Genomic DNA, 57,671 nt, shown 5'->3' with positions numbered 1-57,671 from the left:
ACCCAGTATCCGCTATTTGCTGTCGGTGCGCAGAACCTTGGTACGCATAATGGAGTCGTTCAGGTTCAGACGGCGATCAAGCTCGAGAACCGAGTGGGATTCACACTCCAGCTCCACGACTGCGTAGATGCCCTCTTCCTTCTTGTTGATCGGGTATGCAAGACGGCGCTTGCCCCACACATCAACCTTTTCGACTTTGCCGCCATCCTTGCGGATCGTTTCGAGGAACTTGTCTAGGGACGGGGTTACGGTGCGCTCATCCTGGTTAGGATCCAGAATGATCATGACTTCGTAGTGACGCACGGACCTCATCACCTCCTATGGTCTAGTAATTGGTATCGGCCATATCACCTTTGCGGATATGGCAGGAGGGTCTGTTGCGTCAAGCAACCCTCACACAGTACCGCACTGACCGGCGGAAAAGGAAATCCCCCATCTCCTCGGCTGCCGCTAGTGGGTCGCCGCGACGAAGATCGCCGATCCCGCCGGGATCACCGTGAGAAACAGCAAAGCCAGCAAGCCCAGCACAACCGGCCAGGTGCGGTCTTGAGAGCGCTGAAACAGGTAGTAGGCGCTCAACACACAAAGGAAGCCCAGCGTGATGGAGACGATGCCCACGATGGTGATAGTCATCGTGCAAAATCCCCCGCCAACGGGTCCCTGCCGCCATGAGCGGCGCGGACCTTGTCCTCAGACTTGCCCCACATCTGGCGGATGATGAGCACACCGATGGCAATGATGAAGCCATCGCGCGTCAGCACCGCGATATCGAGCATCTCGTGCGGCAGACCCTTATTTTCCGAGCCGAGCATGTGCCAGGTGAGGATGGGCCAGAGGAGGGCGTCGGCAAGCGCCCAGCTAAAGATGAGCCGCCACCTGGGAAGGGCCAGGAGTGCCGGGACGACCAGCCACAGGGAGTACTGCGGGGACCACACCTTGTTGAAAATGAGGAAGGCCATGATGATGAGGTAGATCATTTCGGCTACTCGCGGCGCGCGCGGCGCCTTGAGACCCAGGATGGCAATCGCCCCGCAGCTCACCAGGAATGCCACGAGCGAGAAGGTGTTGAGGAATTCGGGCTCAAAGCTCACGCCCGTCACGCGGCTCAAGAGCGCATAGATCGTGGTCCATTCCGCACCGCGTTCTTGATTGAGCCGGAAGAATTCGCGCCAGGCCTCGGGGTAGGCGAGCGCCACGGGTAGGTTCACCACGAGCCACGTCACAGCGGTTGCCACGAACATCTTGAAGAAAGGCGCCCACCGCTTGTGGCGGATGGCCAACACCAGAAACGCGCCCAAGATAAACAGGGGCCACAGCTTGAATGCCGTGCCGAGCCCGATGAGAATGCCGGCGAGCCAGTTCTTGCGCTTTTTCACGGCGAGAAGGGCACCCACCATGAACGCTACCGACGGGATGTCCCAATTGGTGAAGGCGTGGATGACCACGAGCGGGCTGGCCGCCATGAGAATGGTATCCCATGCCCGGTTGCCCGTGAGCTGGAATACCATGACCACGGTGCCGACCCACACGAGGGACAAGATGAGCGTGGTCAGCCCAAAGTACCAACTGACCTCGGCCATACCAATCCACTCGACAGCCGGATACGTGGTGCGCGCCAGCCAGCCGACGACCCCCTGGAACAGGCCCGCCAGAACGGGGTATTCCATGTAGCGCGTGAGGTCTCCCTCCACCCAGGAGTAGGCATAGGGAAAGCCAGGTTGGTCCAAGCCGCGCCCACCATAGAGCGGCACGATGTCGTTATAACAAAAGGACGTGTACTGGCGGTTGCCATCCCAGTTCAGGCTGATGAGGCCGTCCTCGCCCCGGCGGCTGCCCGCACAGGTTGCCTTACTCAAGAATCCAAACGCCAGGAACGTCCACGCCAGCGTGATGATGACGCGCAGCGGCGTCCACCAACCAGAGTGGGACGAGCGGGCGAAACGCCCCGTCGGCCCGCCGAGGGCATTGACGGCGCCACGGGTCATCGATTCGGATGAGAGTGGGACAAGCTGCGAAGAAGTGTGATGGCTCACCGGGGGATCAATCTCCTATTGGCCAAGCAGTTGGTCGAGGCCATCTCCATTAAGGATGTCATCGAGCGAAGGTACTTCAGGGTTAGCGGGTTGCTCAGGTTGCTCAGGCTGGGCCGGCTGCTCTGGGCTACCGCCCTGACCCTCGTCGTGGTGCTCGCCGCCCTCGGCAGGTGCTTCCTCTTCACCCTCGGGACTGTCACTCTCCGGGCTTGCCGGCGTCTGGTTCCACGTGGTGGTCTGGCTCGGATCATAGACATATCCCGAGCCCCAGCTGCCGACGCCGTAGTTAATCGGGTAGGCCTGCGGGAAGGGCTGCTGCTCCACGTTGGCCAGAGAGGTGTCCAAGATGGACTTCCAGATCTTCGTCGGCGAGTTGGAGCCGTACATGATTCCACCCCACTGATTAAAGATCGCGGAGGTGTTGTCGGCCGTGCCTACCCACACTGCTGTAGCCAGCTGCGGCGTGGAACCGACCATCCACGCATCCTTGTTCTGGCCCGTATCGCCCAGCTGCGTCGTACCAGTCTTGGAGGCAGACGGGCGTCCGCCAGCTAGCGCACCATTGGACCATGCGGCAATTGGCTGCATCGCGGAGATCACGTTGTTGGCCACGTTGGCGGAGACACGGCGTTCACCGCCGTCGGTCGGGTTCTCGTAGAGGACTTCGCCGGCAGCGTTTTCTACCTTTTCCACGAAGTGCGGCTGATGCCATATGCCTTGGTTGGTCAAGGTGGCCATTGCCGTCGCTATATCGAGCGGACGCGACTGGTACTGGCCCAGCACGATGCCCTCGTACGGCGTTCCACCATTTTCAGTGAGGGTCTTTTCAATCCCCGGAAGACTGCGCGGCACGCCCAACGCATGCGCCATATCCGCGGTGTCCTGCGTCTTGTTTTCCAAGTCATCCTGGAGGCGCAGGAAGGACGTGTTATAAGAATTCTTCATTGCCTCAGCGATGGAGCAGCTACCGCAGCCGGCACCCACGTCGTTGGTCACGAGCTGCGATCCAGGCAGCTGGTAGGGCGCCGAGGAGTAATAAGTATTGAGATCGATGCCCTGCTGGAGCGCTGCGGCCAGGGTCATAATCTTGAAGGTTGAACCTGTCTGCAGCGGGGAATTGGCATAATCCCAGCCGTTGGAATCGTCACCGCCGTAGTAGCCACGCACGGCACCCGTGGCCGGGTCAATGGTGACTGCTGCCGCGCGTGCATCTTCCTGCAGCACTCCCAGCTCTGCGTGGGCGGCATCCGTCGATGCATTCTGGACGGTCATATCAATGGTCGTCGTCACCTTCAGACCACCGGTGGCCAGCTGATCCTCAGTGATGCCCACACGGGACAGCTCATCGATGACCTGGTTCTTGATGTGGCCATAAGCGCCTGGCGCTTCGGTGTAAGCGGAATACTCAGACGGATCGCGAGTTTCCGGGAAGACCAACTGATCGCGTTCAGCCTGATCCAGGTCACCCATCTCAACGAGGCCATCCATGACGTAGTCCCAACGAGCATGAGAACGTTCCTCATCTACCCACGGATCGAGGACAGACGGCGACTGGATAACACCCGCCAGCAGCGCGCCTTCTTCCTTAGTGAGGTCCTTGGCGTCCTTATTAAAGTACGCATTGGATGCAGCCTCGATGCCATACGCGTTGCGGCCGAAGTAGACCGTGTTGAGGTAGGCGTTGAGGATGTCCTCCTTGGACCATTCGTTGGTCATCTTCACCGAGTAGATGAGCTCACGAATCTTGCGGACGTAGGAGTACTCGTCACCAACGAGAGTATTCTTCACATACTGCTGAGTAATCGTCGAGCCACCACCGGCGGAAGCATCACCGGTGAGCTTGCCCAAGACGGCACGGCCCAGACCTGTAAAGGAAAAGCCCGAGTTGGTCCAGAACTCGCGGTCCTCGGCCGCGAGGACAGAATCCTCAACGTAATCCGGGATCTCATCCAGGGTCACCTGGCGGCGGTTGCCCTCCGGTGGAACTAGTTTGGCCAGCTGGGTTTCGCCGTCGCCGGCGACGATCGTGGAAATCTGGCTCGGCTGCAGCTCCTTGGGCTCGGGGACGTCGTATTGCGTATACGCGTACCCAAAGAGCAAGGCGGGGATGCCGACAATTACGAATAAGACAGCGAGCACAATCCACGGCCAGCGGCGTGTGCGGCCGGACGAACGCCTACTCCTGTGCGAGGCGCTCTTCTTGCGATTACCTGACTTTCGCCCGGAGGTTTCCTTCTCGGTCACTAATCCGTGTCCTCATCAATCCTGTACAGAAACTGTAAATACATGCAGCTTACCGGCGTGAACTGGGAAGCCAAAACTACCTTCGAGCATAGACCGTGGCCGCTCGAAGCAGATGATTCCAGCGGCATGCCGGGCACACTTCCACGAAATGCACTGTAAACTCCAGTCCCTCGGCCGCCATTTCTGCAATTTCCGCCGCGCTGCGCGCGCTTCCCGCACGGCGCTTTAAAGAGTCGCCATAAACCCAGCGGGTCAGTCGCAGCTCTTCTCCGCACACCGGGCAAGGCTTCTGCATGTCAACGCCATGATGCTCCGCCGCCGCGCGGAGGAGAAAACCAGCATCACACAATTCTTCGCGCGTCACTTTTCCCGCGCGAAGCTCACGCAGATGCTGTGCGCGCTCCCATTCATAGGAGACTTCGTTGCGGTAGGCCACTTCTGGCCTTGTCTTTGCAGACTCTGCCTTGGACGGAGAATTCACGCCGGACAGTGTAGTGCGGGCAGCGTCAACAATCTAGGCTCCCCTTGGGCACTTCGCGACGCAAAACCTAATTTTTTTAGTCAGCTAACTACCGCCGCGAGTGGATTGTAGCTACACTTATTTTCCATGAGTGAAGAAACTATCGAATCCCCGATCCCCTACGAGGACGCCCTGGATGTTGCCCGCCAGATCCAGCCCGCGCTCAATAAGCTCATGCTCATCTTCCAGCGCACAACGGAGGGCACGTCCCTAACCACCTCGCAGGTCTCGATCATGAATCAGCTGCGCCTGCGTGGGCCCTCTCGCGTCAGCACCATTGCCCAAGCAGAGCTAATCCGGATGCCCACCGCGTCCAATGCACTGTACCAATTGGAGCGCCAAGGCTTCGTGGAACGGCACCGCGACGAAAAGGACCGCCGCGGCGTTCTCGTCGCCCTCACCCAGCTCGGCGAATCCGAGCTGACCATCGTCTCCCGCCAGCGTGCGGCAGCTTTGGCCGAGATCCTGCGCTGGCTTGAACCGGAGGACATCAAGGACGCCAATTCTTTGGTCAACCTGATTTCCAAACTCGCGGATGTGTACCGCCCCACCATGGACGGAAAATAGACCAAAAAGCGCCGGTAGAACGGATTTTATTTTAAAGCGTGAAGGGTCGATAATGAAGGAAACGACCCCGATCCTTTTGATGAATGGCTAAGAAATCTTCACACCCCGCGGAAGGACAGTCCTCCTCGGAAGACCGTATCCCCCCGCTTCGCGTACTCGTCTCGTGGAGTCCTAGCTCCACAGGCACCGAGGCCATCGAGTTTGCCGCATGGCTTGCGCGTTCCACGCCCGTTCAGATCCGGGTTGTATCCACGATTTCGCAACCCCTCACCGTGACGTCGCTCAGCAAGCTCAGCGGCTCCTATAAGCAGTGGTTCAAGAAGGAGCGCGCAACCTGCGAACGCGCCGTTAAGCAGGCCTTGGACGCAGCCGGGGTGGACAAGGCCCAGCTCGATAAGAACGTCTCCGTTCTCATCGCGGGACCGTCCCGCCCGCAGCTGCTGGAGCAAGCGGCTACGGATTTCAACGCTCACGTCATCCTCCTAGGGGCCAACCAGTCCGCGCCGAAGGGCCGTTTCTTCTCCGGTTCTACCGCCGATGCGCTGCTGCACTACTCGCCGCTTCCCGTGGGTCTCACCCCGCGCGGTATCAAGCTGTCCAAGCACGGAGTGACGCGCATCAATTTCGCCTTCACCGAACTTGGCCGCGCTGACGATCCCGCCCTCCGGCACGCAGCTTGCATTGCGCAGCGCGGCGGCATCCCCTTGCGTATCCTGGCGTTTTCCGCCAAGGGGCTGGTCGACGTCCCCCTCGAATACTCCCCCACTTTTCCCTCCGACGCCCCCAATTGGCGCGAGCACTCGCTCTCGCTGTTGGACCGCGCCCACGATTTCATCGCAGAGGCCTTCCCGGAGATTTCCGTCACGACGGACATCGGCAGCGGCCACGGCTGGTCCGGCGCGGTGGATTCGCTCAAGTGGAAGAAGGGCGACCTGCTCTGCTTGGGCTCCTCCCCCATGGGACCGATCGAGCGCGTCTTCATCGGCAGCACCGCCACCGAACTACTCCCCCACGTGGGCGTGCCAGTCCTGGTCTGCCCGAGCACCTATGACCCCGAAGCACGTTAGACTTGCACAGCATGGCAGCAGAGCACCCCGAAAATGATCTCACGTCCGACGCGGACTATACCAACCTGCCTCGCCCCGAGCCCCGCAGCTTTGATGAGCTTGCCGACGAGCCCGATCCCCTCGCCGTCGCCGAGGCCAACCGCCGCTCCTCGCGCCAGGCGCTGTGGTTTATGGTGGCTATCCTTGTGAGCTCGGCGCTGTACGCGCTCCTCCTCGCTGGATTCTTCAGGTTCTTCGGAACCACGACCGACTGCCTCCGCGTGGAGTTCGCCGCTTGGCTGTGCACAAGGACCCAGCGCACGGTGTTCGCCACGACGACGCTGATCATCCCCTTCATCGGCATGATCGGCTGCGCCGTCATCATGGTGCGCAAACTCAAGGCCTACGTGCGCTGGCGCGGTTGGATGGCGATTTTCTGGGTCATGGCCGGCAACTTCATGATCTGGTGCATCAACGACATCCAGATCCTGCTCACCCCGGTGCTTGAAAACTAGCGAAAGCTAGGCCTGCGCCTGGGCCGCAGCCACCTCGGCGCAATCTGGACGCCCACAGTGCTGGGTTTCCACGTGCTGGATACAGTCATCGCAAATGAGCACCTGCTTGCGGCACGTGTCCTCATTAATGCAATTGTGGAAGGTATTCGTCCCCTTCCCACAGTGCACGCAGTGGCCGAGCTGAATAAAGCCTGGATCCTCTAGGCCCTGACCAAACTCGTGGTGCATGCGCTTGTCAAAGACGTACATCGAGCCTTCCCACAGGCCATCGTTGCCGTACCTTTCTCCGTAGCGGACGATGCCGCCGTCAATCTGATAGACCTCGTTAAAGCCACGGTTCTTCATCAGCGCGGAGAGGATTTCGCAGCGAATACCACCCGTGCAATAGGAGACCACGGGCTTGTCCTTCATCCAGTCATATTTTCCGGACTCGAGTTCGGCGATGAAGTCGTGGGTCGTGCGCACATCCGGAACCACGGCATTCTTGAATTTGCCGATTTCCGCCTCCATGGCGTTGCGCCCGTCGAAGAAGACAACTTCCTCGCCACGCTCCTCCACCAGCTTGTTGACCTCTTCGGGCTTGAGGTGAACACCACCGCCGATGACGCCGTTCTCATCCACTTTGAGCTCGCCCGGCGCGCCGAAGGCCACAATTTCATCGCGCACCTTGACCGACAGGCGCGGGAAGTCTTCCGCTCCGCCCTCGGACCACTTGAACTCCATCTTCTTGAAACCCGGGTACTCGCGGGTCTCGCGCACGTAGCGCTTACACGCATCCATGTCCCCGCCCACGGTGCCGTTGATGCCGTGCTCCGAAATGAGGATACGGCCCTTTAGCCCGAGCTTCTCGCACAGGGAGCGCTGCCACAGCATGATCGCGGTGGGGTCCTCGATAGGAGTAAAGCAGTAGTAGAGGAGAGTCTTGCCAATAGTCACGCCCGCAAGTCTAAGCCCGCTGCGAGGTAAAACCCCAATCTTTTGGGCCCAACGCTGCAACCGCTTTTAGCCCAAAGCCCCAGACCTCGATCCCGAAACCTCCTGGTGGGTGGTGGGGCGTCGCCAAGCGCTTGCCGACGCCCACCTGCGTGCTGTCAAGGGGTGAATGCGCCACTTCGACCGGGAGGTAGTTGTGACGCGTTGGACTCCGAAGGATGTTAAGGAAGCCGCTATTGAGCGCGTGGTGGCAGGTGAGGCAGTTAGTCTCGTCGCGCGTGATGTGGGTGTGGGTCCCGATACGGTTTACGGTTGGTTGAGGGTAAGAGGTGTCGAGCCTCCTGGCAGGCGTGCGAGTCGTCTGCGTGATCCGTTTGTCCGTGAGGCTGTTGGGTTGGTGCGTGCAGGTATGTCGATCAATCAAGCAGCACAGACTGTTGGAATATCGACTGGCTTGCTTCACAGCAGGTTAAAGAAAGCTGGTGTAATCGAAGTGCGGCCTAGACGCGCCCACTTGTCACCTGATGAACGTGCCCAGGCCGTGGAGCGAGTGCTTGCTGGTGAGAACTGTCAGACAGTGGCTGATGCTATCGGTGTGCATCCTTCTACCGTGTATGAGTGGATAAGGAAGCAGCGGTATGCGAAGTCACGCCGGCAGCGACATCGCCGAACGCCTGATGAGGCGGTGGTGTCTATACCAGATACAGGCAAGAAGCTGGGTAAAGATTCTGGTATGCCAGCACCGATGAAAACTCAAGCCGTCGATGGATTTCCTAGCGGCGTATTCGACAAACACGCCTTAGTAGGGCGTGGTCGCAGGCTTACTGTTGAAGACCGTGTTGCTATTGAAGCGGGATGTCGTGTCGGTGATTCGGCACGAGCCATCGCGCAGAAAATCAATAGGCACCACAGTGTCGTCGCCCGTGAAATCACCCGTAATGGTTGGAAGATCGTCGATGAGGACGGCGCAGAGCAGCTGCGGTATAACGCCCACGGCGGAATCAAGCGCTATGCGCCGCTCACCTGCAGGTTGCGGGTTTTAGGTCTGGGGAAATGCGGTGTGCGCTGGAGGCGTCGAAGTCGGTCGCCTAAGTCAATACTCATCAATGCTCGCCGCGTAGCAGTTTGAAGACGATTGAATCGTCCTTACGCCCCACTCCCTCGCGATGTCCTCTGATATAAAGTTGCTCCGCCGTAACTGCAAGTGGTACTTCTTGGTGTACTTCTCGTGCAGCTTCCCCGACTAGTCCCATATCCTTCACAAAGATATCGAGTGCACTACGCACCTCATCAAAGGCCTCATCAACCATCCTCTGCCCGCGATCACCAAACATAAAGCTAGCTGCAGCTCCTGTTCCAAGCACCTTGTGCACCCGGGAGACTTCCAGCCCCATCGAATCCGCTAGAGCTAGTGCTTCGCCAGCAGCTGCGATATGGACGCCGCACAACAGCTGATTTACGATCTTGAAACGCTGGCCGTCGCCAGGACGTTCGCCGACTACGGGGGCGTTTGACGCCATTGCATCCAGAAGTGGCTGAACGACGGCCACAGCGGAACTGTCGCCAGACACCATCATGAGTAGATCCCCTGTTTTTGCTCGTGCGACGCCGCCAGACACTGGTGCGTCAACGACATGTACGCCTGTACCCGCAAGGCCATCAACAGCTTGTTCAATGGCCTTCGGGCCGACGGTCGCCATAATGAGAATTACTGAACCTTGAGAAAGGTGAGGGGAAATTCCTTCTTCTCCGAATAGGACGGATTGCAACTGGTCTCCAGTTGCCACCATAATCGCGGTGACGTCGGCACCAGAAACAGCCTCACGAGCGTTAGAGGCAGCGCTCACTTGAGGTGCTACTGATTCGAGTGAAGAGGGCTGGACGTCAAATGCCGTGACGCTCATTCCAGCTGATGCGGTTGCGAGGGCCATTGGCCCTCCCATGGCGCCGAGCCCGATCCAGGCAACTTTTGGAGTGGTGCGCACTTAAAACTCCCTTGAGTGTAAAAATAAATTGGTAGGTACTGTGAAATTTTCCAGCTAATCTACTCTCGGTGTATGTAGTCATCGGGTAGATTCGCAGTTTTTGATATGCGGATTAAGGTTGGCCCTATTCTTTAGTGAGAAAAGGATAAGCCTAAGCATCTGTCGTGGCAGCTCGTAGCCTTTCAACGACCTCTGCCAAAGCCTCCTTACCGCCTACATTTCCCGGGAAAACTACGTACGGTACTCCGATCACGTCTTCAGGAGCTTCGGTAGCAGTAAACAAGCTAATCTGCCCCTCATAAAACTGACCTTGGACCTTGGCACGCTGAATCCCGAGGCCCGAAGCCGCTACCTCGTGGGATGTAATACCTCCCTTGGCGACGACCCAGGCTGGACGTGCTTCCCTTGCTGCTTGCACCACTGCAACGACTGCATCAGAGACTTGTCGTGCGATCGCGAGAGATTCAGCCTTTGACTCTGTCCTAATCAGTTCTCGACTCGTGTACAGGACGCAATCGGAACTCGCTAGCGCTTCTCTCACACGCATTGAAACCTCATCGATATGCTGCTCACGGGATCCTGAATCGAGCAGCTTAGGAACCTGCAGCTCAAACTCATGGAGATTGCTTCGCTGCTGAAGTACTGCAAGCTGTTGGCTCGTGAGCCCTACGTGTGAGCCAACGACGACGAGCCCATGAGCTGTGCGTGATGGATCAATTTCTAAGGAATCAGAAGTAATCAGTTGAGCGTTTCGCTGCCCAGCTAGGGAGCGAACGAAGGAAGGGCCGCAACGAGTCACAAACACTTTGCCCTGTTCTTCGAGTTCTGCCACTGCTTCTGACACGATATCCATGTCGGAATATTCGGTGGCATTAACTATTATCCAGCGTCGATTCTTCGCCTCGACGAGCTTTGCCTTGACCGTTTCTACGCCACCGTCGCGGATATCGGTGAGACTTATTGAGACACACTCCTCCGCGCGGACTATCCCACCAGACCTCTCTTCAAGAAAGTCCGCAAGGTTCGAGTGGGAATACCCAAATGTTGCGTCGTTCGCAAAGTCAGTGTCCTCCACCTGTTGCGCTTTTCCGTCCACTATGGCGAAGTGAACATCATTTTTAGTGAATCGGCCTGCTTCAATCATCGCCGGGCAGAACAAAAAGCCATCTACTTCGATGTTGTGCTCCGCAAGCGCATCAGCAATTGCATTTGGCTCTGCGATTACGTGGCCGCGAAGCGTTGAATCCGAGCGAGAAACAACATGTAGGCCGCGGCAGTCTTCCAAGCGTTCGACTACGGACCCAACCATTTTGCGGTTGATTTCTACGGCAGCGTCTTCATCGAGGGCGCGCGAATTCGTGAGGACAAAACACGCTGAACCTCGGTTCTGTAGCACCTCGGCCGGAATAGATGGATCAGTATCGAGGGCCACTTCGACGTTCGAAACGCACTGTGAGCCAGTAGGGTCGTCGTCAAGCACCAGAAGACGCCTCGATGGTGCCTCAAAAAGATTCATTTTTTCATGCCTTTCCATTACGCCATTGCTCCTAGTACTAGCCACAAGATTCCAACTACAACGAATCCAACTATTGACATGATCGTTGTCGTCACTGTGTAAGACTTCAACGCTGATGCGGTATCTACTTGGAAGTAGCGGCTCCACACCCAGAACAAAGAATCATTTACATGGCTAAATGCCATCGAGCCGATGCCGACAGTCACAGTCACCAGTGCTACTTGCAATCCATTAAGCTCCAGGGAGGCAATCATTGGTGCCACTAATGGGGCAGTTGTAAGTGCCGCAACGGTTGCGGACCCTTGGGCTGCGCGAATAAAAGCTGCAAGCAACCATGCCAGCACGAGCACTGGTAGCCCCGTGGACACCAGCAAATCAGCTACAGCATCGGCAACACCGGTTTCAGTCAAGACTTTGCCGAAGGTCCCCCCTGCGCCAGTGATCAAGATGACTGCGGCCGTAGCAGGAAGTGCCGAGGCTACAACGTCCTCTACCTGTTCCTTGCCCCAGCCACGTGCAAAACCTAAGACCCCAGTCGCGAATATGACGCCAATGAAAAGAGCGATGGGAGAGTCACCAACGAAGCCCAGGAAATCCCGTACTGCGGTACCTTCATCAAGCATGAGTGTAGATACGGTGCCACCCATAATGAGCACAAGAGGGAGGAGAATCGTGGCAAGAACGAGCCCCACTGACGGTGCCCCTCCATCATCAACTTCGACGTCTTGGTTTGCGGTAGTTCCGGCGGCTTGACTACCAACAGCTGGCACCGGAGAAAAAACCTTCTTGACTATGAAACCTGAGAACACTTGGCCTACCAGCCACATAACGACGGCAGGAATCAGACCAAGTAAAAGAACCATGCCTACATCAGCTTGCATCAGCTCTGAGGCGCCAACGATTCCAGGGTGCGGTGGGAGAACTACATGCACTGTTAGCAAAGCAGCAACTACAGGCAAGGCGTAGGCAAGCATATTTGTTTTTCCACCCATTCGACGGGCCACGGCAAGTGTGATTGGAACGAGCACGATTGTCGCTACATCAACAAAGACCGGAATACCAAAAATAAATGAGGCAGCGCCTAGTGCCCATGGTGCGCGCTTCTCGCCGAAGTTTTTCTCAAGAGAACGAGCTAGTACTTCAGCGCCACCTGAGACTTCCACTATTCGACCGAGCATTGCACCAAGCGTGACAATGAGAGCGACACCTCCGAGTGTTCCTCCCATACCATCTTTGAGTAGAGGTACAACTTCCGAAAGCGGTACGCGCGCTGCAAGTGCCAAAGCGATCGACACAAGTAGCATCGCGATAAATGGATGGGTCTTTGCTCTAATGATCAAAAAGAGAATGAGAGCTACCGCAGCAATGCCGAGCAGCACGAGCGTTGTTGGGGACATTAGAAATCCTCCTCGGTTCCAGAAACTTGGTGAAAGGCAATAAGCCCGCAAGGGTGCCGCCCATTCAGTCCTTGACAAGAATAAAAGACTCAATGTGAGGTGTCTTACGGTAGGATGTTAAAAGTATCTCACATCACTTGCATTGAGGGGAGTCTACCTATGATTGATGCGCGTGCGCTAAATATAAATTCTGCTTTGTTTTTCGAACGCTTATTGCTATAGAAAAGCCTCATCACTTCCGCAGTGCATTGGTTCACGAAAGTGGTTTATGACTTTCTTATTCCTCCCTATCGGAAGGAATTCACCCCATTTTCTATGCCATGGTCTTCAGAACCTTTTCTTGGCTGTTAGTGACTGGCGAAGCCCATCCTCAATACGAGAGGGGCGGGGCGCTGGCGGCCACTACATTCTTCATAAGGAGCAAGTATGAACATCGTTATCACTGGAGGTGCGGGTTTTCTCGGGACCCTGCTTATTCAGCATTTTCTTTCCGAGGCAGACCACGGCAAGCTTGATTTGAACGAGATTGTTTCATTTGACCTTGCTGCTGCCCGGGTGTCAGATCCGCGCGTGCGCTCCGTGGTTGGAGAGATCACCGATCGAGAGACTGTCCTACAAGCAATCACTGGAGAAACTGATGCAGTTATCCATTTAGCAGCCGTGCTTTCGGGTGGTTCGGAGGCGGATTTTGATTCGGCATTGAGTGTCAACATAGATGGCACTCGTTGTCTTCTCGAGGCCGTGCGTCATACTCGTAGCGCTAAGGGGGCTCATCCTGCACGGTTCGTCTTCACGAGCTCTCTTGCCGTGTTTGGGGGCAGTCTTCCGCAAGTAATGCCTGAATACTGGGCCACTCAGCCTGACTCTACCTATGGGGCAACCAAGTCCATTGGAGAGCTGCTTGTCAATGAGTATGGACGAAAAGGCTTCGTAGATGCTCGCATTTGCCGACTCCCTACGATCTCGGTGCGACCTGGTAAACCGAATTCTGCCGCGAGCTCATTTGCTAGCGGGATCATTCGTGAGCCTCTTAACGGTGTGCCGTCGGAGGTCCCCGTGCCGCACGATACGAGAATGTGGCTTGCATCGCCGCAAGTAGCAGTTCGTAATCTTGGAAGGGCACTCTTAGTTGAAGGCTCAAAACTCGGCTCGTGGAGAGTTATGAATCTTCCAGGAATTTGTGTCACGGTTGGCGAAATGCTGGATTCGCTTGAGCGTGTGGCTGGCTCTGAAACGAGAAAGCTTGTTAGTGACAAGCCTGATGAGAGTATTGCTGCGATAGTTACAAGCTGGCCGGGAAATTTCGATGTGTCAAGAGTGGAAGCCTTAGGTTTTGAACGTGATCGTGATTTCGATTCAATGGTGCAGCAATACCAGGATGACTTCTTGAGCTAGTTAGCCCGGGGTATTGGTGGCTTCGTTCTTCGATTGCGAACGACTGATTGAGTTTCGTCTTTTTCTGCGTGCCTCTTTCCCGGGACTTCAGTGGTTGACTAGGCGACCTGGTAGAAACCCTGGCTGGAATACGGGATGGGAGCATGATCCCTCCCCTGCACTTTGTCCACTCGCGTGGGTTGGCCCAGGCCAAACCCCCAGACCTCGATCCCGAAACTCCCTGGTGGGCGGTGGGACGTCGGCAAGCGCTGGGCGCCGCTCACCTGCACCTTTCGGGTTCCAGGTCTGGGGGAATGCCTACGGAGATAACGCTTCCGTCCAGTGTTCGGGAGAATCTTAGCGCTTCTGGTACAGCGCGCTCTTGCGGGCAAAGACCGGATCAGAAGTTACCAGGACGCCGAGGTTGCGGAAGATGCCCTCGTCCACGGAACCCAAGATGGTGGTGGTGTGGACATCGCAGCCTTGAAGCTCCTTGAGCGCATCAAGCGCGCGGCGGGCGTTCTCGTCCTTCGCCGCGGATACCGACAGCGCGATGAGCACCTCATCGGTGTGCAGGCGCGGGTTCTGCGAGCCCAAGTGCTTGGTCTTCAACGTCTGGATGGGCTCGATGGATTCCGGGGACAACAAGTGCAGGTCATCATCGATGCCGGCCAAGTGCTTGAGCGCATTGAGCAGCGCGGCTGCGGAGCAGCCCAGCAACGGGGAGGTGCGGCCGGTGATGATGGTGCCGTCGTGAAGCTGCAGCGCGGCTGCCGGGCCTTGCGTCTCTTCCGACTTCTGACGTGCCGGGAGCACAACCGGACGGTCGGTGGACTTAATGCCGGCCTTCGCCATGACCACGGCAGCGCGCTCGGACTGCGTGGAATCAAGACCGTTGCGGGCTTCTTCCACCAAAGTTTTGAAGTAGCGGCGAATGATCTCCTGCTGGGAGGCCTCGCGGCAGACCTCATCGTCGGTGATGCAAAAGCCCACCATGTTCACGCCCATGTCCGTTGGGGACTGGTAGGGAACGGTGCCGGTCAGGCGCTCCAGCAGAGACTTCAGCAGCGGGAAGGCCTCGACGTCGCGGTTGTAGTTCACCGTCGATTCGCCATGCGCGGAAAGGTGGAAGTGGTCGATGACGTTGGCGTCGTTGAGGTCCACGGTGGCGGCCTCGTAGGCCAGGTTCACCGGGTGATCGAGCGGCAGGTTCCAGATGGGGAAGGTCTCAAACTTGGCGTAGCCCGCAGGCACGCCGCGCAGATTCTCGTGGTAGACCTGCGAGAGCGCGGTAGCCAGCTTGCCGGATCCCGGCCCCGGCGCGGTGACCACCACGAGGTCACGGGTGGTCTGAACATAGTCGTTCTTGCCCAGGCCATCCTCGGAGACAATGAGGTCGATATTGGCGGGGTAGCCCGGAATGATGCGGTGGCGTGCCACGGTGAGCCCCAAACGCTCAAGGCGCTCGATGAAGGCTTCCGCCTGGCTATTGCCATCCTCGAGCTGGGTCATGACGATGTTATTGACCAGGAAGCCGCGGTCCCGGAAGACGTCGACAAGCCGCAGCACGTCATCTTCGTAAAGGATTCCCAGGTCACCGCGCATCTTCTGACGCTCGATGTCCTTGGCATTGATGCAAACGAGGATTTCTACGTCATCCTTGATGCGCTCGAGCATCGCAATCTTGTTATCCGGCGTGAAACCGGGCAGCACGCGGGAGGCGTGCATATCGTCGAAAAGCTTGCCGCCCATCTCGAGGTAAAGCTTCCCGCCGATTTCTTTGCGCCGAGCGTTGATGTGCTCCGACTGCAGTTCAATGTATTTTTCACGGTCAAAACCGAGTGCGCGCCCCATAGTATTTAGGCCCTTCCGTTCAACGGGTAGTACCCGGAAAGTCTACAGCAGCACTGCCCCCGCGTAGACTTCCTGACATGCCTGAGGGACACGTTATTCACCGCCTTGCTCGGACACTCAATGCGGATTTCCGTAACAAGCCGCTGGCCGTGAGCAGCCCCCAAGGTCGGTTCGCTACGGAGGCCGCGCTTGTCGACGACTCCCGCCTCTTACTCGCCGAAGCCTTTGGCAAGCACCTCTTTCTCCACTTCGATGCGGATAACCCGCGCCACGTTATCTACATCCATCTGGGCCTCATCGGTTCCCTACGCTTTGAGCCGTCTGCCGATGTCTGGGGCCAAATCCGGCTGCGCATCGATAACGGCACCACAGCCGCGAATCTGCGCGGCCCGCAGTTCTGCACGCTCATTACGGAGGAGGAATACCAGGCCAAGGTGGCGAAAGTGGGCCAGGATCCGCTGCGCAAGGATGCCGACCCGGATGCCCTATGGGCCCGCGTGCATGCCTCGCGGCGCAGCATCGGCGCGATGCTCATGGACCAAGGCCTCTTTGCTGGCGTGGGCAATATCTACCGCGCAGAAGCCCTATTCCGCCAAGAACTCTCCCCCTTCATCCCCGGCAACCAGCTCGACCGAGCAGAGTTCGATGCCATCTGGTCGGACCTGGTGGAGCTCATGGACTACGGCGTCGAGCACGGCCGCATCGATACGGTCCGCCCCGCGCACACACCGGAGGCCATGGGCCGCGAGCCCCGCAAGGATGACCACGGTGGCGAAGTCTATGTCTACCGCCGCGCGGGGCTGCCGTGCCATGTGTGCGGCACCAAGATCCAGGAGCAGGTCATGCAGGGCCGCAACCTCTTCTGGTGCCCCACCTGCCAACCCGCGCGCTAGGGTGTGGGTTATGCGCCCTGCTTATACCGTTGCCACTGTCCGTGCCGCTGAGAAGCGCCTGCTGGAACAGCAATCCCATGAGGATCAGCTCATGAAGCTGGCCGCCGCGGCGGTGGCAGAAACCGCATCAGTGATGCTGGAGGCACGCCCCGGCGCGGTGCTCGTTCTCGCTGGTTCCGGCGGCAACGGCGGGGATGGGCTCTTTGCCGGTGCGGCGCTGGCCTCACGCGGCGTCACGGTCCATGCCCTGGTCCCGGAACGCTGCCACGAGGAGGCCCTCGCTGCGTTTTGCAGCGCCGGTGGTACGGTCCTTTCTGCCGATGCGCTGCCTAACGGCAGCGCGCTGCTTATTGACGCCATCGCTGGCCTCGGATCCGCTCGCGGCCTCTCCGATGCATCCTTGTCCCTCTACCGCCGCGCCACCGCTGCCGGGGCTGCAGTCTTAGCCGTCGACATGCCTACCGGCGTTGATGCCGATACGGGAGTGTGCGCCGCGGATGCCGTCCACGCCGATGTCACCGTCACCTTTGGCTCGCCACGCCTCGGCCACGCGCTGGCCGCCGAATGCGGGCAGGTTGTGGTCTCCGATCTCTTCTTGCCCGGCGTGCCCTCTTTCGCTGAGACCCTCGCCGAACTCGATGAACCAGCGGCATTCATCGCTCACGAGCCCTCCGTTCCGACGCCCTTTGCGTGGCAATCGGGCGAAATCGATCTGCCGGGCGGGCGCACTTCCCGCCTCTGGCCGGTTGGCTGCACGGGCCCCATCGTTGATCCCACACCAGGCGCGCGCTCCGATAAGTACTCCGGCGGCGTCGTCGCCCTAGCCGCCGGCAGCGATACCTATCCGGGTGCGGGGATCCTCTGCGCCACCGCGGCCGTGCGAGCCACGCCCTCGATGGTGCGCTTCATTGGGGATAACTCGATTACTTCTCTGCTGCCTGAGCTGGTTTGCCATCCCGATGTGTCCTCCGCCGGTCAGGCCCAGGCCTGGGTCGTGGGCCCCGGCCGCGGTACCGATGCAGCGGCGGCCACCGAACTACGAAAGGTACTGGCGCAGGGACTGCCCACCATCCTCGACGCCGACGCCCTAACGCTTCTAGCGCGCAATACCTCCCTGCGCCAGACAGTCACCGAACACCCGATGACCATCCTCACCCCGCATGAAGGTGAGTTCCGCCGCCTCTACGAGGCCGCCTTCGGCTCTACTCCCGATGCGTCTGCTGGGTGGGGCACTGCCCTCCACGAGCTAGCCGAAGAGCTAAACAGCATCATCCTGCTCAAGGGCCGCCTGACCCGCGTCACCGCGCCGGACCAGCCGCTCTATTCCTTCAACGCCGGTCACTCTTTTGCCGCGACCCCCGGCTCCGGCGACGTGCTCTCCGGTATCCTCGGCGCGGTCATCGCCCAGCTCTTCGCTGACGCACCTGCCGCGTCCCCTGCCGAGGTCATCGCCGAGGTCCTCCACGCCGGCGCCATCCACGCGCACGCGGCGGCCATCGCGGCCGAGACCCCCGAGGGCTTCGCGCCCTGTTCGGCCTCCCAGATTGCGGCGGCCATCCCGCGGGCCATCGCGCGGCTCCTCAACGCCGAGCGCTAGCTCCGCCGCTAAGTACGTTTCGATCAAATAGCACCCCAAAAATTCGAAGATCTGGGGCCTTATTTGATCGATCCGTACCTGGCCGCCACCACCTTGGTACGTTTTCGCAACGAAGCCCTATAATTTCGCGGTTCGCGGGCCACTATTTACGAAAACGTACCTTGGCCCGGCGCAGGATCCCGGACGCGGTACCGACGGACTTGCGCATGAGCCCGCGCGGGCCAACGGCCACGGTGCCGCGGCGCAGTGAGGTGTTCTCCCACGGCCACGTCATTCCGGCCCATGCTGCTGCGACGGCGAGGGTCTCTGCCACGATGTAGCCAGGCCAAGGTCCCAGCAGGTTGATGATGGAGGGGCTGCCCGGCGCGTGGTTCAGGAAGCCATAGTTGCCGTCGGTCTTCGCGTTGACTGCCATCGCGATAGCCATCCACACCGGCGTGACCTTCACGGCGAAGCGGTAGCCCTTCCACGTCGGGCGGTAGCCCAAGCCGAAAGTCAGCGCCAGCGGCACGGCGAGTGCAACAATGTGGAAGAACCAATAGGTACCAAACCGCAGCCACCGCGGGGAGAAGTAGTAGATGACGTCCGGGGTGATAATGGCCTGCGGGTTGAGGATGATGCCCCAGAAGTAGGTCAAGGTCAGGGCGTGCTCATTGCCGGTAATGAGGCCCAGCGCCAGAATCGGGCGCAGCACATCGCACAGGTGCAAAGGCAAAGACTCTCGGATATCGAATTGCTTCGGGTCTAAGGAGATGACCGTCCACGCAGTACCCGCCACCAGCAAGGCCCAGCCCACCATCCGGCGGATGAACGCCTCGCGGGAGGTTCCCTTGATTCTGTGAGCAGCGACGATAAAGACCCCGCAGGCCACCACGGTGATGCTCAACATGAGCGCATGCAGCGCGGTCCACTGCTGCATGCGCGGGTAGTCAGTCGGGCTTACTCGGGGCTTGCGGGGTCGTATCATAACGGGGTGATAATTTACCCCTTTGTTTGAACACGTGAGAGATGAGAGGCTTCCTACGCGGCTAGCTCAGAGTATTCGGAAAGCTTTCCGTCCTTGACCTCAACCACGTTGTCGGCATAATCAAGCAGGCTGCGGTCGTGCGTGATGAACAGGGTTGCGGTATCGAAGTCATCGGTGACACCGCGCAGGAGCTTGGCAATCTCGCGGGAGAGCTTGGAGTCGAGGGCAGAGGTGGGTTCGTCGGCAAGCAGCACGGAAGGCTGGCCCATGAGCGCGCGCGCAATGTTGACGCGCTGGCGCTGGCCGCCAGAAAGCTGGTTCATCCGGCGGTTGCCAAAGCCCTCCAAGCCCACGAAGCTGAGCAGCTCATCGGCACGATCCTGGCGCGGCTTGCGGCCCTCCATGTGGTCAATGATGAGCAGCTGTTCGCGCGCCGTCAGGGCGGCCAGCAGGTTGGCCTGCTGGAAGATGAGGCCGCGGGAGCCGGTTCGCTCCACGCTGCCGGAGTCCGGCTCGATGAGGCCGGCGGCTACGGACAGCAGGGTGGACTTGCCGGACCCGGATTCGCCGATGACGGCGGTGAGCTCGCCGGGTTTGACGTCCAAGCTGACGCCGTCGAGTGCAGTGGTGCGGGACTGGCCGTCTGGGTAGGTCACCACGATGTCGCGAAGGGACAGTGCAGGGGAAGAAGCGGTGGTAGTCATTAGGCGTTGCCTCCTAGGGCGTCGAGCGGGTTGATCTTGGAAACGCGGCGGGTGGCCAGGAAAGCACCAGCGATGCCGAGCAGCCAGATACCGAGCGCGGGGACGATGACGGTCATGGCGGAGACCTCGAAGGGCACGGCACCTTGGGCGGCAAGGCCCAGCAACCAGCCGACGAGCGCGCCTACCCCCACGCCAATCGCCAGGATGATGGCAGCCTGCGCGATGGCATCCTTGAGCAGGTACTTCACGCTGGCGCCAAGGGCGCGCAGGATGGACAGGTCACGGGTGCGCTGGATGGTCCAGATGCTCAGGAAAGCGATGGTGACCAGCGCGGAAATACCGTAGAGGAAGGCCTGCATGGTCAGCAGGGAACCTCGCTCCGAGCTATAAGCCGGAAGACCGGACAGGGCCTTGCCCATGGACACGGAGGTGTCGGTCGGCTCCTGGGACAGCACGGCTACGCCCACCATGTCCTCAGGAGAATGGGAGACCTGCTGCCAGGTTTCGGTAGAGACCCACACCACCGGGGAGTGGGAGTAATACTCATCCTCGACCACCGCGTTCACGTCTAGGTCCACGCCGCCGAGCGTGCCCCGGGACGGCGCGTGCAGGGCGTCGTCGATGGATTGGCTCAAGACCATGCCTTCTTCCGGAATCACGGTGCTAAAGCCGGGGATCTGGGTGCCGGCGGGCAAACCGATAACCGCCACACCGCCGTGGCCCTCCAGCTTGGTCTGCGAAGTACCGAGCGGAATGCCCGAGACAGGGACATCCTCGGCGAAGATCTCCGACTCGGTGAAGGAGGGGTCTTCCGTCGAGAAGGTCACATAAGGAGTCTGCTCCCCGAGTGTCTCGAGGGCAGAAGTATTCTGCTTGGACAGGCCTTGGGTCAGGCCGGACAACATAACGAGCAACAACGTAATTAGAGCCACGACGCCGCCGATCAGGAAGAACCGACCGCGGGCGGTGACTATCTCTCTTAATGCCAGGAACATACTATTAATCCTGCGTGTGCGTGCGCTGAAAGTAATCGGGTAGCCAGTTGAACCTCCACTCAACCAGTTGGTTGATTCGCCCTCGACCAGCCAGCGGATAAGCTGGACTGCCGTGATGATGAGCAACAAACTGTGGACCGTGGGACTGCACACCATGTTCGGTTTTCTCCTCGTGTTTGGAGTGCTGCGCGCATGGGCCGATGGCCGTCTCGACGCCCGCGCCCTCGGCCTCTCCATCGCACTCGCAGTGGTCTACACGGGGTTTGCCATCTTCGGCTCTCGCACCATCACCCGCCCCGCCCCCACCACGCTGTGGCTCGCCGCCCTGTGCCTGCTGTGGATCGGGCTTATGGTGCACGCCCAAGACTTCATGTGGCTCGAGTTCCCGCTGGTCTTCGTCTTTATCCATGCGCTTCCCTTCTGGCCAGGAATCGTCGCCAGCGTGGTGCTGTGGGCCGTCGCCGCCTTCGTCCCCGCGTGGATCCACCCGCAATTCTGGACCGCGGCCGCGGCCATCGGGCCGTTCATTGGCACCTGTTTCGCCGTGGCCGTCTACCACGCCGCCCGCCGGGTTCAGGCGGAGGCGGCGCACCACGCGGCCGTCGCCAAGCAGCTGCGTGAGACCCAGGAGGAGCTGGCGGCCAGCGAGCACCAAGCCGGGCGCCTTGAGGAACGGGAGCGGCTCTCCCGCGAAATCCACGACACCGTGGCGCAGGGTCTTTCCTCCATCGTCCTGCTCAGCCGCGCCGCCAAGAACACATCCGCGCAACAGGACGTGACCGAGCAGCTCGCACTCATTGAAAAGGTGGCCCAGGATAATCTGGCCGAGGCCCGGCGCTTCGTCAAAGAGCTCGCAGCCCCTGCCTCCTCCCTCGACGCGGAACTGCGCTCCCTCGTGGATGAGCTCCAAGCCCAAGCTAAGGGCCTGGGGCTGCGCACCCGCTTCGGGCTCAAGCTCACCGGCAGCGCCGACGTCCCCACCGAGTTTTCCCACGTCATCTTGCGCGCCGCGCGGGAAGGGCTGACCAACGTCATGAAACACGCCGATGCCGACAAGGCCGTGGTCACCCTCGGCTCTTTCGAGGATGGAATCATCCTCGATGTGGTCGACGACGGCCGCGGCATCGAAGGGCCACGTGGCTTCGGACTGACCGGCCTGGAGCAGCGTGTTCGCAGCGTCGGCGGCAGCGTCCAGGTAGAATCTTCACCCGCCGGCACCGCGCTCGCGGTGCGAATCCCAACAGGAAGCAGCAGCAATGGTCAACGTGATGCTCATCGATGATCACCCCGTGGTCCGCGCCGGGCTGCGCGCGATTCTTAACGCCTTCCCCGACATCGAGGTGGTGTTGGAAGGCTCCGACGGCTCGACCGTCGAGCAGCTGACGGATGCTGATGTTCCCCACATCGATGTGGTTGTCTGCGATATTCAGATGCCAGACGTCGATGGCATCGCCGCCACCCGGCGCGTGCGCGAGCTCGATGGGCCACCGGTGCTCATCCTGACCACCTATGACACACAGGCGGATATCCTGGCCGCCGTGGAGGCGGGCGCGCTGGGTTACCTGCTCAAGGACGCCCCCGAGGAAACCCTGCACACCGCGGTGCTCGACACGGCCGCGGGAAAGCGGACCTTGGCGCCTGAAGTCACCAACCTCCTGGCGGAGCGCTTGGCACAGCCGGAGACTGCGCTTTCACCACGCGAGCTGGAGATCCTGCAGGCGCTGGCCACGGGAGATTCCAACAAGCAGATTGCCCAGCGGCTCTTCATCTCCGAAGCCACGGTCAAGACCCACCTCATCCACGTCTATCAAAAGCTCGGCGTGGAAACCCGCACGGCGGCCGTCTCCGCGGCCCGTGAGCGAAAGCTCATCCAATAGATGCATACCTACGATTGCATCGTGGTGGGTGGCGGCCAATCCGGCCTGGCCACCGGCTATTACCTACGCCGTCAGAAGCTCGATTTCCTCATCCTCGACGCCAATTCCTCCCCTGGTGGGGCCTGGCAGCACGTGTGGGATTCACTCACGCTCTTTAGCGATGCCCAGTCCTCCACCCTGCCCGGCTGGCCCATGCCTTCTTACCCGGGCTTCCCGCCGGCGTCCCACGTGGTGGATTACCTCACCCGTTATGAGCAGCGCTATGACCTGCCGGTCCGGCACGGGGTGGCGGTGGAGCGCGTGCTTGACGACGACCCCCTCTTCCACCTCTTCACCACCCACGGTGAGTTCCGCTCCCGCACCGTCGTGGCTGCGACGGGCACCTGGTCCGCGCCGTTCATCCCCTTCTACCCCGGTGAATTCCAGGGGCGCCGATGGCACACGGCGAGCTACCCGGGGCCTGAGCCTTTCGTGGACGGCGCCGGCAGCGACCGTAGCAGCCGTGTGGCCATAGTCGGCGCGGGCAACTCCGGTGCCCAAATCGCCGCCGAGCTAGCCCTCGCTGGTGTTAACACCACGTGGTTTACCGCGCACCCGCCGCGCTGGATGCCGGATGATGTCGACGGGCGCGTGCTCTTTAGCCGCAACAGACAGCGCATGCTGGCAAAACTTCGGGGAGAGCCGGACCCGGGGCCGGAAAGTGAGCTAGGAGATATCGTCATGGTCCCGCCGGTACTCAAGGCCCGTGATCGCGGTCTTCTGCGCGCCACCGACATGTTTTCCTCGCTGGACCAATTGAACCGCGAGGGCTTTAGCGACCTCATCTGGGCCACCGGCTTCCGCCCAGCGCTGCGCCCCTTCCCCGGGCTGCTGGCAGAAGGAAAGCCCACGGTGGAAGGTTTCTTCCCCGTGGGCTATGGCTCGTGGACTGGTCCTGGCTCGGCCACGATTACCGGTGTCTCCCCCTATGCGCGGCGGGTGGCGGGGGACGTCGCCAAGCTCGTGCGTACGCCCAGCTAAGTACTACAGCGCCACCATGGCGAGGAGCACCACCGCTGCCAGCGCAAGCAGGAATCCGAGGCGGCGCAGAATCTTCATCTGCTCTTCGCGTCCCACGCGCGCCATGAGTGCGGCGCCGAGGACAGAACCCACCGTGTTGTATAAGAGGTCGTCGATATCGCTAAAGCCCAGCGCGAAGACGTATTGAGCGCTTTCTATGCACAGGCTGACCATGAGGCCGATGAGCATCGCCCCGCCCAAGCCCCAGCGAATCCTGACGCGGTTGCGCCCGGCCACGTAAATCGCCGCTCCCAGCGGCATGAAGAGGGCGATATTCCCCAGGAGATCGGTCCATCCGCCGTACCACACGGAGGCGTTCTCAAATCCGCCAAAGAGCTGCAGATTGACCCTTCGCACCGCATGCGCGGAGCCGTCCACCACGCCGGGGATGTCCATGAAGGGCTTGCCCACCGTCGCCAACACCACGACCACCAGGGACAGGGCTGCGACAAGGAGAGAATCACGAAGCAGGTGCCGATACGGATCCGGCGCGGGCCGCAGCCGATTGCGCGGGCGTTGAGCTTCTATCCCAGTCATGCGCCTCACCCTAACCATGTTCTCTGGAAGCCGGCTGAAGCAGAAGCCAGAAAACGCTGCTTCACATCCTCTGTACGATAGTGCCTATGAGCACACTGATTGTCACTCGCACGGATTCCAGAGTAACGCACTCATTCCAAGAGCAGCCCCTGCTCGGGGAAGGTGACACGGTCGTGGATGTGCAGTTCTCCTCCCTCAATTACAAGGACGCCATGGCCCTGGAGGGCGATAAAGGTGTCATGCGCATCGATCCGCTCGTCCCGGGCATCGATGTGGTGGGCACCGTGGTGGAAACGTCCGATTCACGCTTGAGCCCTGGCCAGCTTGTCGTCTCCTGCGGCGATGGCCTGGGCGAATTTCGCCATGGCGGCTACACCACCCGCCAGCGCGTCAACGGTGAAGCCACCATCCCCGTGCCCCAACGCTTCAGCGCGCACGATGCCGCCGCGATTGGCACGGCCGGATACACCGCCGCTATCTGCGTCAACCAGCTGCGCACGCACGGCACGACGAAGGGCCACATCCTCGTCACCGGTGCCACCGGCGGCGTGGGCTCCATCGCGGTCCAGCTGCTCAAGTCTTCCGGCTACGAGGTCACCGCCGTCACCGGCCGCGTGGAATCCCAGTCGGAGTACCTCACCTCACTCGGCGCGGATCACGTGCTTGACCGTGCAGCGCTGTCTGAGACCGGCCGCCCGCTGCAGAAGGCGCTGTACGACGGCGCCATTGACACCGCCGGTTCCACCGTCTTGGCCAACGTGCTGGCGCAGGTGCGCTGGGGCGGCGTGGTGGCGGCCACCGGTATGGCGGCTGGTCCGGATCTTCCCGCCTCGGTGCTGCCGTTCATCCTGCGCGGCATCGTGCTGGCCGGCGGTAACTCCGTCGATGCGCCCCGCGAGGTGCGCGAGGCGGCCTGGCAGCTTCTCGACGAACACCTCGACCTCACCATGCTGAACTCTATTACTGAAACGGTGCCGCTGGCCGATGTCGCCACTGCCGCTCAAGAGCTGCGCGCCGGCTCCCGCCATGGGCGCACGGTAGTCGAGATATAGGAAGGGGCAGGTGTGAGCGGGCAGCCGTTGACTGCCCTCCCCCTTTAGTGGTGCACGCGGTGCGATAGCGATTCGTCGTCAGTGCCGGGGGCGTTACCCAGCTCACCGGTGAATTCATCGTCGCTGCGCGCCAACCAGATGGAGGACACAACCAGTCCGCCCCAGATGACGACGACGAAGAGGATAAAGAGCAGGATTGCGCTTGTAGTCATTGTTATTCTCCTTTCCTACTAGCCGCTACTTGTCGTCCGTGTTCGGTGCGGCGGCGTTGCCTGTGGCAAGCGGGTTCGGTGTGCCGACCGGGCGGCCGCCCACTGGGACGCCGTAATCAGACGTCTCGATGCCGTCCAGGTACTTGTTTCCGCGGAAGTCCACTAGCGGCATGACGAAGCTAACGAGCAGAATGACGCCCAGAACCGCCCAGCCAAAGAGCCCAATCTGTGTGGAGGAGTAGCCCTCATAACCTTCGCGGACAATCGTGATGATCTCGTTGACCAGGAAGTAGACGAGCAGCAGCGGGGTCGCGACGAAAGTCAGGAACTGCCAGAAGCCACCCACCTTGAACTGCGACACGGCGTTGATGTGCTGCTGGATCTCGCGGCGGCGGCCGGTCACCCAGCCGACGACTACGAGGGCGCAGATGGCGCCGAAGACGATGCCCAAGTTGTTGGTGAACTTATCCATGATGTCCAGAGTGACCAGGCCCGAGGAGGTGGCGAACAGGAAGCAGGACAGTACTCCCATCGCGCTGCCAACGCTGATGGCAGAAACGCGGCGAGAGATGTTGAACTTATCTGCCACGGCGGAGACAACGACCTCCATGATGGAGATCAGCGAGGTCACACCGGCCAGGAACAGGGAGCCAAAGAAGAGGACACCGAACAGCCAGCCGAGCGGCATGAGGTTAATGATCGTCGGGAAAGCGATGAAGGCCAGACCGATACCAGACTCAGCCACCTCATCGACAGACACGCCCTGCTGGGCGGCCATGTAGCCCAGAGTGGCGAAGACACCGATGCCGGCGAGAACCTCGAAGGAGGAGTTCGCAAAGGCGGTAACCAGGCCCGTGTTGGTGAGGTTGGTGCGCGGCTTGAGGTAGGACGCGTAGGTGATCATGATGCCGAAACCGATGGACAGGGAGAAGAAGATCTGTCCGTAGGCGGCGATCCACACCGACGGGTTGCTCAGCACGGACCAGTCCGGAGTGAAGAAGGCGTTGAGGCCCTCGGCGGCGCCGTCAAGGAAGAAGGCGCGGATCACCAGAATGATGAACATGACGGCCAGGACCGGCAGGAAGATGGAGGTCAGCTTGCCGATGCCCTTGTTGATGCTCGTGGCCAGCGTAGCGATGCAGACAACCCATACGAGGATCATGACGCCCAGAATGGATGGGACAACGTGCCCGGAATAGGTTGCCTCCGCGTCTGCTTGGAGGAAGTCAACCATGAAGTACGTCGAAGGATCCTCGCCCCACGTCTGCTGCAAGGACTTAATGGTGTAGAGCGCTGCCCACGCAATGATGGCGGCGTAGTAGATGGCGATGAAGAAGTTCACGCCGACCTTGAACCAGCCGATTCCTTCCCAGCGGCTGCTGATGCGGCGGAATGCCAGCGGCGCAGAACCGCGGAAGCGGTGACCAATGGCGAGGTCGAACCACAGGATGGGGATACCGGCGGTCAGCAGGGCCACCATGTATGGGATGAGGAAGGCGCCGCCGCCGTTCTCATAGGCAACGTAAGGGAAGCGCCAGATGTTACCCAGGCCGACGGCGGAACCGATGGCGGCCATGAGGAAGACGAAACGCGTATTAAAAGTATCGCGTGTAGAGCGAGTCTTATGCGGGGTTGATGTGGTCATGAGAGAACTTTCTTCTTGAGCAAATATCGCGCACCACAAGACCGTAGGAATTGTTTATACGGGCCGCGTACGACGAGTATTAGCGAGAAGCTTAGCCTACCTGCCAACCTATAGGTACCGTTTTGAATAATTATTTACCCCCACAACGCCACACCCCCTTTAGGGCCTGACCCTCCAACCGGAACAAAAGCCAGCGGAGAAAGGGTTAAGCGCTAAAGGGGGTGGCGGGTGAACAAACTCGGGGCGATTAAACGTGCAGATCGCGGTCCTGAATACCCTTCGGGACGGTGAGCACACCGATGAGGGAAACGACCGAAATCGCGATGCCGTAGGCGGCGATGGCCCTCGAGGTCTCGTACCGCGTGTACAGCATCTCTGCAATCATCGGGGCAAAGGCACCACCGATGATGGAGCCGAAGGCGTAGCCGATGGACACGCCCGACAGGCGCACCTTCACCGGGAACATCTCCGCGTACATCGCTGACTGCGGGCCATAGGTCGCACCCAGGATGACACCCAGGAGGAACACGGCTACGCCGAAGAACATAACGTTGCCCGAGTCAACCGCCCAGAACACCGGGGTGATATACAGCGCCAAAACGATGTAGCCGCCAATGAACGTCGTGCGGCGCCCCAAACGGTCAGACAGGTGGCCGAAGTACAGCGTGCCGATAAACCAACCAATCGACGCGATCAGGGCTACCCCAAGGGCCTGGGGGCGGGTATAGCCCACGACCTTCGTGCCATAGGCGGTGAAGTAGGCGATGACGAAGTAGCCAATCGCGTTGTTGGCGGCGAAGATGACCGCGCACTTGATGACGGTTCCGAGGTGGCCCTTGAACAGGACCGCAAGCGGTGCCGTGGACTTTTCCTTTAGTTCCTCCATCTCCGCGAAGGCCGGGGACTCTTCTACTGCCCGGCGAATCAGGTAGCCCAGGAGAATGAGCACCACGGAGGACAGGAACGGGATGCGCCAGCCCCAGGCAAGGAACTGCTCCGGAGTGAGGACGGAGGAGAGAACCAGCATGAAGATGGTGGCAAGAAACATACCAAGAGGCACACCAACCTGCGGGAACGCGCCGAACAGTCCACGCTTGCCCTGCGGCGCGTGCTCAACGGCCAGCATCGCCGCGCCGCCCCATTCGCCGCCGGCGGAGAGGCCCTGAAGGATGCGCAAGATCACTAGCAGGATAGGCGCTGCCATGCCGATAGAGGCGTACGTCGGCAGCACACCCATCAACATGGTGGCCAAGCCCATGCCGACCAACGTGACCACGAGGACCGGCTTGCGTCCGAGCCGGTCACCCAAGTGGCCGGCCAAAATTGCCCCGAGAGGACGGAAAAGGAAGGAAATACCCAGCGACGCCCAGGCAATGATCTGTGCGAGGGAGGCGCTTTCGTTGGAGACCGGATCGAAGTACTGGGTAGCGAAGATCAGGCCGGCGGCCTGAGCGTAGATGAAGAAGTCGAACCACTCAATGGTGGTGCCGACCATCGAACCGGCGAGCACGCGCTTGTGCTCTGTAGTGATTCCCGGCCCTTGGGCAGGCTGTTGGGTGACTGGTGCAGACATAGTGGGAGTCTTTTCTCTATGGGTGCAGAAGCACGGTGGATACAGTTAAAGCCAGTGAACGAAAGGGGCAATGAGTGAGGCGGGGCGTGCCGAAGAAGCCGAGAACGCTGCAGTGTTTTACTGATCGCGGTTGTCGACGATCCTCTTGGCCTTGCCCTCACCGCAATCGACGTGGTCAGTAATCTCGACGCCAACGGTGACGCCGATGCGCTCCTTAATCTGTTTCTTCAGCCACGCGGCGGAGGCATCGATCTGATCAGGAGTAGCCTCCGAGGAGTGCTCAACCACCAGGGTGAGGTGGTCCATACGGCCACGCTTGCTCAGCACGCACTGGTAGCGCGGGCGAAGCAGGCGGTCCTCGGTGATGATCTCCTCGAACTGCGACGGGAAGCAGTTCACGCCACGCAGGATGATCATGTCATCGTTGCGAGCGGAGATGCGGTCGATGCGGCGCATCGAACGCGCAGTGCCCGGGAGCAGGCGGGTGATGTCGTGGGTGCGGTAACGAATGATCGGGAAGGCCTCCTTGGTGAGGGAGGAGATGACCAACTCGCCGTACTCGCCGTCTGGAACCGGCTGCATGGTCTCCGGATCGATGATCTCTGGGTAGAAGTGGTCCTCCCAGACGGTCAGGCCATCCTTGGTCTCGACACATTCTTGGGCCACGCCAGGGCCCATTACCTCGGAGAGGCCGTAGATATCGGTGGCCGTAATGCCGAAGCCTTCTTCGAGTTCGCGGCGCATTCCCTCGCTCCACGGCTCGGCGCCAAAGACGCCGGCGCGCAGGGAGGATTCGCGCGGATCCAGGCCTTCCTTGCGCATGCGGTCAAGGAGGTTGAGCACGTAAGACGGCGTACCCAGAATTGCGTCCGGCTGGAAGTCCTGCATGATCTGGATCTGGCGCTCCGTCTGACCACCGGAGGTCGGAATCGCCGTGGCTCCTAGGGCCTCAACGCCATAGTGAGCGCCCAGGCCGCCGGTAAAGAGGCCATAGCCGAACGTAATCTGCACCTTATCGCTCTTGCGCAGGCCGCCTGCCCGCAGCGAACGGGCTACGAGCTCGGCCCAAATACGCACGTCATTCTCGGTGTATCCCACGACGGTCGGGCGACCCGTGGTGCCGGAAGAAGCGTGGATGCGGGAGATTTGGTTCTGGCCAACAGCAAACATCCCGAAGGGGTACTCCGCGCGAAGGGTTTCCTTGTCGGTGAACGGGAACAGCGCAAAGTCCGAGAGTTCCTTGAAGTCATCCGGGTGAACGCCCTTCTCATCGAACGCACGGCGGTAGTGCGGGACGTTGTAGTACGCGTGGCGAAGCTCGTTCTTCGCGCGCGCGGTCTGCAGCGCAATGATTTCATCGCGGGAGGCGTACTCAATGCCCATCTGGGGGCCGTGGTGGTCAGAGAAGATATCAAACGTTGCGGTCACGTCATTTGCCTTTCATTTCGAGGAGAGGGAAATACCACACCCTTTAAGCTCCCTCGAAAGTGCTGCAAGAAGTTGGTTAGCTGGGACAACGCACAAAAGTACGTTAATTACTTACCGTTCGGTTGGGTAAGTCTTGTGACGTACACTACAGGCCGTTGTGGTGATAGACAACACAATTAGGCCAAGTTTTTGAAGCGCGACACATCATCGCAGGCCACGGCGGTTTCACCGACAAAAGAAGCCCCCACCCCCATATGGAGCCCCAACGGCGGAGCGAAACGCTCGCCCCCGACTAGCCGATCGACTACTTGCCCATCGCGACTAGCCCGTCGCTTGCGGAGCTAGGCCGCCAAAAACAACACTCTCAAAAGCGCTGGCCAGCTCCTCGGCACCAAGTCGCCCCTCCGGCTCGTACCAATCAGACGTCGAGTTAATCATTCCGAAAATCATGCGGGTCAACAGCGGAGCCTCAATGTCGGAGCGGATAGCCCCCTCCTCCTGAGCAGCCTCCACCAGCGGAACCACGGAACGCGTCAGCGTACGACGGCGCTCCAACGCGCTCCGCTCCACCTCGGAGTTTCCACGCAAACGGAGCAAGAGCGCGACAGACTTCGGGTCGGAGCACAGCACCTCAATCGAGCCACGCAACAGCCCGCGCACCCTCTCCCCCGCCGATACATCGGCCGCGGCCACCTCTTCCGCGACCGCCTCCAAACGGCTCAGCGCCTGCACCACCGTGAGCTCCAAAATCTCTTCTTTCGACGAGATGTGGTGATAGAGCGCGGACTTAGAAATCCCCAATTCGCTCGCCACGTTGTCCATCGACGTGGCGTCGTAGCCGCGGGCTGTAAAAGCACGGACAGCTGCACGAATGACATCTTCACGGGAATAGCCGGGGCGGCCACGTGCCGCGCCCTGGACAGCGGATTTCTCATTCTTCACGCAGTCCATTCAAGCAGAGAGCCCCGAGCACCGTTAGACTAGTGAGCCACCACACCCCTTCTCGCTCCCTCGGCAGCACTGCGGAAACCCCTTACCTCAAGGAGGAATTCCCATGAGCACCGAGCACCCCATCCTCGCCCCCGGCGTCGCCGAAGGCCCCGAGTTCACCCACGTGCGCACCATGTTCGATGATGACCGTGCCACCGCGGAGATTCGCGCGAAAATTACCGCGCTAGACGTGGGCAAGTGTGAAGGCCACTTCACCGTCCGCCCGGAGATGTGCAATGGACATGGCACGGCACAGGGTGGCTATTTATACATGTTTGCCGATTCCATCTTCGCCGGCGTTTGCAACTCCGGTGGCGACTTGGCCGTGGCCGCGCACAATTCAATCCACTACATCGCCCCCGCCTTCGAAGGGGATGTCGTTGACGGGGTTGGGGTGACCCGCCAAGCCTGGGGCCGCAACGGCGTTGTCGATGTCACCCTCAGCATCAAGGGAAAGCCCATCGCCGAATTCCGCGGCACGTACCGCGTGCTGCCCGCCAAGCCCCAGAACCGCAACAAGTAGGGCGCAGCTCACAAACTTGGTTGACATAGCTCACACATGCCCCATATACTGACCAACCAGTCAGTAAGTATCACCGAGCCGACACTGAGCAGAGAGGGAACGATTCCTCCCATGACCCCATCAGAGAAAACACTCGCCGCCGTCCCGGCCGCGGATGAAGCACAAGCACAGCAGCGCTTCGACGAGCTCATCGCCGAAGACTCCCGCATCGAGCCCACCGACTGGATGCCCGCTGCCTACCGCAAGACCTTGACGCGTCAGATTTCCCAGCACGCGCACTCCGAAATCATCGGCATGCAGCCGGAGGCCAACTGGATCAGCCGCGCGCCTTCGCTCAAGCGCAAGGCCATCCTCATGGCCAAGGTGCAGGATGAGGCCGGCCACGGCCTCTACCTCTACTCCGCCGCGGAGACCTTGGGCACCTCGCGCGACGAGCTGGTTCAGCAGCTGCTCGACGGCACCGCCAAGTACTCCTCCATCTTCAACTACCCGGCGCGCACGTGGGCCGACATCGGAGCCATCGGCTGGTTGGTGGATGGCGCCGCCATCTGCAACCAGGTACCGCTCTGCCGCGCCTCCTACGCCCCATACGGCCGCGCCATGGTGCGCATCTGTAAGGAAGAGTCCTTCCACCAGCGTCAAGGTTGGGAGATCCTCTACGAGCTGTCCCACGGAACCCCCGAGCAGAAGCAGATGGCGCAGGAAGCCATCAACCGTTTCTACGGCCCAGCACTGCAGATGTTCGGCCCGCCGGATGATGACTCCCCCAACTCCAAGCAGTCCATGGCATGGAACATCAAGCGCTTCTCCAACGACGAGCTGCGCCAGCGCTTCGTGGACATGATTGTCCCGCAGGCCGAAGCCCTTGGCCTGCACTTCGAGGACCCGGACCTGAAATGGAACGAAGAGCGCGGCCACTACGACTTCGGCGAGCTCGACTGGTCCGAGTTCAAGGCCGTCATCAAGGGCGAAGGCCCCTGCAACGTGCAGAGGATGCAGCGACGTCGCCAAGCGCATGCCGACGGCGCGTGGGTCCGTGAGGCTGCCGCAGCCTACGCCGAGAAGCACCACTCGGCTGACACCTCGCTTATCGCCTAAGCCCAAGCACACTGCCCAACCAGCCACGACACTTTAAGGAAGATTCCATGTCCAGCTCCACCTGGCCCATGTGGGAGGTCTTCGTACGCTCCTCCCGCGGCCTTTCCCACGTTCACGCCGGCTCGCTCCACGCACCGGATGCCACCATGGCCCTGCGCAATGCCCGTGACCTTTACACCCGCCGCAACGAGGGAACCTCCGTCTGGGTTGTGCCCAGCGAAGCCATTGCCTCCTCCGACCCGGACTCCAAGGGCGGATTCTTCGAATCCCCGCAGGGCAAGAGCTACCGCCACGCCACGTACTACGACAAGTCGGAAGGAGTGCCGCACCTGTGACCGGATTTGCAGCCGCCGATTCTGCGACCAAGCAATCGCAGGGCAACGGCATCACCGCAGAAGACATCGCCGCCTCCGGCGCAGTGGCCCCCGAGGACACGGCTCGCTATGCGCTCATGCTGGGCGATGACGCCCTCATCCTGGCCCAGCGCCTGGGCTGGTGGATTTCCCGCGCGCCGGAGATGGAAGAGGACATCGCACTGGGCAACATCGCCCTCGATCTCATCGGGCACGCCCGCTTCCTACTGACCTACGCCGGTACCGCATGGGGCAAGACCGAGGATGACTTGGCTTACTTCCGTAACGAGGAGGAGTTCCGCTCCGCGCGCTTGGTCGAGCAGGAGAACGGCGACTTCGGCTACACCATCGCCCGCCAGCTGCTCTTCTCCTACTACCAGTACGGGCTCTACACGGCCTTGCTGGAGTCGCAGGATGAAACCATTGCGGCGATCGCGGCGAAGGCCATCAAGGAAGTCGAGTACCACGTCGACCACGCCAACCAGTGGATTCTTCGTCTGGGCCAAGGCACCGAGGAGTCCCACCGCCGAATCACGGAGGGCCTGATGTACATGTGGCCCTACCTTGACGAGCTCTTCGAGGATCTCCCGCTTCACGAGAAGCTGGCGGCAGAAGGCATCGCAGTTCTGCCCTCGAGCCTGCGCGCGCAGTTCGATGAGCGCATCGCCTACGTCCTAGACAAGGCAGGTCTGGCCATCCCGGACGTCAAGCAAGCCCGCTCCGGGCAGCGCACCGGGCGTTTCTCCGAGCACCGCGGTTTCATCCTCGCGGAGATGCAGTCCTTGGCGCGCCAACACCCCGGCGCGACCTGGTAAAGACAAGGAAAGGACCAAGGTTTCATCGTGTCCATCACAGATAAATCCCACCCGCTGCGCCCCACGCAGCCTGACGACGCCCACGTGTGGGACGTCGCCGCCGAGGTTCCCGATCCGGAGATCCCCGTGATTTCCATCGCCGACCTTGGAATTCTTCGGGACGCTCGCCTGGATGGCGATACCGCGGTGGCCACGATTACCCCCACCTACTCCGGCTGCCCCGCCATGGAACACATCACGGCGGACATCACCAAGGCACTGACCGATGCCGGCTTCGCCAAGGTGCGCGTCGATCTCGTGCTCCACCCAGCGTGGACCACCGACTGGATGACGGAGACCGGCCGGCAAAACCTCAAGGACTACGGCATTGCCCCGCCCAGCGGAAAAACCCGGGCCACGCCGGAAGGTCCTATCCCGCTCACACTCGAACCGCCGCCGGCCATCGAATGCCCCCACTGTGGCTCCCGCCGCACACGTAAGCTTGCCCAATTCGGTTCCACCTCCTGCAAAGCTCTCTACAACTGCCAGGATTGCTTGGAGCCCTTCGACTACTTCAAGGTGCACTAATGACCACGACCCCGTCTGCCCCCGCAAAGAAGAAGGCCACGTTCAACACCCTGACCGTGTCCGAGGTGCGCGCCCTGACCGAGGACTCCGTGGAGGTTTCCTTCGCTATCCCTCCGGAGCTCCAGGACGACTATGACTACATCCCCGGCCAGTACGTAGCCCTGCGGGCGACTATCGACGGCCAGGAAGTCCGCCGCTCCTATTCCATCTGCGATGTGCCTCGCGACGGCGTGCTGCGCGTGGCCATTAAGCGCGACCGCGGTGGTGTGTTCTCAACGTGGGCCAACGACACTCTGCAGCCCGGCGACACCATGGACGTGATGAACCCGCAGGGCGCGTTCACCTCAAAGACTCACCTGACCGGCCTTAACAACCCCGAGGCCGTGCGCGAAGAACTGGAGAAGCTGGAGAACCCACACCTCGTGGCCATTGCAGCGGGCTCCGGCATCACGCCAATCATGGCCATCGCCCAGACCGTGCTCCACACCTCCCCCGACACCACCTTCGAGCTCATCTTTGCCAACAAGGGCGGCGGCGACGTCATGTTCGCCGAGGAGATTGGTGACCTCAAGGACAAGTTCCCTACCCGCTTTGCCGTGCACCACGTCCTGTCCCGCGAGCAGCGCGTTAACCCGCTGTTCTCCGGGCGCATCGATGCCGAAAAACTCCAGACCCTGCTGGATAACGTCGTGCGCACGGACACTGTCGACGAATGGTTCCTTTGCGGCCCCTTCGAGCTAGTGCAGTTGGTGCGCGATGAGCTGGCTGGCCGCGATGTGGGTGAGAAGGACGTGCGCTACGAGCTGTTTACCACCGGCAAGCCCTCTGGGGATCAGAACCAATCTGGACGCCACGTCGAGGTGGATCCGGAAGGCGATAACGTCACCATCAACTTCCAGCTCGATGGCCTCTCCGGTTCTGTTGAGTCCCCGGTCTCTGCCAACGAGTCTCTGCTCAATGCCGCCCTGCGCGTGCGCTCCGACGTCCCCTTCGCCTGCGCCGGCGGCGTGTGCGGCACCTGCCGCGCCAAGCTGGTCGAGGGCGAGGTCGACATGGCGGAGAACTATGCGCTGGAGGCCGACGAAGTCAAGGCCGGTTACATCCTGACCTGCCAGTCGCGCCCCACCACGCCGAACATCGTCCTCGACTTTGACGCCTAGGAGTAACACACATGATCGACCTGCACCACGACGCCGAAGCTGGAGTCGTTGAGCTCGTACTCAACAACCCGAAGGCCCTCAATTCCCTCGCGGAAGAAGACCTCGCCGAGCTCTCCCGCGCGCTCGATGAGGCCGCGCAGCTTAGCCCTCGCGCGCTCGTCCTGCGCGGCGAAGGCAAGGGCTTTTGCGCCGGCCGCAACATCAAGGGACTCAACCCGCGCGAAGACGACGCCACCGCCTACCTCGCGGGCGTGGTTACCCCGGTGCTCAAGAAGATCGATAGCTTCCCCGCGCCCACCTTCGCCGCCGTGCACGGGCCCTGCCTGGGCGTAGGCCTCGGCCTCGTCTTAGCCTGTGACGTCGTGTACGTCGCCGAAGACGCCAAGTTCGGCTCCCCGTTTGCCAACCTGGGCGCCACCCTGGATTCGGGCGGGCACTACCTCTTCGTCGAGCGTCTAGGCACGCACCGCGCGATGGACCTCATCATCACCGGCGATCTCATCTCCGGCGCGGAGGCAGTGCGCGCGGGCCTCTTCTCCCGCGCAGTCCCGGCAGAGGAGCTGCTGGGGTTCACTCGGGACGTCGCCAAGCGCGCAGCCCAAGGCGCCACCCAAGCTTTCCTCACCAGCCGCACCCTGGTCCAGGACATCCGCGATAACGGCACCGGGCTGTGGGCCAGCGTCGATGCCGAAAACGTTGCCCAAGGAAAGCTCTGCGATACCGAGGACTACTACGAGGGCTTCGCTGCTTTCAACGAGAAGCGCCCGCCGGTCTTCCACGGACGTTAAACCACCAGCGCAGCACGCAGTTCACACAGCGCAATACACACAGATAGTTAAGGAAAAACATGACCGCTTACCTCGTTTCCGGATTCCGCACCCCCGTGGGCCGCTACGGCGGCGCACTGTCCTCGGTTCGCCCAGATGACCTCATGGCCACCGCCATCAAGAAGACGGTGGAGGAGGCCGGGCTTGACCCTTCCGCGGTAGATGAAGTCATCATCGGCAACGCCAACGGCGCCGGCGAGGAGAACCGCAACGTTGCCCGCATGTCCTGGCTGCTCGCCGGGTTCCCGGACACCGTTCCGGGCATTACGGTCAACCGCCTGTGCGCATCAGGCATGTCCTCGATTGCCCTGGCCACCGCCCTCGTGGAATCCGGCCAGGCGGATATCGTCGTCGCCGGCGGCGTCGAATCCATGTCCCGCGCTCCCTGGGTCATGGAGAAGCCGAACAAGCCTTTTGCCAAGCCAGGCCAGGTTTTCGATACCTCCATTGGCTGGCGCTTTGCCAACCCGAAGTTCGCGGAGCAGGAGAAAATGACTTACTCCATGCCGGAGACAGCCGAAGAAGTGGCCAACGTCTTTGGCATTAGCCGCGAGGAGGCCGATGCCTTCGCCGTGCGTTCCCAGGAGCGCGCGCTCGCCGCGATTGAGGCCGGCAAGTTCACCAGGGAGATCGTGCCCGTCGAGGTCACTGACCGCAAGGGCAACGTCACCGTGGTCGATACCGATGAAGGCCCCCGCCCGGGCACCACGATGGAGGTCCTGGCCAAGCTGCGCCCGGTGACCTCCCTGGGAGATGTCACCACGGCGGGCAACGCCTCCTCGCTCAACGACGGCGCTTCCTGCGTCATTGTCGCCTCCGACGAGGCTCTCAAGAAGCACAACCTGACCGCCCGCGCCCGCGTGGTGGCCAACTCCGCGCGCGGTGTGCGCCCGGAGATCATGGGCACCGGCCCCATCCCGGCGACCCGCGACGTGCTGGAGCGCGCCGGCTGGGAGCTCGACAGCGTGGACGCCGTCGAGCTCAACGAAGCTTTTGCCACTCAGTCACTGGCCTGCATCCGCGAGCTGGGCTTGGACGAGGACAAGGTCAACGCGTGGGGCGGCGCCATCGCGCTGGGCCACCCGCTGGGTTCCTCCGGTTCCCGCATCACGTTGACCCTGCTCAACCGCCTGGAAACGGACGGACTGCACCGCGGCATCGCCACGATGTGCGTGGGCGTGGGCCAGGGCACCGCGATTGCGATTGAGAGGGTGTAGATGACTACTGCCATTGAGATTTCAACGCGCGGCGAGAAGGACGAGATAGTCGTCGCCAAGCTCAACCGCCCCGAGGTGCGCAACGCCATCGATGAGCAGATGGTGACGGAGTTCCACGAACTCTGCGCGCAGCTCGAGTCCGATCCCCGCATCCTCATCATCACCGGCTGCACGGTGGACACCCCGAAGGGCCCACGCGGGATCTTCGCTTCCGGGGCAGACATCGCGCAGCTTCGTGAGCGCCGCCGCGAGGATGCCCTCCGTGGCATCAACTCCGGCATCTTCCACCGCATCGCCTCACTGCCGGCCCCCGTCATCGCGGCGGTGGATGGCTACGCCCTCGGCGGCGGTCTGGAGCTAGCGCTGGCCGCTGACTTCCGCGTGTCCACCCCCTTTGCCAAGTTTGGACAGCCCGAAGCCGGCCTGGGTATTGCCGCCGCTGCGGGTGCTACTTGGCGCCTCAAGGAGTGCGTCGGCACGCCCCTGGCAAAAGAAATCCTGCTGGCCGGGCGCATCCTCAACGGCGAGGAGGCACTAGCCAACCACCTGGTCAGCGAGCTGCATGAGCCGGATGCGCTTGTCGACGGCGCCCTGGAACTAGCCGGGCGCATTGCCCAGCAGGACCCGCTCGCCGTGCGCTTGACCAAGCAGCTCATCGCCATGCCAGATGCGGCGCACCCGGCGGTGGATAACATCGCCCAGGCCGTGCTCTTTGAGTCCCCCGCCAAGTTTGAGCGGATGCAGGCCTTCCTGGACCGCAAGAAATAAACCTTCCACTCACAAGGAGATCCAACTCATGTCCTCAGTACTGCAGGTTCCTGCCAAGGTCGGCGTGCTCGGCGGCGGCCGTATGGGCGCAGGCATCGCTCACGCCTTCCTGGCCGCCGGCGCGTCCGTGACCGTGGTGGATATCAACGATGACGCCGTGGCCGCCGCCCGCGAGCGCGTGCACAAGGCCATCCGCGGCTCCCTCGACCGCGGCGCGGAAGGCACCTTCGAATCCTGGGATGAGCGTCTCAACTTGTCCACCGCCGCCTCCGCCTTTGCAGGTTTTGACCTCGTGGTTGAGGCGGTTCCGGAATCGATGGATCTCAAGGTGACCGCCTTTAAGGATATCGCCGAAGCAGCCCCGCAAGCCGTCGTCGCCACCAATACCTCCTCGCTGTCGGTATCGCAGCTGGCAGAGAGCATCCCCAACGACGTCATCGGCCTGCACTTCTTCAATCCGGTCCCGGCCTCGAAACTGGTGGAGGTTGTAGTCGCCGAATCCACCCCGGACTCACTCGTGGACACCGCCAAGGGCTGGGTCGAGGGCCTAGGCAAGACCGCGGTGGTGGTCAAGGATGCCCCCGGCTTCGCCTCCTCCCGCTTGGGCGTGGCCATCGCCCTTGAGGCTATCCGCATGGTCGAGGAAGGCGTGGCCTCACCGCGCGATATCGACAACGCCATGGTGCTGGGCTACAAGTTCCCCATCGGCCCGCTGGAGCTGACCGATATCGTAGGCCTGGATGTGCGCCTCGGCATCGCCGAATACCTTGAATCCCAGCTGGGTGAGCGCTTTAGCCCGCCGCAGCTCATGCGCGACATGGTCGCGCGCGGCGAGCTGGGCCGCAAGTCCGGCAAGGGCTTCTACAACTACTCCGAGTAGCCACTCCCTCCCGCGCCCGGCTCTGGCACCACGAAGCGGTACCCCAAGCCGGGCTCCGTGAGGAGGAAGGCGGGATTAGCTGGGTCATCCTCTAGCTTGCGGCGCAACTGGGAGGTGTAAATACGCAGGTAGTGCCCCTGCCCCTCAAAGCCTGGACCCCAGATTTCAGAAAGCAGATCCTCTTTGCGTACCAAGCCGCCGTGGGCGCGAAGCAACGTGGTGAGCACGCCCCACTCGGTGGGGGTCAGGTGCAGCGGCTCACCGTCTTTAGTGATGGAATGGCGCGGAACGTCGATCAGAACGTCCCCGGCGCGTACCACAGCGGTCTCAGTGCGCCTCACTGGACTCTGTGGGCTACCATGTCTTAGCGCCACGCGCACGCGGGCCAGAAGCTCCTCCATAGAGAAGGGCTTGGTGACGTAGTCGTCCGCGCCGCGGTCGAGAGCTGCGGCGCTGAACAGCGGATCAGAGCGTGCCGTCAAGATGATCACCGGTACTGCAGACCATCCGCGGATTCCTTCCAACACGACGGTTCCGTCCATATCCGGTAACCCCATGTCCAAGATGACTACGTCTGGCTGCTGCTGTGACACCACCTGCAGTCCCTCAGCACCTGTACGTGCTGGGTGAACCTCGTAGCCCCGAGCCTTGAAATTAATGCTCAGTGTGTTGAGCAGACGCGGGTCATCGTCCACGATGGCGATGCTAGTTTTCTTCGTCGTCATTTTTGTTCTCCTCCCGCGACGGGAAACCGCAAAATAAAGGTTGCGCCCGGGGTGGCAGCTACCTCGATGCTACCGCCCATGGCCTCCACAAAGCCTTGAACAACAGAAAGGCCAAGGCCCACTCCGTTGTCGTTGCTGGTATCACCCAAACGCTGAAACGCCTGGAACAGTTCCTTCTGTTTCTCCGGCGGGATACCCGGTCCTTCATCGCCGACAATCAGTTCCACCTGTTCGGCGATAGTCTGAGCACTCATCGTCACCTGGCCAGTCGGCGCATAACGCAGGGCGTTATCAAAGAGATTGGCCAAGACACGCTCCATGAGGGCTGCATCCGCGCAGCACGTAACTCCACGCACACTAGGGTCCAGATGGATGCGCCCAATTTGCTCCGGGGAATGCCCAAAGGCGCAGGAAGCGATGGCACGATGAGCCACCTCTGCCACCTCGACGACGTCGTGGCGAGCGGTGATTGCTCCAGCGGTAAGCCGGGAGTAATCCAACAAATTGGTGACCAACCCGGTGAGTTCCTCGATGCTCGCCGCAGTTTCTGCCAAAAGCATATCTTGGTCCTCGGGAGTGAATTCAATGTCGGCATTACGCAATGACGACACCGCCAACTTGGCCGTTGCCAACGGAGTACGCAAATCGTGGCTCACACTCGACAGCAGTGCTCGTCGCAGCTCGTCTGCAGCGGCTATCGCATCAGCGCGCGCGGCCTCAGCAGAAAGCTTTTCGCGGCGAACAATACCCGCGAGGTAGCCCGCGACCACGGTGACAAGGCCACGATCCCGGGCAGACAGAGTCGGGCCCGCAAGACGAAGCTGAACCGTCCCATCTTCGCTCGCCACAACGGTGTCCACTGTCTGTTCATGGCGCACTTTCTCGGGAATATGAAGGTGCTTCGAAGTGCGCTCGGGGCTAACTGCGCGCCAGGTGGCAAGGACGTCACCGTTGTCATCCAACAGCTCCGCTCGACGACAATTGAATGCCTCCCCCACCTTGCGCATCACGGCATCTTTCGGGGAAGAATCTGCACGGCGATTCAACGCGGCACGGGAAAACACCGTAAGCAGCTCAGCATCACGCGCAGCCACAGCTGCATTCGCCCGCTCAATCTTGGCGCGGCGCACAAGAATGCCAACTGCCAGAGCGATAGCCACCATGACCACGGCGATGACAGCGTTAGCGGGATCGGCGATGTCGAAGGTATGGATTGGCTCGGTGAAAAACCAATTGACCGCCAAACCGGAAGCCACCGCCACCACCACGGCCGGCCACAGGCCACCCACCAAACTGACAAGCAGAATGAGTGCAAAGTAGAACGCAGAACAGGTACCTGTTCCCAAGTCCTGGCCGTCAGCCTGCACTAACAACGCAGTGAGTCCGACGAAGGCCAACGCTGAACTAAGCCACGCGATTGCACGCTGCGGGAAGGGCCGGAAAGGATGCAGCATACGTGTGAGCGGAAGCGGCTTTTCCGGGGGAAGATTGACAAGGTGGCAGTCAATCGAGCCGGATTCGCGCAGTACTGTCTCTGCTACCGTGCTGTGCCAGTGCACGCCGAAACGCCGCCGCGGCGACACCCCAACAACAAGCTGGGTAGCGTTGACGCTTCGCGCAAAGTTGAGCAGAGCTTCCGGCACGGAGTCCCCAGTAACCTGGTGCAGCCGCGCACCCACATCGTGGGCCAGGGTCTGCAGCCGGGCAAGTTGTTGCGCCGATCCCGCCACCGAAGAGGAACGCGACGTGAAGGAATCACCAAAAACGACGTGGACCACATGCAGTTCCGCCGAAGATTTCGTCGCGATGCGCCGCCCGCGCCGGATCAGGGTCTCAGCATGGGCAACGTTTTGGATGGCCACAACTACCCGCTCACGTGCTTCCCACGTATCGGTGATTTTTTGATCCGAGCGATACGTAATGAGTGCTTCATCAACCTGATCTGCCAGCCAGATCAGTGCCAACTCGCGCAACGCGGTGAGGTTTCCCACGCGGAAGTAGTTGTTGAGTGCAGGTTCGATGCGTGCTTCGCGGTACACGTGTCCGTCGCTAAGCCGGGTGCGCAGAAGCTGCGGGGAGACGTCGACCAACTCGATTTCATTCGCAGCACGCACTACCTCATCCGGCACGGTTTCCTGCGGTGCGATGCCAGTAATCTGCTTAACAACATCGTTGAGGCTCTCCAGATGCTGGATATTGAGAGTCGAGATAACGTCGATTCCGGCATCCAGAATCTCTTCGATGTCTTCCCAGCGCTTCTCGTGCTCTTCGTCGCGAGGATTGGAGTGGGCAAACTCATCGACAAGGACAATGTCAGGTTTCCGCGTGATGACCGCAAAGGTATCCAACTCCCCGGCGGACAGACCGTCAACGGTGCGTCGCGGAATGATCTCCAAACCCTCGCACAAGGCTTTCGTATATGCGCGACCGTGGTCTTCCACAATGCCGACGACAACGTCACGGCCTTGGTTAATCAGCGTGTGCGCCTCACTAAGCATGGCGCAGGTTTTGCCCGCGCCGGGAGCGGCGCCCAACAAAATCTTCAAGGTGCCGCGTTTGGTGCGCGAGGACGGCGCAGTTGCTTCGGTCAACATTGCTTCATCTTATGAGCTGATCTTTATGAACAGGGAGTAGGCGTGGGCAACGACATATTGAGAGTTGTCACATTGACCGTGTCTTCGCCTAGAAACCCGAGGCTGGCATGCTCCGTGTTCTCGGCGATGAGCTTTTCCATCTCTTCCACGCTGATGCCCTGCTCCCGAGCCACACGCGGAGCTTGCAGCTCGGCGTACACGGGGCTGATACCGGAATCCACTCCGGAACCGGAGCCCGTGACGGCGTCGGCAGGCACACGGTCTTCGCTTACGCCTTCCCGCTGGGCAATAGCGGCGCGGCGTTCCTGGATGTTCTTCTCCAGCTCCGTGCTGCTCGTACCGTAGTTACTCATTCCCTCGGCGCGAGGGAAGAAGTAGGGGCCCTCGCTCACCCCGTCTTGGATTTGGGTAGAGCCCACGAGGCACTCTCCTTGGTAGATGAGATTGCCGTCGGCGGACTGCGGTGTGATGCGGGAAATGGCCCACACAGCCGCCGGATAGACCATGCCGAGTGCTACGACGCAGAGCAGCACGGCGACAAAACCGGCAATGAGGTTACGCAGATAAACACGCATTGTTCTTCCTTTTTCTTTGCAGGTTCTCTTTAGAGGCCTGGGAGGAGGGAGACGACCTGGTCAATGAGCCAGATGCCAATGAACGGGGTAATAACGCCGCCTAATCCCCAAATACCGAGGTTCCGGCGCAGAAGGGAGGACGCGGAGGCTGGCTTATACGACACGCCCTTGAGCGCCAAGGGGATGAGCGCGACGATGATGAGCGCGTTAAGGATCACCGCAGACACGATGGCGGACTCAGGCGAATGCAGGTGCATGATGTTGAGGCGTTCCAAGTGCGGCAACTGCGCGGAGAAGAGCGCCGGCAGGATGGCGAAGTACTTTGCCAAGTCGTTGGCCAAGGAGAAGGTGGTCAACGCACCACGGGTGATCAGCAGCTGCTTACCAATGCGAACGACGTCGATAAGCTTCGTCGGATCAGAGTCCAGGTCCACCATGTTGGCGGCTTCCTTCGCCGCGGAGGTACCAGTGTTCATGGCTACTCCCACATCCGCCTGCGCCAGGGCCGGGGCGTCGTTGGTGCCGTCACCGGTCATGGCCACCATGCGGCCTTGCGCCTGCTCTTCGCGGATGCGGGCGAGCTTATCTTCCGGGGTGGCCTCGGCGATGTAGTCATCGACACCGGCTTCCTTAGCAATGGCCGCGGCGGTCAGCGGGTTGTCGCCGGTGACCATGATGGTTTTGATACCCATCTGGCGCAGCTCGGCGAAACGCTCGGCCATGCCGGGCTTGACGACGTCACTCAGCTGCACCACCGCGATCACCTTGCGGCTGCCATCGGATTCTTCCACGGCAACTGGCAGCGGGGTACCGCCGTCTTGCGCAATCTGGGTTACTGAATCCTCGATCTCTTGCGGCCACGTGCCGCCTGCCTCAGTTACCCACTTTCGCACGGCGTCGCCCGCGCCCTTGCGCAGCTTTCTGTTAGCCAGGTCGAGACCAGACATCCTGGTAGAAGCGCTGAACGGGATGACTTCAGCCTTCCGAGCTTCCGCGTCGCCCTCACTAGACAGAGAGTAGTTTTCAGTCAGCCAAGCCACGATGGAGCGGCCCTCCGGGGTTTCATCCGCCAAAGAAGAAATGCGCGCAATCTCTGCAGCTTCACGTTCGTTCACACCCGAAGCCACGATCAGGCCCGTGGCCTGGCGGTTGCCGTACGTGATGGTGCCGGTCTTATCCATAAGAAGCGTGGCGACGTCACCGGCTGCTTCCACCGCACGGCCGGAAGTGGCCAGAACGTTGTGGCGAACGAGGCGGTTCATGCCGGCGATACCCACGGCGGATAACAGTGCGGCGATGGTCGTCGGGATGAGGCATACCAGCAGCGCGACGAGGGACAGCGGGGACAACTCAGCGCCGGTGAACAAACCCATGGGAGCCAAAGCCGTCACGGCGATGAGGAAGAGGATAGTCAGCGTGGAAAGAAGGATGCTCAGCGCAATCTCATTCGGAGTCTTGCGGCGCTCGGCTCCTTCCACCAGAGCAATCATCGTGTCCACAAAAGTGGAACCCGGTTCAGAGGTGATCTTGACCTTGATGGAGTCAGAGAGCACCACGGTGCCGCCAGTCACGGCGCAGCGGTCACCGCCGGCCTCGCGGACGACGGGAGCCGATTCACCCGTGATAGCAGACTCGTCGACGGTAGCGGCACCTTCGATGACGTCACCGTCACCCGGGATGGTCTCCTCGGCTTCCACTCGCACGATAGAGCCTCTCGTGAGCTCAGACGCAGGGACCACCTCAATGCCGGAGTCCGTTATTAGGTTGGCAGTGGCATCATCACGCACAGAGCGCAGGCTGTCGGCCTGGGCCTTTCCGCGGCCTTCGGCATAAGCCTCCGCAAAGGCCGCGAAGGCGATAGTGAACCACAGCCATATAGTCACGACCCATCCATAGAAGCTGGGGTTGATGATGGACCACACCGTAGTCAGTGCGGCGCCGACCCACACGACGAACATCACGGGGTTGCGTGCTTGGGCAAGCGGGGACATTTTGCTCGGCAGCGCCTTCAGCGCCGCAGCGGCAAGACCGCTGTTTTTGTCCGCAGTCTTTGTGCGAGGAGCCTTGACCTGCTCAGCGGTCATGGTAGGGGTTGTCATGATAGTGCCTCCGAAATGGGACCCAGGGTGAGGACGGGGAAGAAGGTGAGTGCTGCGACCAGCAGGATGACGCCGATGGTCAACAGGGAGAAGGTGATGCCGGACGTGGGCAAGCTGCCGGTAGTGGTGGCCTGGCGCTTCTGCCCTGCCAGGCTTCCGGCTAGGTATAGGGCGAAGACGATGGGCAAGAAGCGGCCCAACAGCATGGCCAAGCCCAACGTGATCTGCCACCAGGGCTCAGTCACCGTGAGACCTGCAAAAGCCGAGCCATTGTTGTTGGCCGCGGAGGTAAACGCGTAAAGCACTTCAGAGAGGCCGTGCGCATTGTCCGCTGTGCCCGGCGCGCCGAAGTTGGTTGCAGATAGCTCGACAAGCTTGCGCTGCGCCACGGAGGCTCCGACGCCCACGAGGACTAGAACCGGCATGGTGAGGATGTAGAGGCTGACTGCCGAAATTTCCTTGCGTCCAATCTTGTTGCCCATAAACTCCGGTGTGCGGCCTACCAGGAGACCACCGATGAACACTGCTAGGATGGCCACAATCAAGAGGCCATAGAGGCCAGTGCCCACACCGCCTGGAGCGATCTCACCCAGCAGCATGTTGAGGATGAGCAAGCCGCCGCCCAGCGGGGAATAGCTATCGTGCATGGAGTCCACCGCACCCGTCGAGGTACCCGTGGTGGACACGGCGAACAATGCCGAAGCGTCAATGCCAAGGCGCTGTTCGATACCTTCCATGTTGGCGCCTGCCAACTGGGAAGCACCACCGACGAGGGTGTGCTGTGCCCAGGTCACTAGGACAACCATCACGGTCCACAGACCACCGGCAACGCCGAGCAGCGTCCACGCGTGCTTCTGCGATTTAAGCATCACGCCGTACGTGCGAATCATGCAGAAAGAGATGACGAGCAGGGAGAAGATCTCCACCAGGTTGGTAAAGCCCGTTGGATTCTCAAACGGGTGCGCCGAGTTAGCTCCGAAGATGCCACCACCGTTGGTGCCCAGCAGCTTAATAGCTTCTTGGCTGGCCACAGGAGCACGGGAGATATCCACGCCAGAGTCAGTGACCAGGTTGGATCCAAAGGTTTGCATGGTTCCGCCAAGGATGAGCACGGTGGAGATAATGAGTGACAGGGGAAGCAGGATGCGAACCAGACCACGGGTGAGGTCCACCCAGAAGTTACCTATGAGCTTCTGACCATCCTGCGTTGCCGCCACGTCGCGCTGGTAACCCAGGTGGCCGATGCCACGGATCAACGCAACAGCCACGCACATGCCCACAGCAGCCGAGGCAAAGTTTTGTACGGTCAGGCCCAGCATCTGCGAAGCATTGGTCAGGGTGTCTTCGCCGGAATAGGACTGCCAGTTGGTGTTGGAAGTAAAGGAGGCCGCAGTGTTGAAGGCCATCCACGGCTCCACTGCGTCTTCGCGGGCGTTGCCAAAGCTTGGCAGCACTGCTTGGAGCCGCTGCACTGCGTAAAGAACCAAGACGGAGGCCAGGCTGAAGCCCAGCAGCGCACGAGTGTAGTTCTTGGCGTTATGGCCCCGGTTGGGGTCAACCCGCAAAATTCTGTATATGAGGCGCTCGACAGCCCAGTCTTTTTCAGAGGTATAGGTACGAGCCATCCAGTTACCAAGCGGCACATAAGCCGCCGCTAGAAGGGCAAAGAGGGCGAGGTACTGCGGTGCTACCGCCACAATGCTGGCGATCATGCGAAACGCTCCGGGTCAATAAGAGAAATGATGAGATAGGCCACGAGCGCGACAACAATAATGAGCCCGATAACCGCTGTGATGGTGTTCATGATTTACGCGTCTCCGTCCATAAACTCGTTGATGGCGGAGGGAGCGCTAAATGTAAGGACCACGATCACGATGACCAGAATGTCCAACATGTGGGAGAGACCCCCTTGGGTGAAAGCAATACAAGGTGTGCCCGGTGCCCCAGAGCATCGAGCGCCGGTGCTGGTGAGCACCTGCCGAGCATTGACGTTAGGCCCGCTCCCCCCTAGACCTACGGGTTATTTGCGGCATCTTTACACCCCTTGACCCCGATTTTTACGCTTTATTTACGGACTCCCTTACTTCCCTTCCGCTTTAGGGGAAATCAACGCATTCGTGATACGCGCCGTGCACAGTCTCCTCCCCTCGTCATCTGTAATGACGATCTCGTGGGAGCACAGCGTCTTACCCAGCTTGATAGCGGTGGCCGTCGCCGTGACCTGACCCGAGCGCCCGGAGGCGTGGTGCGTCGCGTTGATGTCCACGCCGACAGCGACCTTGCCCAGCGTCGAGGCGTGAATCACCGCCGCCCAGCTGCCGACGGCCTCAGCTAGGCACGCCATGGCGCCGCCGTGGAGCAGGCCAAAGGATTGGGTATTTCCCTCAACCGGCATGGTGGCTACCACTCGCTCAGCCGACTCTTCCAAGATTTCTACGCCCATCTTCTTGTCCAGCTCACCCAACTGAATCTTCCATACCCCTGCGGCCATGCTGCACTCCTTACTTAATCCTAGAAATGTGACGCAGACTATACTAGCCTGTATTTACTGACCAACCGTTCGGAAACTAATGGAAAGGCCAAACTTTTCGCTATGACTGAAGCCCTCGTCCCCAGCTACCTCTCCGGCCAGTGGCTCACCCCGGACAACCCTTCGCGCGTTGCGGACGTGCACGACGCCTCCACCGGGGACGTTGTCGCCAGGGTTAGCGCCGAAGGCCTCGACATCGCCGGCGCCATCGATTACGCCCGCAATACCGGGCGCGAAGGACTGCAGAAGCTCACCTTCCACGAGCGCGCCCTCAAGCTCAAGGAGCTGGCGATCTACCTCCAAGACCACCGCGAAGAGCTCTACGAACTGGCCAACAAGGCCGGCGCTAATAAGCGCGATAATTTCGTCGATATCGACGGCGGCATTTCCACCATGTTCACCTTCTCCTCGAAGGGCCGCCGCGAGATGCCCAATTCCACCGTCATGCCGGATGGTGAGGCAGAGGTCTTTTCCAAGGACGGTTCCTTCATCGGCCGCCACATCTACACCTCCATCCCCGGCGTCGCGGTGCAGATCAACGCCTTCAACTTCCCCGTCTGGGGCATGCTGGAAAAGTTCGCCCCGGCTTTCATCGCGGGCGTGCCTTCCATTGTTAAGCCCGCTACGCCCACCGGCTACATCACCGCAGCCTGCGTGCGCCTCATGATCGATTCCGGAATTCTTCCGGAGGGCAGCCTGCAGCTCATCTCCGGCTCCACCCGCGACCTGCTAGATCACCTGGATTACCGCGATCACGTGGCCTTCACCGGCTCCGCCGACACCGCGAATACCCTGCGCGCACACCGCAACGTCATCGAGGGTGGCATCCAGTTCAGCGCGGAGGCGGACTCCCTCAATGCCGCCATCCTCGGCGCAGATGTTACCGCGGATTCCCCGGAATTCGATGCCTTCGTCAAGGCGGTCTTCGGCGAGATGACCTCGAAGGCGGGCCAGAAGTGTACAGCCATCCGCCGCGCCATCGTCCCGCATGCGCTTGTCGACGCCACCATCGAAGCCCTCAGCGCACGCCTGCGCGACAAGGTCGTCGTGGGCGATCCGCGTGATGCCTCCGCCACCATGGGCCCGCTGGTCTCCGCGGATCAGAAGGCGGACGTCGCGGAGGCCGTCGAGAAGCTCAAGGCAGGCGGCGGCGAGGTAGTCTACGGCGGCGAGAAGCTCGACGGCGCCTTCTTCAACCCCACCATCCTGCGCTTTGCCGATAACCGCGCCCCAGCGGTCCACGACACCGAGGCCTTCGGCCCCGTCGTCTCCTTCCTGGGCTACGACTCCCCCGCCGAAGCCGTCGAACTCGCCGCGCTGGGTTCTGGTTCGCTGGTTGCCTCCGTTATTACGCACGATCCCCAGCTCGCCCGCGAATATGCCCTCGGCATCGCCGCCCACCACGGCCGCCTGCACTTCCTCGACCGCGATGATGCGAAGACCTCCACCGGCCACGGCTCTCCCCTTCCGCACCTCGTGCACGGCGGGCCGGGCCGCGCCGGTGGCGGCGAGGAGCTGGGTGGTGTGCGCGGCATCCTGCATTACATGCAGCGCACCGCAGTTCAGGGAACCCCGGATCACCTCACCGCCATCACCGGCCAGTGGCACCGCGGCGCCGCCGTGCAGCGCGTCACCCGCGCGGACGTCGACAGTGGCCAGGGCACCCACCCCTTCCGCAAGGACCTGGCAACACTGCAGATCGGTGACCAGTTCGCCTCTGATCTGCGCCACGTCTCCCTCGAAGAGATCCTCGAGTTCGCAGAGAAGACCGGCGATACCTTTTACGCCCACACGGACGAGGAAGCCGCAACGGCCAATCCCTTCTTCCCGCGCCGCGTCGCACACGGTTACCTGCTGGTCTCCTGGGCTGCGGGCCTCTTCGTGGAGCCGGCACCGGGCCCGGTCCTGGCTAACTACGGCCTGGAGAACCTGCGCTTCATCACGCCGGTGACCTACGACGATTCCATCCGCGTGGAGCTGACCGCTAAGCGCATCACCCCGCGCGTCACCGATGACTACGGTGAGGTGTGCTGGGACGCCGTGCTCTACAACCAGGAGGATGAGATCGTAGCGACCTACGACGTCCTCACCCTCGTGGAGAAGGTCAACACGACCTACGCCTAGCGCACGCTCTCTGCTTAAAACCGAAGCTGCGAGCCAAGTCACACAATCGAGGCCAGTTTCTTTTATCATTACTGTCATGAAAGAAACTACTTCGGCTGAGAATTCCATCATCATCGTCGGCAGCGGCCTCGCCGGCATGGTCGCCGGCTATGAGGCCCTCAAGGGCGGCAAGCACGTCATTTTCCTGGAACAGGAAAACCGCAATAATCTCGGGGGCCAGGCCTTCTGGTCTCTTGGCGGGCTGTTTTATGTCGACTCCCCCGAGCAATCCATGATGCGGGTCAAGGACTCCGAAGAGTTGGCCTGGCGGGACTGGGCCAACTCCGCAGATTATGACCCAGTGACCGAGGATGACCGGCACGATTTTTGGGGCGCGAAATGGGGCCGCGAATACGTACGCTTTGCCGCTAATGAGAAACGCACGTACCTCAAAGGCCTAGGCCTCAACGTCCTACCCACCATCGGCTGGGCCGAGCGCGGTTCGGGCGATGCCTCCGGCCACGGCAACTCCGTCCCGCGTTTCCACCTCACCTGGGGCACGGGCCCGGAGGTCGTGCGCGTCTTCCGCGAGCCGCTCCTTAAAGCAGAAGAACAAGGCCAGGTCGAATTCCATTTCCGCCACCGCGTGGACGAGCTCGTCGTCGAAAACGACGACGCTGGCAGCCCGCGTGTGGTCGGCGTGCGCGGCAGCGTCCTCTCCCCCACCAGCCAGCCACGCGGTGAGGCGAGCTCGAGAGAAGTGGTCAAGCACTTCGAGCTGCGCGGCTCTGCTGTCGTCATCGCCACCGGCGGCATCGGCGGCAACCTGGACAAGGTCCGCCGCATGTGGCCGACGCAGCGCTGGGGCGAATGCCCGGAGGAACTGGTCACGGGCGTTCCCGCGCATGTCGACGGCCGTGGCATAGACATCGCCCAGCAGGCGGGCGCCTCGGTGGTCAACACGGACCGCATGTGGGCCTACACCGAGGGCATGACCAACTGGAATTCCATCTGGCCCGGCCACGGCATCCGTATTATCCCCGGACCGTCAGCACTATGGCTCGACGCCGAAGGCAACCGCCTGCCCACCAACCTTTTCCCCGGCACCGATAACCTTGCGGCCTTGGCCCACATTGGCCAGACCGGGCACGGTTACTCCTGGTTCGTGCTCAACCAGGCCATCGTGGACAAGGAGTTCATCTTCTCCGGCTCGGAGCAGAACCCGGATTTGACGGACAAGGAGTTCAAGAAGCTCGCCGGCAAGCTAGGCCCCGGCACACACGTGGCAGTCAAAGCTTTCATGGAGAACGGAATCGATTGGGTCGTAGAAGATGACCTGGAGGATCTCGTTGCCGGAATGAACCGCATTGCGCCTGAGGGCTCCCCCACCATTGAGGTAACCCAACTTAGAAAAGTCCTGGAAAATCGCGATTCCCAGCTGGATAATCCCTTCAGCAAAGACGCCCAAGTCAACTACCTCCGCGTTGCCCGCGGATTCTTAGGCGATAAGCTCATTCGCGTTGCTCCCCCACACCGCATCCTGGACGAAACCAAGGGCCCTCTCATCGCAGTACGTTTGAAGTTCCTCACCCGCAAGACGCTAGGTGGCCTGGAGACCAACCTGGACGGCCAGTGCCTCAATCCCGATGGAACGGTACTCCCCGGCCTCTATGCTTGCGGCGAGGCCTCTGGTTTCGGCGGTGGCGGCATGCACGGCAAGAATGCGCTGGAAGGCACCTTCCTGGGCGGGTGCATCCATTCTGGCAAGCGCGTGGGCGAAGCTTTGGCGCGCGAATAGCACGGTTTTCTAATACTGTCGGGCACTATGAACCTCGCTAGGAATGTCCGTATCGACGTGGAGAATCCTTTCTTCACCACGGCCCGCTTTGTCGCCGCCCCCGCGGAACTCACCGTGGGCGAGATGATGATCATCGTCCACGCCGCGCTCGGCCTTGAGCCCTCTCACCCGGGAATCCTCGTGGGTGAAGAAGGCACGCCAATCGACGTCCTCACCATCATTGACCAGGACTTTTTCGAAACATTCCGGGAAGTAGCGCACTACCACCCCTCGGACGGCGCATGGAATATCAGCATCAGCGTGGCGGACACCTCGCGCGTCGTCATGGGTCTGCCAGCCCTCATCGCCGGTGAAGGCCCCGATCTCATGAGTGAGCTGGGCAGTGCCGAGGCGATGTTCAAGGTGGTCCTCGATGTCCAAGCGACCATGGCCTACATGGCTGTTCCTACCGACAGCATGGAGCGCATTTTCGCGCTCTTCCCCAACTACACACTGGACCAAATCCATCAGCGCCTCACCACGTTCTTCCCGCCGGCAGTAGCACAGCGCCTGGCCACCATGGGCACGGAGGCCGCCAACCTGGAAGGCGGCACCAAGCCCGCGCTGCCCGGGGATCTCCCCCTTGATCCTTTCCGCTCCACTCCCTTCGAGGACATCCCGGTGCCGTCCTCGGAGATGCTGGAGGAATGGCGCGCGGAAATCCACGAGGCCTACCCGGAGCTGCGTCCCGACTATGAGCTGCCGGCGCTTGACGACGCCATCGCCGCCCACGTAGGCCAACGCGTGCGCGAATACCTCGAGGTCATCGAAGAATTTCCGCGCCTCACCGGGGCCGGCTACCTGAAGCAGGCGGCCGTGGCACGCCTGAAAGAGGGCCTCAACAGCCCCAATGATTTTGATGATGTTAAGCGCGAGGACTACCACCAGCCGCTGCTGAACCTGCGCGGATTCCTCACGGACCTGGATTGGCTCAAGACCACAACGACGCAGATCAAGCTCACCAAATATGGCCGCAAGGCCATGAACGATCCGCTCTGGGCAACGCAGGTCATCATGCACAACATCCCTTATGCCTACGCCGAACCGGAGGGCATTCCTCAGCTCTCCTTCGAACTAGTCCATTTGTTCCGCGGTGAATGGGAGTTCAACCCAGAATACGACTACACGCACGCCATCACCCGCGACCTGCTGTTCACGCTGGGTGTCATCGAGGATGACTCCACATTCCCCATCATCACCGATGGCTGCCAGGGCTTCCTCGGAGAAATCATCACCAAGGTGCGCGAGGAGCTGAACCAAGAGCTGGATTAGCCCTGCTTCAGCCCCCTCCAGGCCGCATGCCGCTGCCTACAACTACCGCGAACAACTCACAACAACCTCGAAACAACTACAAACAACCAGCAACAACCCTTTTGAACTGCCCTTTTCCAACCGATGGGAGCGCTAAACCAGACACAGTTGTTGGCAAAGTTGTTTCAGAGTTGTTTTTCACGACACTCAAGCCTCAGAAAAACAACTTCCTGGGAAATGGATATCGAAGAGAGGTGAACCAGGCAAGGGTTTTTGAAAATTCACGCTCGAGGGAATGCGCACGTCCATGTTTTGGACTCAAAGAAGGAGCGCCAACCGCATACAACCAGCAATTTTGAAAGAAGGAATGAGTATGAATTCCACCTGCAGAATTGGACGTACCGTCATTTGCGCCTTAAACCCTAAAAGTCGCGCCGCCCCGAAAAATACATATGGCTACTTAATAGAAGATAGCTTTTACTAATGGCATGGACCGTGACACGCGCAAGGCCACGGTCATGGATTTAGCCGATGAGCTGGGGAATTTAGTCGCGGTCTCCTCCGCCCTGGAGGAACAGCTCGGCGTGGGCCTTCCCCGCTTAGTCCGCACCATCATCGGGTTGGACGAATCCGCGGCGCGTTCCGCGTTTGCGGACATGATGGACGGCGCACGCCTGAACTCGGTGCAGCTGGCCTTCATGAACCAGATCATCGGCGGGTTAGTCCACAACGGAATCGTCACTGTCGCGGAGCTCTTTGAGAGCACCTTACGACAACTATAGTTCCCCCTTCGACGCCTTTGACAGCAACGTGGCCACCATCCATGGCATCAAGGAGCGCCTAGAGCGCGCATTGAACACAGCGTGGATGAGGTGCCCCTAAGGCCGTTCCTGAGGAACCTCAGAGGCGGTGCCGGAGTAACCGCAGGAACGGCGCTTTCTTGGGGTGAGTTACTTCACAACGAGGTTGACCATGCGGCCCGGGACGTAAATCTCCTTGACCACGTTCTTGCCCGCCGTCAGCTCAGCGATGCGCTCATCTTCCTTGGCAATACCCACGACGGTGGCTTGGTCAGCGTCGGCAGGCACCATCACGCGTGCCTTGACCTTGCCGTTGATCTGCACCGGAACCTCGATCTCGTCGTCGACGAGGTACTTTTCTTCGAACTCCGGGAAGGCCTCATAGGTGATGGTCTCCTCATGGCCGAAGCGCTTCCACAGCTCCTCCGCGATGTGCGGGGCAACGGGGGAGACCAGCTGGACCAAAGGCTCCACCGCCGCGCGCGGCGCGCCCTTCGGATAGGCCTTGGTCAGGTAGTTCACGTACTCAATGAGCTTGGCCACCACGGTGTTCAGGCGCAGGTTCTCATAGTCATCGCGCACACCGGCGATGGTGCGGTTGAGGTGCTTCAAGTCATCCTCGGAAAGCTCTGCGTCCGTCGTGCACAGCTCGCCAGAGTTCTCGTCGACGGCTAGGCGCCACAGGCGCTGCAGGAAACGCTGCGCACCGACGACGTCCTTGGTGGCCCACGGGCGGGAGGTATCCAGCGGGCCCATCGACATCTCGTAGACACGCAGGGTATCGGCACCATAGTCGCGGCAAATATCATCCGGGGCCACGGAGTTCTTCAGGGACTTGCCCATCTTGCCGTACTCCTGGTTGACCTTTTCATCCCCGTAGTAGAACGCGCCATCGCGTTCTACTACCTCCGCGGCCGGGACGTAGACGCCGCGGGAATCGGTATACGCATAGGCCTGGATGTAGCCCTGGTTGTACAGGCGGCGGTAGGGCTCCTTGGAGCTCACGTAGCCCAGATCGAAGAGGACCTTGTGCCAGAAGCGGGCGTAGAGCAGGTGCAGCACGGCGTGTTCAACGCCACCGACGTAGAGGTCAACGCCACCCGGGTCGTTAGCGCCGTGCTCTTCTGGGCGCGGGCCCGTCCAGTAGCGCTCGTTTTCCAAGTCGCAGAAGATCTCGTCATTCGTCGGATCGATGTAGCGCAGCTGATACCAGGAAGAACCTGCCCACTGCGGCATGACGTTGGTATCGCGGTAGTAGGTCTGCGGGCCATCCCCAAGACCCAGGTCCAGCTCCACCTCGACCCACTCGCGAGCCTTGGCCAGCGGCGGCTGCGGGGAGGAATCAGCATCATCCGGGTCGAAGGAGACCGGCTTGTAGTCTTCTACCTCCGGCAGCTCGATAGGCAGCATCGACTCCGGCAGCGGGTAGGCCTGGCCGGCCTCGTCATAGACGATGGGGAAGGGCTCGCCCCAGTAGCGCTGGCGGGCAAACAGCCAATCACGCAGCTTGTACTGGATCTTCTCGTGGCCCACTCCTTGTTCCTCTAGCCACGGGATGATGGCGGCGATGGCCTCATCCTTGGACATGCCGTTGATGTCCAGGGAATCGTTGGCGGAGTTTACGGCCTTGCCGGACTCCGTGTAGGCCTCCTTGGTGATGTCGCCGCCAGCGACTACCTCAGCAATCGGCAGGCCAAAGACGGTAGCAAACTCGTAGTCACGGGTATCGTGCGCTGGGACCGCCATGATGGCGCCGGTGCCGTAGCCGGTCAGAACGTAGTCCGCGATGAAGATCGGGACCTGCTTGCCGTTGACCGGGTTGGTGGCATAGGTACCCAGGAAGACACCCGTCTTTTCCTTGTTCTCCTGGCGCTCCAGGTCGGACTTCGCGGCAATGGAGGCGCGGTAGGCCTCTACGGCCTCCTTCGGATCATCGTGGCCGAAGGTCCAGCGCTCATCCACATCATCCTCGTAGGGGATGGGGGAGAGGAGGGCGTCGACAAGCTCGTGCTCCGGAGCCAGCACCACGTACTCCGCGCCGAAGAGAGTATCCGGGCGGGTGGTGAAGACGTCGATGTTGTAGCCCTCGGCGTGGAAGCTGACCTCCGCACCACGGGAGCGGCCAATCCAGTTGCGCTGCATGGACTTGACCTTCTCCGGCCAGTCCAGAAGCTCCAGGTCATCGAGAAGACGGTCGGAGTAGGCAGTAATGCGCATCATCCACTGCGACAAGTTCTTGCGGAAAACCGGGAAGTTACCGCGCTCAGACTTGCCCTCTGCGGTGACCTCCTCATTGGCCAGCACCGTGCCCAGGCCCGGGCACCAGTTCACGGTGGAGTTGGACAGGTAGACCAGACGGAACTCGTCGAGTGCTTTGCGCTGCTCTTCCTTGCTCAGGTCCGCGTAGTAGCGGCCGTCCTTGGTGGTGCGCTTGCCCACCTCAAGCTCCTTGATGAGCTCAGAAATCGGGCGCGCCTTCTGCTGCTCCTCATCGAACCAGGAGTTATAAATCTGCAGGAAGATCCACTGCGTCCACTTATAAAACTCCGGGTCAGTCGAGGCCACCGAGCGGCGTGGATCATGACCCAGGCCGAGAAGACCCAGCTGGCGGCGCATATTCTTGATATTCGCCTCCGTCGTGGTGCGCGGGTGCGTACCCGTCTGGATGGCGTACTGTTCTGCCGGCAGACCAAAGGCGTCATAGCCCAGCGTGTGCAAGACGTTCTTGCCCAGCATGCGTTGATAACGCGCGTAGGTATCCGTAGCGATATAGCCCAGTGGGTGGCCCACGTGAAGGCCCGCGCCGGAAGGGTAGGGGAACATGTCCTGGATGTTCATCTTCTCCGCTGGAAGTTCCTTACCCTCCTCCGCGAGCGGCCCAACTGGGTTCGGCGCATTAAAGGTGCCGTTATCCTTCCAGTACTGCTGCCAGGCACTTTCAATTTGCGCGGCGAGCTCCGGCGTGTAGCGGTGGGTGGTGTTATCGCTCGGGTTAGTCATGGTTAGACAGTGTAGTCACCGAACGGACATCTCCCCAGTTAGACCCAGCTAGGCCGCAATTCCGTTCCGCAGCGCGGCCACGCAACTGACGACGCCCCCCTTGTCCCCTCTAAGCTCTGCCACTAAAATCACCATTGTTCTACTGTTCTACATTTAACTTTTTACAGTCACCAGCCAATAAGGAAAGGCGGTTGGAGCAATGACCAACATTTCTTTGCGCGAACTCAACCAGCGTTCTGGCCACATCGTTCGCGAAGTTGCCGCTACAGGTCAAAGCGTGGTCATCACCGACCGCAATCGGCCCATTGCTCGCGTTGTTCCCATTTCATCTCTAGATAGCCCCGTGGAGCAGTTAGTAGCTGCCGGAATCCTGAGCCACAACCCGAAGCCTTACTCACAGCCAAGCACCACAGACTATCTGCCTTCCGGGACAGAC

General features: G+C 60.8%; 52 protein-coding genes and 2 pseudogenes. 27 read left to right on the top strand and 27 right to left on the bottom strand.

The features are described from left to right. Positions 1 to 12: 12 nt before the first annotated feature. The 5 genes from rpsF to QKE52_RS11370 all read right to left on the bottom strand — a co-directional run bounded on the left by rpsF (position 13) and on the right by QKE52_RS11370 (position 4,713). A complete protein-coding gene (gene rpsF / locus QKE52_RS11390; RefSeq protein ID WP_175973876.1) occupies positions 13 to 303 on the bottom strand; it encodes a 30S ribosomal protein S6 in 291 nt (96 codons plus the stop codon). A 147-nt stretch (positions 304 to 450) separates the two neighbouring features. Continuing rightward, on the bottom strand, positions 451 to 633 hold the full coding sequence (locus QKE52_RS11385) for a hypothetical protein (protein ID WP_046648791.1): 183 nt from the start codon (positions 631 to 633) through the stop codon (positions 451 to 453). Then, positions 630 to 1,985: a glycosyltransferase 87 family protein gene (locus QKE52_RS11380; RefSeq protein ID WP_070547069.1), complete on the bottom strand. Its 1,356-nt coding sequence runs from the start codon at positions 1,983 to 1,985 to the stop codon at positions 630 to 632. The genes QKE52_RS11385 and QKE52_RS11380 overlap by 4 nt, the downstream gene beginning before the upstream one ends. A 63-nt stretch (positions 1,986 to 2,048) precedes the next feature. Further along, positions 2,049 to 4,277, bottom strand: a complete 2,229-nt coding sequence (locus tag QKE52_RS11375) for a transglycosylase domain-containing protein (RefSeq protein ID WP_347948838.1) — start codon at positions 4,275 to 4,277, stop codon at positions 2,049 to 2,051. 76 nt (positions 4,278 to 4,353) lie between these two features. After that, entirely contained in the window at positions 4,354 to 4,713 is a 360-nt protein-coding gene (locus QKE52_RS11370; protein WP_084739001.1) for a DUF5318 family protein, read from the bottom strand. Between the two features lie 171 nt (positions 4,714 to 4,884). On the opposite strand from QKE52_RS11370, the gene QKE52_RS11365 reads away from it, so the two are divergent. The 3 genes from QKE52_RS11365 (at position 4,885) to QKE52_RS11355 (ending at position 6,925) form a co-directional block, all read left to right on the top strand. After that, positions 4,885 to 5,364, top strand: coding sequence for a MarR family winged helix-turn-helix transcriptional regulator (locus QKE52_RS11365; RefSeq protein WP_046648788.1), 480 nt, complete (start codon positions 4,885 to 4,887; stop codon positions 5,362 to 5,364). Between the two features lie 83 nt (positions 5,365 to 5,447). Beyond that, positions 5,448 to 6,431 carry a universal stress protein gene (locus QKE52_RS11360; protein WP_046648787.1) on the top strand — a complete coding sequence of 328 codons (984 nt, stop codon included), beginning with the start codon at positions 5,448 to 5,450 and terminating at the stop codon, positions 6,429 to 6,431. An 11-nt stretch (positions 6,432 to 6,442) separates the two neighbouring features. Next, a complete protein-coding gene (locus tag QKE52_RS11355; protein WP_049154484.1) occupies positions 6,443 to 6,925 on the top strand; it encodes a hypothetical protein in 483 nt (160 codons plus the stop codon). Positions 6,926 to 6,931: 6 nt separating this feature from the next. Here QKE52_RS11355 and QKE52_RS11350 read toward each other — a convergent pair whose 3' ends face one another. Then, positions 6,932 to 7,861, bottom strand: coding sequence for a rhodanese-related sulfurtransferase (locus QKE52_RS11350; protein WP_347948837.1), 930 nt, complete (start codon positions 7,859 to 7,861; stop codon positions 6,932 to 6,934). A 166-nt stretch (positions 7,862 to 8,027) separates the two neighbouring features. Between QKE52_RS11350 and QKE52_RS11345 the strand changes: the two are divergent. Together QKE52_RS11345 and QKE52_RS11340 are read left to right on the top strand one after the other, a co-directional pair. Next, positions 8,028 to 8,477 (top strand): annotated as a pseudogene (locus QKE52_RS11345) (helix-turn-helix domain-containing protein); the annotation flags it as partial. 19 nt (positions 8,478 to 8,496) lie between these two features. Beyond that, positions 8,497 to 8,852, top strand: a pseudogene (locus QKE52_RS11340) (helix-turn-helix domain-containing protein); the annotation flags it as partial. Positions 8,853 to 8,961: 109 nt separating this feature from the next. Here the strand turns inward: QKE52_RS11340 and QKE52_RS11335 are convergent. From QKE52_RS11335 to QKE52_RS11325, 3 genes are all read right to left on the bottom strand, one after another. Then, on the bottom strand, positions 8,962 to 9,843 hold the full coding sequence (locus QKE52_RS11335) for an NAD(P)-dependent oxidoreductase (RefSeq protein WP_083317774.1): 882 nt from the start codon (positions 9,841 to 9,843) through the stop codon (positions 8,962 to 8,964). A 151-nt stretch (positions 9,844 to 9,994) separates the two neighbouring features. Continuing rightward, positions 9,995 to 11,377 (bottom strand): four-carbon acid sugar kinase family protein, encoded by a 1,383-nt coding sequence (locus tag QKE52_RS11330; protein WP_070510168.1) that lies wholly within the window; start codon positions 11,375 to 11,377, stop codon positions 9,995 to 9,997. Next, a complete protein-coding gene (locus tag QKE52_RS11325) occupies positions 11,377 to 12,756 on the bottom strand; it encodes a gluconate:H+ symporter (protein ID WP_070547020.1) in 1,380 nt (459 codons plus the stop codon). The genes QKE52_RS11330 and QKE52_RS11325 overlap by 1 nt, the downstream gene beginning before the upstream one ends. Positions 12,757 to 13,182: 426 nt before the next feature. On the opposite strand from QKE52_RS11325, the gene denD reads away from it, so the two are divergent. Further along, complete coding sequence (denD, locus tag QKE52_RS11320) at positions 13,183 to 14,151, top strand: D-erythronate dehydrogenase (RefSeq protein ID WP_070510162.1); 969 nt, start codon at positions 13,183 to 13,185, stop codon at positions 14,149 to 14,151. A gap of 336 nt (positions 14,152 to 14,487) precedes the next feature. Here the strand turns inward: denD and QKE52_RS11315 are convergent, their stop codons facing one another. After that, positions 14,488 to 15,984, bottom strand: a complete 1,497-nt coding sequence (locus QKE52_RS11315; protein ID WP_347948835.1) for a DUF1846 domain-containing protein — start codon at positions 15,982 to 15,984, stop codon at positions 14,488 to 14,490. Positions 15,985 to 16,061: 77 nt separating this feature from the next. Here QKE52_RS11315 and QKE52_RS11310 point away from each other — a divergent pair, with 77 nt between their 5' ends. Beyond that, entirely contained in the window at positions 16,062 to 16,877 is an 816-nt protein-coding gene (locus QKE52_RS11310; protein ID WP_347948834.1) for a zinc finger domain-containing protein, read from the top strand. Between the two features lie 10 nt (positions 16,878 to 16,887). After that, positions 16,888 to 18,474: an NAD(P)H-hydrate epimerase gene (locus QKE52_RS11305; RefSeq protein WP_347948833.1), complete on the top strand. Its 1,587-nt coding sequence runs from the start codon at positions 16,888 to 16,890 to the stop codon at positions 18,472 to 18,474. 142 nt (positions 18,475 to 18,616) lie between these two features. Here QKE52_RS11305 and QKE52_RS11300 read toward each other — a convergent pair whose 3' ends face one another. The 3 genes from QKE52_RS11300 to QKE52_RS11290 all read right to left on the bottom strand — a co-directional run bounded on the left by QKE52_RS11300 (position 18,617) and on the right by QKE52_RS11290 (position 21,140). Next, the gene (locus tag QKE52_RS11300) at positions 18,617 to 19,393 is read right to left on the bottom strand and encodes a TIGR02206 family membrane protein (RefSeq protein ID WP_347948832.1); all 777 of its coding nucleotides are present in this window, start codon (positions 19,391 to 19,393) and stop codon (positions 18,617 to 18,619) included. A gap of 101 nt (positions 19,394 to 19,494) precedes the next feature. Next, the gene (locus tag QKE52_RS11295; protein ID WP_046648781.1) at positions 19,495 to 20,145 is read right to left on the bottom strand and encodes an ABC transporter ATP-binding protein; all 651 of its coding nucleotides are present in this window, start codon (positions 20,143 to 20,145) and stop codon (positions 19,495 to 19,497) included. Continuing rightward, positions 20,145 to 21,140, bottom strand: coding sequence for an ABC transporter permease (locus tag QKE52_RS11290; RefSeq protein ID WP_347948830.1), 996 nt, complete (start codon positions 21,138 to 21,140; stop codon positions 20,145 to 20,147). Before QKE52_RS11290 ends, QKE52_RS11295 begins: the two co-directional genes overlap by 1 nt. 115 nt (positions 21,141 to 21,255) lie before the next feature. On the opposite strand from QKE52_RS11290, the gene QKE52_RS11285 reads away from it, so the two are divergent. From QKE52_RS11285 to QKE52_RS11275, 3 genes are read left to right on the top strand one after another with little or no spacing between them, the layout of a single operon-like run. Further along, positions 21,256 to 22,422 (top strand): histidine kinase, encoded by a 1,167-nt coding sequence (locus QKE52_RS11285; protein WP_347948829.1) that lies wholly within the window; start codon positions 21,256 to 21,258, stop codon positions 22,420 to 22,422. Then, positions 22,397 to 23,017, top strand: a complete 621-nt coding sequence (locus QKE52_RS11280; protein WP_347948828.1) for a response regulator transcription factor — start codon at positions 22,397 to 22,399, stop codon at positions 23,015 to 23,017. Before QKE52_RS11285 ends, QKE52_RS11280 begins: the two co-directional genes overlap by 26 nt. Beyond that, positions 23,018 to 24,037 carry an NAD(P)-binding domain-containing protein gene (locus QKE52_RS11275; protein ID WP_347948827.1) on the top strand — a complete coding sequence of 340 codons (1,020 nt, stop codon included), beginning with the start codon at positions 23,018 to 23,020 and terminating at the stop codon, positions 24,035 to 24,037. A gap of 3 nt (positions 24,038 to 24,040) precedes the next feature. Here QKE52_RS11275 and QKE52_RS11270 read toward each other — a convergent pair whose 3' ends face one another. Beyond that, positions 24,041 to 24,613: a VanZ family protein gene (locus tag QKE52_RS11270; RefSeq protein WP_347948826.1), complete on the bottom strand. Its 573-nt coding sequence runs from the start codon at positions 24,611 to 24,613 to the stop codon at positions 24,041 to 24,043. Positions 24,614 to 24,699: 86 nt separating this feature from the next. Between QKE52_RS11270 and QKE52_RS11265 the strand changes: the two genes are divergently transcribed. Beyond that, positions 24,700 to 25,665: an MDR family oxidoreductase gene (locus tag QKE52_RS11265; RefSeq protein WP_144014018.1), complete on the top strand. Its 966-nt coding sequence runs from the start codon at positions 24,700 to 24,702 to the stop codon at positions 25,663 to 25,665. 44 nt (positions 25,666 to 25,709) lie between these two features. Here QKE52_RS11265 and metS read toward each other — a convergent pair whose 3' ends face one another. From metS to QKE52_RS11240, 5 genes are all read right to left on the bottom strand, one after another. After that, positions 25,710 to 25,877 (bottom strand): methionine/alanine import NSS transporter subunit MetS, encoded by a 168-nt coding sequence (gene metS, locus QKE52_RS11260; RefSeq protein WP_046648774.1) that lies wholly within the window; start codon positions 25,875 to 25,877, stop codon positions 25,710 to 25,712. 25 nt (positions 25,878 to 25,902) lie between these two features. Continuing rightward, positions 25,903 to 27,522, bottom strand: coding sequence for a sodium-dependent transporter (locus tag QKE52_RS11255; RefSeq protein ID WP_102234452.1), 1,620 nt, complete (start codon positions 27,520 to 27,522; stop codon positions 25,903 to 25,905). Between the two features lie 247 nt (positions 27,523 to 27,769). Further along, positions 27,770 to 29,095, bottom strand: coding sequence for an MFS transporter (locus tag QKE52_RS11250; RefSeq protein WP_347948824.1), 1,326 nt, complete (start codon positions 29,093 to 29,095; stop codon positions 27,770 to 27,772). 117 nt (positions 29,096 to 29,212) lie between these two features. After that, entirely contained in the window at positions 29,213 to 30,523 is a 1,311-nt protein-coding gene (locus tag QKE52_RS11245) for an AMP-binding protein (RefSeq protein ID WP_046648771.1), read from the bottom strand. A 321-nt stretch (positions 30,524 to 30,844) separates the two neighbouring features. Then, positions 30,845 to 31,465 carry a TetR/AcrR family transcriptional regulator gene (locus QKE52_RS11240; RefSeq protein WP_284467204.1) on the bottom strand — a complete coding sequence of 207 codons (621 nt, stop codon included), beginning with the start codon at positions 31,463 to 31,465 and terminating at the stop codon, positions 30,845 to 30,847. A 112-nt stretch (positions 31,466 to 31,577) separates the two neighbouring features. Here QKE52_RS11240 and QKE52_RS11235 point away from each other — a divergent pair, with 112 nt between their 5' ends. From QKE52_RS11235 to QKE52_RS11190, 10 genes are all read left to right on the top strand, one after another. Further along, positions 31,578 to 32,036 carry a hotdog fold thioesterase gene (locus tag QKE52_RS11235; protein ID WP_046648769.1) on the top strand — a complete coding sequence of 153 codons (459 nt, stop codon included), beginning with the start codon at positions 31,578 to 31,580 and terminating at the stop codon, positions 32,034 to 32,036. Positions 32,037 to 32,147: 111 nt separating this feature from the next. Further along, a complete protein-coding gene (gene paaA / locus QKE52_RS11230) occupies positions 32,148 to 33,134 on the top strand; it encodes a 1,2-phenylacetyl-CoA epoxidase subunit PaaA (RefSeq protein ID WP_046648768.1) in 987 nt (328 codons plus the stop codon). 47 nt (positions 33,135 to 33,181) lie between these two features. Next, positions 33,182 to 33,469, top strand: a complete 288-nt coding sequence (gene paaB, locus QKE52_RS11225; protein WP_046648767.1) for a 1,2-phenylacetyl-CoA epoxidase subunit PaaB — start codon at positions 33,182 to 33,184, stop codon at positions 33,467 to 33,469. Then, entirely contained in the window at positions 33,466 to 34,302 is an 837-nt protein-coding gene (paaC, locus tag QKE52_RS11220; protein ID WP_070517300.1) for a 1,2-phenylacetyl-CoA epoxidase subunit PaaC, read from the top strand. The genes paaB and paaC overlap by 4 nt, the downstream gene beginning before the upstream one ends. Before the next feature lie 27 nt (positions 34,303 to 34,329). After that, positions 34,330 to 34,869 carry a 1,2-phenylacetyl-CoA epoxidase subunit PaaD gene (gene paaD / locus QKE52_RS11215; protein ID WP_046648766.1) on the top strand — a complete coding sequence of 180 codons (540 nt, stop codon included), beginning with the start codon at positions 34,330 to 34,332 and terminating at the stop codon, positions 34,867 to 34,869. Further along, entirely contained in the window at positions 34,869 to 36,029 is a 1,161-nt protein-coding gene (gene paaE, locus QKE52_RS11210; RefSeq protein WP_347948822.1) for a 1,2-phenylacetyl-CoA epoxidase subunit PaaE, read from the top strand. The genes paaD and paaE overlap by 1 nt, the downstream gene beginning before the upstream one ends. Positions 36,030 to 36,040: 11 nt before the next feature. Beyond that, entirely contained in the window at positions 36,041 to 36,817 is a 777-nt protein-coding gene (locus QKE52_RS11205) for an enoyl-CoA hydratase-related protein (protein ID WP_347948821.1), read from the top strand. A 59-nt stretch (positions 36,818 to 36,876) separates the two neighbouring features. After that, positions 36,877 to 38,073 (top strand): acetyl-CoA C-acyltransferase, encoded by a 1,197-nt coding sequence (locus QKE52_RS11200; RefSeq protein WP_347948820.1) that lies wholly within the window; start codon positions 36,877 to 36,879, stop codon positions 38,071 to 38,073. Then, positions 38,074 to 38,841, top strand: a complete 768-nt coding sequence (locus QKE52_RS11195) for an enoyl-CoA hydratase/isomerase family protein (protein ID WP_070701850.1) — start codon at positions 38,074 to 38,076, stop codon at positions 38,839 to 38,841. It abuts the gene before it with no gap. A 28-nt stretch (positions 38,842 to 38,869) separates the two neighbouring features. Further along, positions 38,870 to 39,721 (top strand): 3-hydroxyacyl-CoA dehydrogenase family protein, encoded by an 852-nt coding sequence (locus QKE52_RS11190; RefSeq protein WP_071407040.1) that lies wholly within the window; start codon positions 38,870 to 38,872, stop codon positions 39,719 to 39,721. On the opposite strand, the gene QKE52_RS11185 is transcribed toward QKE52_RS11190, so the two are convergent. The 7 genes from QKE52_RS11185 to QKE52_RS11155 all read right to left on the bottom strand — a co-directional run bounded on the left by QKE52_RS11185 (position 39,709) and on the right by QKE52_RS11155 (position 48,205). Next, positions 39,709 to 40,446: a response regulator transcription factor gene (locus QKE52_RS11185; RefSeq protein WP_070561854.1), complete on the bottom strand. Its 738-nt coding sequence runs from the start codon at positions 40,444 to 40,446 to the stop codon at positions 39,709 to 39,711. The genes QKE52_RS11190 and QKE52_RS11185 overlap by 13 nt on opposite strands. Further along, positions 40,443 to 43,040 carry an ATP-binding protein gene (locus tag QKE52_RS11180; protein WP_293775020.1) on the bottom strand — a complete coding sequence of 866 codons (2,598 nt, stop codon included), beginning with the start codon at positions 43,038 to 43,040 and terminating at the stop codon, positions 40,443 to 40,445. Before QKE52_RS11180 ends, QKE52_RS11185 begins: the two co-directional genes overlap by 4 nt. Before the next feature lie 23 nt (positions 43,041 to 43,063). Beyond that, on the bottom strand, positions 43,064 to 43,615 hold the full coding sequence (locus QKE52_RS11175; protein ID WP_070561857.1) for a potassium-transporting ATPase subunit C: 552 nt from the start codon (positions 43,613 to 43,615) through the stop codon (positions 43,064 to 43,066). A gap of 29 nt (positions 43,616 to 43,644) precedes the next feature. After that, positions 43,645 to 45,699, bottom strand: coding sequence for a potassium-transporting ATPase subunit KdpB (gene kdpB, locus QKE52_RS11170; RefSeq protein WP_347948842.1), 2,055 nt, complete (start codon positions 45,697 to 45,699; stop codon positions 43,645 to 43,647). 11 nt (positions 45,700 to 45,710) lie between these two features. Then, positions 45,711 to 47,426, bottom strand: a complete 1,716-nt coding sequence (gene kdpA / locus QKE52_RS11165) for a potassium-transporting ATPase subunit KdpA (protein ID WP_070510096.1) — start codon at positions 47,424 to 47,426, stop codon at positions 45,711 to 45,713. After that, positions 47,423 to 47,518, bottom strand: a complete 96-nt coding sequence (gene kdpF / locus QKE52_RS11160) for a K(+)-transporting ATPase subunit F (protein WP_039672809.1) — start codon at positions 47,516 to 47,518, stop codon at positions 47,423 to 47,425. Before kdpF ends, kdpA begins: the two co-directional genes overlap by 4 nt. 276 nt (positions 47,519 to 47,794) lie before the next feature. Further along, complete coding sequence (locus QKE52_RS11155) at positions 47,795 to 48,205, bottom strand: PaaI family thioesterase (protein WP_347948819.1); 411 nt, start codon at positions 48,203 to 48,205, stop codon at positions 47,795 to 47,797. Positions 48,206 to 48,307: 102 nt separating this feature from the next. On the opposite strand from QKE52_RS11155, the gene paaZ reads away from it, so the two are divergent. From paaZ to QKE52_RS11135, 4 genes are all read left to right on the top strand, one after another. Then, entirely contained in the window at positions 48,308 to 50,368 is a 2,061-nt protein-coding gene (gene paaZ / locus QKE52_RS11150; RefSeq protein WP_347948818.1) for a phenylacetic acid degradation bifunctional protein PaaZ, read from the top strand. Between the two features lie 76 nt (positions 50,369 to 50,444). Next, the gene (locus tag QKE52_RS11145; RefSeq protein WP_347948817.1) at positions 50,445 to 52,145 is read left to right on the top strand and encodes an FAD-binding dehydrogenase; all 1,701 of its coding nucleotides are present in this window, start codon (positions 50,445 to 50,447) and stop codon (positions 52,143 to 52,145) included. Positions 52,146 to 52,172: 27 nt separating this feature from the next. Continuing rightward, a complete protein-coding gene (locus tag QKE52_RS11140) occupies positions 52,173 to 53,456 on the top strand; it encodes a hypothetical protein (RefSeq protein ID WP_216381828.1) in 1,284 nt (427 codons plus the stop codon). Between the two features lie 467 nt (positions 53,457 to 53,923). Continuing rightward, complete coding sequence (locus QKE52_RS11135) at positions 53,924 to 54,217, top strand: type I restriction-modification enzyme R subunit C-terminal domain-containing protein (RefSeq protein ID WP_347948816.1); 294 nt, start codon at positions 53,924 to 53,926, stop codon at positions 54,215 to 54,217. Between the two features lie 168 nt (positions 54,218 to 54,385). Here QKE52_RS11135 and leuS read toward each other — a convergent pair whose 3' ends face one another. Beyond that, positions 54,386 to 57,235, bottom strand: coding sequence for a leucine--tRNA ligase (gene leuS, locus QKE52_RS11130; RefSeq protein WP_347948815.1), 2,850 nt, complete (start codon positions 57,233 to 57,235; stop codon positions 54,386 to 54,388). Between the two features lie 199 nt (positions 57,236 to 57,434). Between leuS and QKE52_RS11125 the strand changes: the two genes are divergently transcribed. Next, positions 57,435 to 57,671 (top strand): type II toxin-antitoxin system Phd/YefM family antitoxin (locus tag QKE52_RS11125; RefSeq protein WP_347948814.1); only part of this gene is annotated, 237 nt, incomplete at its 3' end.

It is taken from the genome of Corynebacterium sp. c25Ua_47, from assembly GCF_039907205.1.
In the GTDB taxonomy this organism is placed as follows: domain Bacteria; phylum Actinomycetota; class Actinomycetes; order Mycobacteriales; family Mycobacteriaceae; genus Corynebacterium; species Corynebacterium hiratae.
This window is presented reverse-complemented; position numbering and strand designations above follow the sequence as displayed.

Coding starts and splice junctions, on each gene's coding strand:
- QKE52_RS11275 (WP_347948827.1), top strand. CDS start 23,018: ATGCATACCTACGATTGCATCGTGGTGGGTGGCGGCCAATCCGGCCTG.
- QKE52_RS11195 (WP_070701850.1), top strand. CDS start 38,074: ATGACTACTGCCATTGAGATTTCAACGCGCGGCGAGAAGGACGAGATA.
- QKE52_RS11290 (WP_347948830.1), bottom strand. CDS start 21,140: ATGTTCCTGGCATTAAGAGAGATAGTCACCGCCCGCGGTCGGTTCTTC.
- kdpF (WP_039672809.1), bottom strand. CDS start 47,518: ATGAACACCATCACAGCGGTTATCGGGCTCATTATTGTTGTCGCGCTC.
- QKE52_RS11190 (WP_071407040.1), top strand. CDS start 38,870: ATGTCCTCAGTACTGCAGGTTCCTGCCAAGGTCGGCGTGCTCGGCGGC.
- kdpA (WP_070510096.1), bottom strand. CDS start 47,426: ATGATCGCCAGCATTGTGGCGGTAGCACCGCAGTACCTCGCCCTCTTT.
- QKE52_RS11380 (WP_070547069.1), bottom strand. CDS start 1,985: ATGACCCGTGGCGCCGTCAATGCCCTCGGCGGGCCGACGGGGCGTTTC.
- QKE52_RS11255 (WP_102234452.1), bottom strand. CDS start 27,522: ATGACCACATCAACCCCGCATAAGACTCGCTCTACACGCGATACTTTT.
- QKE52_RS11310 (WP_347948834.1), top strand. CDS start 16,062: ATGCCTGAGGGACACGTTATTCACCGCCTTGCTCGGACACTCAATGCG.
- QKE52_RS11200 (WP_347948820.1), top strand. CDS start 36,877: ATGACCGCTTACCTCGTTTCCGGATTCCGCACCCCCGTGGGCCGCTAC.
- QKE52_RS11365 (WP_046648788.1), top strand. CDS start 4,885: ATGAGTGAAGAAACTATCGAATCCCCGATCCCCTACGAGGACGCCCTG.
- QKE52_RS11135 (WP_347948816.1), top strand. CDS start 53,924: ATGGACCGTGACACGCGCAAGGCCACGGTCATGGATTTAGCCGATGAG.
- QKE52_RS11205 (WP_347948821.1), top strand. CDS start 36,041: ATGATCGACCTGCACCACGACGCCGAAGCTGGAGTCGTTGAGCTCGTA.
- QKE52_RS11360 (WP_046648787.1), top strand. CDS start 5,448: ATGGCTAAGAAATCTTCACACCCCGCGGAAGGACAGTCCTCCTCGGAA.
- QKE52_RS11295 (WP_046648781.1), bottom strand. CDS start 20,145: ATGACTACCACCGCTTCTTCCCCTGCACTGTCCCTTCGCGACATCGTG.
- QKE52_RS11355 (WP_049154484.1), top strand. CDS start 6,443: ATGGCAGCAGAGCACCCCGAAAATGATCTCACGTCCGACGCGGACTAT.
- denD (WP_070510162.1), top strand. CDS start 13,183: ATGAACATCGTTATCACTGGAGGTGCGGGTTTTCTCGGGACCCTGCTT.
- QKE52_RS11140 (WP_216381828.1), top strand. CDS start 52,173: ATGAACCTCGCTAGGAATGTCCGTATCGACGTGGAGAATCCTTTCTTC.
- QKE52_RS11250 (WP_347948824.1), bottom strand. CDS start 29,095: ATGTCTGCACCAGTCACCCAACAGCCTGCCCAAGGGCCGGGAATCACT.
- QKE52_RS11180 (WP_293775020.1), bottom strand. CDS start 43,040: ATGTTGACCGAAGCAACTGCGCCGTCCTCGCGCACCAAACGCGGCACC.
- kdpB (WP_347948842.1), bottom strand. CDS start 45,699: ATGACCGCTGAGCAGGTCAAGGCTCCTCGCACAAAGACTGCGGACAAA.
- QKE52_RS11155 (WP_347948819.1), bottom strand. CDS start 48,205: ATGGCCGCAGGGGTATGGAAGATTCAGTTGGGTGAGCTGGACAAGAAG.
- QKE52_RS11285 (WP_347948829.1), top strand. CDS start 21,256: ATGATGAGCAACAAACTGTGGACCGTGGGACTGCACACCATGTTCGGT.
- QKE52_RS11325 (WP_070547020.1), bottom strand. CDS start 12,756: ATGTCCCCAACAACGCTCGTGCTGCTCGGCATTGCTGCGGTAGCTCTC.
- paaE (WP_347948822.1), top strand. CDS start 34,869: ATGACCACGACCCCGTCTGCCCCCGCAAAGAAGAAGGCCACGTTCAAC.
- QKE52_RS11315 (WP_347948835.1), bottom strand. CDS start 15,984: ATGGGGCGCGCACTCGGTTTTGACCGTGAAAAATACATTGAACTGCAG.
- QKE52_RS11145 (WP_347948817.1), top strand. CDS start 50,445: ATGAAAGAAACTACTTCGGCTGAGAATTCCATCATCATCGTCGGCAGC.
- QKE52_RS11280 (WP_347948828.1), top strand. CDS start 22,397: ATGGTCAACGTGATGCTCATCGATGATCACCCCGTGGTCCGCGCCGGG.
- leuS (WP_347948815.1), bottom strand. CDS start 57,235: ATGACTAACCCGAGCGATAACACCACCCACCGCTACACGCCGGAGCTC.
- QKE52_RS11300 (WP_347948832.1), bottom strand. CDS start 19,393: ATGCAGCAGTGGACCGCGCTGCATGCGCTCATGTTGAGCATCACCGTG.
- QKE52_RS11270 (WP_347948826.1), bottom strand. CDS start 24,613: ATGACTGGGATAGAAGCTCAACGCCCGCGCAATCGGCTGCGGCCCGCG.
- QKE52_RS11305 (WP_347948833.1), top strand. CDS start 16,888: ATGCGCCCTGCTTATACCGTTGCCACTGTCCGTGCCGCTGAGAAGCGC.
- paaB (WP_046648767.1), top strand. CDS start 33,182: ATGTCCAGCTCCACCTGGCCCATGTGGGAGGTCTTCGTACGCTCCTCC.
- metS (WP_046648774.1), bottom strand. CDS start 25,877: ATGACTACAAGCGCAATCCTGCTCTTTATCCTCTTCGTCGTCGTCATC.
- QKE52_RS11330 (WP_070510168.1), bottom strand. CDS start 11,377: ATGGAAAGGCATGAAAAAATGAATCTTTTTGAGGCACCATCGAGGCGT.
- QKE52_RS11185 (WP_070561854.1), bottom strand. CDS start 40,446: ATGACGACGAAGAAAACTAGCATCGCCATCGTGGACGATGACCCGCGT.
- QKE52_RS11175 (WP_070561857.1), bottom strand. CDS start 43,615: ATGCGTGTTTATCTGCGTAACCTCATTGCCGGTTTTGTCGCCGTGCTG.
- QKE52_RS11235 (WP_046648769.1), top strand. CDS start 31,578: ATGAGCACCGAGCACCCCATCCTCGCCCCCGGCGTCGCCGAAGGCCCC.
- QKE52_RS11265 (WP_144014018.1), top strand. CDS start 24,700: ATGAGCACACTGATTGTCACTCGCACGGATTCCAGAGTAACGCACTCA.
- QKE52_RS11385 (WP_046648791.1), bottom strand. CDS start 633: ATGACTATCACCATCGTGGGCATCGTCTCCATCACGCTGGGCTTCCTT.
- paaZ (WP_347948818.1), top strand. CDS start 48,308: ATGACTGAAGCCCTCGTCCCCAGCTACCTCTCCGGCCAGTGGCTCACC.
- paaA (WP_046648768.1), top strand. CDS start 32,148: ATGACCCCATCAGAGAAAACACTCGCCGCCGTCCCGGCCGCGGATGAA.